This window comes from Microbacterium sp. 2MCAF23 (assembly GCF_052115565.1).
In the GTDB taxonomy this organism is placed as follows: domain Bacteria; phylum Actinomycetota; class Actinomycetes; order Actinomycetales; family Microbacteriaceae; genus Microbacterium.
On record NZ_JBFRGY010000005.1, the window covers coordinates 55719 to 111378 of the forward strand.

At 68.2% G+C, this 55660-nt stretch carries 57 protein-coding genes and 2 tRNA genes (2 of these 59 only partly in view); 32 read left to right on the forward strand and 27 right to left on the reverse strand.

Annotation, left to right across the window (positions count from 1 at the left end; genetic code table 11):
• From AB4078_RS06870 to trxA, 5 genes are all read left to right on the forward strand, one after another.
• Positions 1 to 1978 carry the 3' portion of a DUF6049 family protein gene (locus tag AB4078_RS06870; RefSeq protein ID WP_441976501.1) on the forward strand. 224 nt of this gene lie to the left of the window's left edge, so the window shows 1978 of its 2202 coding nt (coding positions 225–2202); the start codon falls outside the window, past its left edge; it ends in the stop codon at positions 1976 to 1978.
• Positions 1971 to 3587: a murein biosynthesis integral membrane protein MurJ gene (gene murJ / locus AB4078_RS06875; protein WP_441976502.1), complete on the forward strand. Its 1617-nt coding sequence runs from the start codon at positions 1971 to 1973 to the stop codon at positions 3585 to 3587. The genes AB4078_RS06870 and murJ overlap by 8 nt, the downstream gene beginning before the upstream one ends.
• Before the next feature lie 28 nt (positions 3588 to 3615).
• A complete protein-coding gene (locus AB4078_RS06880; protein WP_441976503.1) occupies positions 3616 to 4272 on the forward strand; it encodes an IMPACT family protein in 657 nt (218 codons plus the stop codon).
• A 215-nt stretch (positions 4273 to 4487) separates the two neighbouring features.
• A complete protein-coding gene (gene trxB, locus AB4078_RS06885) occupies positions 4488 to 5441 on the forward strand; it encodes a thioredoxin-disulfide reductase (protein ID WP_441976504.1) in 954 nt (317 codons plus the stop codon).
• Positions 5442 to 5514: 73 nt separating this feature from the next.
• Positions 5515 to 5838: a thioredoxin gene (trxA, locus tag AB4078_RS06890; protein WP_292717765.1), complete on the forward strand. Its 324-nt coding sequence runs from the start codon at positions 5515 to 5517 to the stop codon at positions 5836 to 5838.
• Between the two features lie 702 nt (positions 5839 to 6540).
• Here trxA and AB4078_RS06895 read toward each other — a convergent pair.
• The 9 genes from AB4078_RS06895 to rpmH form a co-directional block, all read right to left on the reverse strand.
• On the reverse strand, positions 6541 to 6879 hold the full coding sequence (locus tag AB4078_RS06895) for a tryptophan synthase subunit alpha (RefSeq protein ID WP_440732712.1): 339 nt from the start codon (positions 6877 to 6879) through the stop codon (positions 6541 to 6543).
• Between the two features lie 97 nt (positions 6880 to 6976).
• A complete protein-coding gene (locus AB4078_RS06900) occupies positions 6977 to 7954 on the reverse strand; it encodes a ParB/RepB/Spo0J family partition protein (protein ID WP_441976505.1) in 978 nt (325 codons plus the stop codon).
• Positions 7954 to 8880 (reverse strand): ParA family protein, encoded by a 927-nt coding sequence (locus AB4078_RS06905; protein WP_441976629.1) that lies wholly within the window; start codon positions 8878 to 8880, stop codon positions 7954 to 7956. Before AB4078_RS06905 ends, AB4078_RS06900 begins: the two co-directional genes overlap by 1 nt.
• Positions 8881 to 9719: 839 nt before the next feature.
• Complete coding sequence (rsmG, locus tag AB4078_RS06910) at positions 9720 to 10361, reverse strand: 16S rRNA (guanine(527)-N(7))-methyltransferase RsmG (RefSeq protein ID WP_441976506.1); 642 nt, start codon at positions 10359 to 10361, stop codon at positions 9720 to 9722.
• Positions 10362 to 10376: 15 nt separating this feature from the next.
• The gene (locus AB4078_RS06915; protein ID WP_440732716.1) at positions 10377 to 10862 is read right to left on the reverse strand and encodes a Jag family protein; all 486 of its coding nucleotides are present in this window, start codon (positions 10860 to 10862) and stop codon (positions 10377 to 10379) included.
• A complete protein-coding gene (yidC, locus tag AB4078_RS06920; RefSeq protein WP_441976507.1) occupies positions 10859 to 11974 on the reverse strand; it encodes a membrane protein insertase YidC in 1116 nt (371 codons plus the stop codon). The genes AB4078_RS06915 and yidC overlap by 4 nt, the downstream gene beginning before the upstream one ends.
• A gap of 3 nt (positions 11975 to 11977) precedes the next feature.
• Positions 11978 to 12328, reverse strand: coding sequence for a membrane protein insertion efficiency factor YidD (yidD, locus tag AB4078_RS06925; RefSeq protein ID WP_441976508.1), 351 nt, complete (start codon positions 12326 to 12328; stop codon positions 11978 to 11980).
• Positions 12325 to 12657 (reverse strand): ribonuclease P protein component, encoded by a 333-nt coding sequence (gene rnpA / locus AB4078_RS06930; protein WP_440732719.1) that lies wholly within the window; start codon positions 12655 to 12657, stop codon positions 12325 to 12327. Before rnpA ends, yidD begins: the two co-directional genes overlap by 4 nt.
• Before the next feature lie 3 nt (positions 12658 to 12660).
• Positions 12661 to 12798, reverse strand: a complete 138-nt coding sequence (gene rpmH, locus AB4078_RS06935; RefSeq protein WP_105689046.1) for a 50S ribosomal protein L34 — start codon at positions 12796 to 12798, stop codon at positions 12661 to 12663.
• 300 nt (positions 12799 to 13098) lie between these two features.
• On the opposite strand from rpmH, the gene dnaA reads away from it, so the two are divergent.
• The 8 genes from dnaA (at position 13099) to AB4078_RS06975 (ending at position 23689) form a co-directional block, all read left to right on the forward strand.
• Positions 13099 to 14499 (forward strand): chromosomal replication initiator protein DnaA, encoded by a 1401-nt coding sequence (dnaA, locus tag AB4078_RS06940; RefSeq protein WP_440732720.1) that lies wholly within the window; start codon positions 13099 to 13101, stop codon positions 14497 to 14499.
• A gap of 514 nt (positions 14500 to 15013) precedes the next feature.
• Complete coding sequence (gene dnaN, locus AB4078_RS06945; protein WP_441976509.1) at positions 15014 to 16153, forward strand: DNA polymerase III subunit beta; 1140 nt, start codon at positions 15014 to 15016, stop codon at positions 16151 to 16153.
• 5 nt (positions 16154 to 16158) lie between these two features.
• Positions 16159 to 16611, forward strand: a complete 453-nt coding sequence (locus AB4078_RS06950) for a GNAT family N-acetyltransferase (protein ID WP_441976510.1) — start codon at positions 16159 to 16161, stop codon at positions 16609 to 16611.
• A 154-nt stretch (positions 16612 to 16765) separates the two neighbouring features.
• Positions 16766 to 17935 carry a DNA replication/repair protein RecF gene (gene recF, locus AB4078_RS06955; RefSeq protein WP_441976511.1) on the forward strand — a complete coding sequence of 390 codons (1170 nt, stop codon included), beginning with the start codon at positions 16766 to 16768 and terminating at the stop codon, positions 17933 to 17935.
• Positions 17922 to 18413 (forward strand): DUF721 domain-containing protein, encoded by a 492-nt coding sequence (locus tag AB4078_RS06960; RefSeq protein ID WP_440732724.1) that lies wholly within the window; start codon positions 17922 to 17924, stop codon positions 18411 to 18413. Before recF ends, AB4078_RS06960 begins: the two co-directional genes overlap by 14 nt.
• A gap of 118 nt (positions 18414 to 18531) precedes the next feature.
• Positions 18532 to 20637, forward strand: a complete 2106-nt coding sequence (gene gyrB / locus AB4078_RS06965; RefSeq protein ID WP_440732725.1) for a DNA topoisomerase (ATP-hydrolyzing) subunit B — start codon at positions 18532 to 18534, stop codon at positions 20635 to 20637.
• A gap of 77 nt (positions 20638 to 20714) precedes the next feature.
• Positions 20715 to 23291, forward strand: a complete 2577-nt coding sequence (gene gyrA, locus AB4078_RS06970; protein ID WP_441976512.1) for a DNA gyrase subunit A — start codon at positions 20715 to 20717, stop codon at positions 23289 to 23291.
• Positions 23288 to 23689, forward strand: a complete 402-nt coding sequence (locus AB4078_RS06975) for a DUF3566 domain-containing protein (RefSeq protein ID WP_441976513.1) — start codon at positions 23288 to 23290, stop codon at positions 23687 to 23689. The genes gyrA and AB4078_RS06975 overlap by 4 nt, the downstream gene beginning before the upstream one ends.
• A gap of 149 nt (positions 23690 to 23838) precedes the next feature.
• On the opposite strand, the gene AB4078_RS06980 is transcribed toward AB4078_RS06975, so the two are convergent.
• Entirely contained in the window at positions 23839 to 24552 is a 714-nt protein-coding gene (locus AB4078_RS06980; RefSeq protein ID WP_441976514.1) for a VIT1/CCC1 transporter family protein, read from the reverse strand.
• A 137-nt stretch (positions 24553 to 24689) separates the two neighbouring features.
• On the opposite strand from AB4078_RS06980, the gene AB4078_RS06985 reads away from it, so the two are divergent.
• The 5 genes from AB4078_RS06985 to AB4078_RS07005 all read left to right on the forward strand — a co-directional run bounded on the left by AB4078_RS06985 (position 24690) and on the right by AB4078_RS07005 (position 27938).
• On the forward strand, positions 24690 to 25970 hold the full coding sequence (locus AB4078_RS06985; protein ID WP_441976515.1) for a sensor histidine kinase: 1281 nt from the start codon (positions 24690 to 24692) through the stop codon (positions 25968 to 25970).
• 79 nt (positions 25971 to 26049) lie between these two features.
• On the forward strand, positions 26050 to 26766 hold the full coding sequence (locus AB4078_RS06990; RefSeq protein ID WP_441976516.1) for a LuxR C-terminal-related transcriptional regulator: 717 nt from the start codon (positions 26050 to 26052) through the stop codon (positions 26764 to 26766).
• The gene (locus AB4078_RS06995) at positions 26763 to 27668 is read left to right on the forward strand and encodes a DUF4097 family beta strand repeat-containing protein (RefSeq protein WP_441976517.1); all 906 of its coding nucleotides are present in this window, start codon (positions 26763 to 26765) and stop codon (positions 27666 to 27668) included. The genes AB4078_RS06990 and AB4078_RS06995 overlap by 4 nt, the downstream gene beginning before the upstream one ends.
• A 55-nt stretch (positions 27669 to 27723) precedes the next feature.
• Positions 27724 to 27797 (forward strand) — tRNA-Ile (locus AB4078_RS07000).
• A gap of 68 nt (positions 27798 to 27865) precedes the next feature.
• A tRNA-Ala gene (locus AB4078_RS07005) sits at positions 27866 to 27938 on the forward strand.
• A 96-nt stretch (positions 27939 to 28034) separates the two neighbouring features.
• Here AB4078_RS07005 and yczR read toward each other — a convergent pair.
• On the reverse strand, positions 28035 to 29459 hold the full coding sequence (yczR, locus tag AB4078_RS07010) for a MocR-like transcription factor YczR (RefSeq protein WP_441976518.1): 1425 nt from the start codon (positions 29457 to 29459) through the stop codon (positions 28035 to 28037).
• Positions 29460 to 29520: 61 nt separating this feature from the next.
• On the opposite strand from yczR, the gene yczE reads away from it, so the two are divergent.
• From yczE to AB4078_RS07025, 3 genes are all read left to right on the forward strand, one after another.
• Entirely contained in the window at positions 29521 to 30252 is a 732-nt protein-coding gene (gene yczE, locus AB4078_RS07015; RefSeq protein WP_441976519.1) for a membrane protein YczE, read from the forward strand.
• A 34-nt stretch (positions 30253 to 30286) separates the two neighbouring features.
• Positions 30287 to 31108 carry a phosphatase PAP2 family protein gene (locus AB4078_RS07020; protein ID WP_441976520.1) on the forward strand — a complete coding sequence of 274 codons (822 nt, stop codon included), beginning with the start codon at positions 30287 to 30289 and terminating at the stop codon, positions 31106 to 31108.
• Between the two features lie 357 nt (positions 31109 to 31465).
• Positions 31466 to 31807 carry a hypothetical protein gene (locus AB4078_RS07025; protein WP_440732735.1) on the forward strand — a complete coding sequence of 114 codons (342 nt, stop codon included), beginning with the start codon at positions 31466 to 31468 and terminating at the stop codon, positions 31805 to 31807.
• 81 nt (positions 31808 to 31888) lie between these two features.
• On the opposite strand, the gene AB4078_RS07030 is transcribed toward AB4078_RS07025, so the two are convergent.
• Positions 31889 to 32464, reverse strand: a complete 576-nt coding sequence (locus AB4078_RS07030; protein WP_440732736.1) for an Lrp/AsnC family transcriptional regulator — start codon at positions 32462 to 32464, stop codon at positions 31889 to 31891.
• 129 nt (positions 32465 to 32593) lie between these two features.
• Here AB4078_RS07030 and AB4078_RS07035 point away from each other — a divergent pair, with 129 nt between their 5' ends.
• The 5 genes from AB4078_RS07035 (at position 32594) to AB4078_RS07055 (ending at position 37992) form a co-directional block, all read left to right on the forward strand.
• Positions 32594 to 34180 carry an ABC transporter substrate-binding protein gene (locus AB4078_RS07035; RefSeq protein ID WP_440732737.1) on the forward strand — a complete coding sequence of 529 codons (1587 nt, stop codon included), beginning with the start codon at positions 32594 to 32596 and terminating at the stop codon, positions 34178 to 34180.
• A gap of 80 nt (positions 34181 to 34260) precedes the next feature.
• On the forward strand, positions 34261 to 35328 hold the full coding sequence (locus tag AB4078_RS07040) for an ABC transporter permease (RefSeq protein ID WP_440732738.1): 1068 nt from the start codon (positions 34261 to 34263) through the stop codon (positions 35326 to 35328).
• The gene (locus tag AB4078_RS07045; protein ID WP_441976521.1) at positions 35325 to 36251 is read left to right on the forward strand and encodes an ABC transporter permease; all 927 of its coding nucleotides are present in this window, start codon (positions 35325 to 35327) and stop codon (positions 36249 to 36251) included. Before AB4078_RS07040 ends, AB4078_RS07045 begins: the two co-directional genes overlap by 4 nt.
• Complete coding sequence (locus tag AB4078_RS07050; protein ID WP_441976522.1) at positions 36248 to 37141, forward strand: ABC transporter ATP-binding protein; 894 nt, start codon at positions 36248 to 36250, stop codon at positions 37139 to 37141. Before AB4078_RS07045 ends, AB4078_RS07050 begins: the two co-directional genes overlap by 4 nt.
• Positions 37138 to 37992, forward strand: a complete 855-nt coding sequence (locus tag AB4078_RS07055; RefSeq protein WP_441976523.1) for an ABC transporter ATP-binding protein — start codon at positions 37138 to 37140, stop codon at positions 37990 to 37992. Before AB4078_RS07050 ends, AB4078_RS07055 begins: the two co-directional genes overlap by 4 nt.
• A 96-nt stretch (positions 37993 to 38088) precedes the next feature.
• Here the strand turns inward: AB4078_RS07055 and AB4078_RS07060 are convergent, their stop codons facing one another.
• The 6 genes from AB4078_RS07060 to AB4078_RS07085 all read right to left on the reverse strand — a co-directional run bounded on the left by AB4078_RS07060 (position 38089) and on the right by AB4078_RS07085 (position 42546).
• Positions 38089 to 38385: a hypothetical protein gene (locus tag AB4078_RS07060; RefSeq protein ID WP_441976524.1), complete on the reverse strand. Its 297-nt coding sequence runs from the start codon at positions 38383 to 38385 to the stop codon at positions 38089 to 38091.
• Positions 38386 to 38591: 206 nt separating this feature from the next.
• Positions 38592 to 38864 carry a hypothetical protein gene (locus AB4078_RS07065; RefSeq protein ID WP_441976525.1) on the reverse strand — a complete coding sequence of 91 codons (273 nt, stop codon included), beginning with the start codon at positions 38862 to 38864 and terminating at the stop codon, positions 38592 to 38594.
• Between the two features lie 130 nt (positions 38865 to 38994).
• Positions 38995 to 40116 (reverse strand): M24 family metallopeptidase, encoded by a 1122-nt coding sequence (locus AB4078_RS07070; RefSeq protein WP_441976526.1) that lies wholly within the window; start codon positions 40114 to 40116, stop codon positions 38995 to 38997.
• A 252-nt stretch (positions 40117 to 40368) separates the two neighbouring features.
• Complete coding sequence (locus AB4078_RS07075; RefSeq protein WP_441976527.1) at positions 40369 to 41046, reverse strand: DUF3349 domain-containing protein; 678 nt, start codon at positions 41044 to 41046, stop codon at positions 40369 to 40371.
• On the reverse strand, positions 41043 to 41333 hold the full coding sequence (locus AB4078_RS07080) for a hypothetical protein (protein WP_441976528.1): 291 nt from the start codon (positions 41331 to 41333) through the stop codon (positions 41043 to 41045). Before AB4078_RS07080 ends, AB4078_RS07075 begins: the two co-directional genes overlap by 4 nt.
• Before the next feature lie 16 nt (positions 41334 to 41349).
• Complete coding sequence (locus tag AB4078_RS07085; protein ID WP_441976529.1) at positions 41350 to 42546, reverse strand: anion permease; 1197 nt, start codon at positions 42544 to 42546, stop codon at positions 41350 to 41352.
• Positions 42547 to 42810: 264 nt separating this feature from the next.
• Here AB4078_RS07085 and AB4078_RS07090 point away from each other — a divergent pair, with 264 nt between their 5' ends.
• Entirely contained in the window at positions 42811 to 43632 is an 822-nt protein-coding gene (locus tag AB4078_RS07090) for a cytochrome c oxidase assembly protein (protein WP_441976530.1), read from the forward strand.
• 89 nt (positions 43633 to 43721) lie between these two features.
• Here the strand turns inward: AB4078_RS07090 and AB4078_RS07095 are convergent, their stop codons facing one another.
• Positions 43722 to 44261 (reverse strand): hypothetical protein, encoded by a 540-nt coding sequence (locus AB4078_RS07095; RefSeq protein ID WP_441976531.1) that lies wholly within the window; start codon positions 44259 to 44261, stop codon positions 43722 to 43724.
• A gap of 161 nt (positions 44262 to 44422) precedes the next feature.
• Between AB4078_RS07095 and AB4078_RS07100 the strand changes: the two genes are divergently transcribed.
• The gene (locus AB4078_RS07100; RefSeq protein WP_441976532.1) at positions 44423 to 44851 is read left to right on the forward strand and encodes an NUDIX hydrolase; all 429 of its coding nucleotides are present in this window, start codon (positions 44423 to 44425) and stop codon (positions 44849 to 44851) included.
• 1 nt (position 44852) lies between these two features.
• On the opposite strand, the gene AB4078_RS07105 is transcribed toward AB4078_RS07100, so the two are convergent.
• From AB4078_RS07105 to AB4078_RS07115, 3 genes are all read right to left on the reverse strand, one after another.
• A complete protein-coding gene (locus tag AB4078_RS07105; RefSeq protein WP_441976533.1) occupies positions 44853 to 45338 on the reverse strand; it encodes a hypothetical protein in 486 nt (161 codons plus the stop codon).
• 46 nt (positions 45339 to 45384) lie between these two features.
• Complete coding sequence (locus AB4078_RS07110) at positions 45385 to 45801, reverse strand: aminoacyl-tRNA deacylase (RefSeq protein ID WP_441976630.1); 417 nt, start codon at positions 45799 to 45801, stop codon at positions 45385 to 45387.
• Between the two features lie 107 nt (positions 45802 to 45908).
• Entirely contained in the window at positions 45909 to 46379 is a 471-nt protein-coding gene (locus AB4078_RS07115; protein ID WP_440733203.1) for a DNA helicase, read from the reverse strand.
• A 169-nt stretch (positions 46380 to 46548) separates the two neighbouring features.
• Here AB4078_RS07115 and AB4078_RS07120 point away from each other — a divergent pair, with 169 nt between their 5' ends.
• Entirely contained in the window at positions 46549 to 47106 is a 558-nt protein-coding gene (locus AB4078_RS07120; RefSeq protein ID WP_441976534.1) for a peptidylprolyl isomerase, read from the forward strand.
• Between the two features lie 43 nt (positions 47107 to 47149).
• Positions 47150 to 48040 (forward strand): rhomboid family intramembrane serine protease, encoded by an 891-nt coding sequence (locus AB4078_RS07125; protein WP_441976535.1) that lies wholly within the window; start codon positions 47150 to 47152, stop codon positions 48038 to 48040.
• Positions 48041 to 48310: 270 nt separating this feature from the next.
• On the opposite strand, the gene AB4078_RS07130 is transcribed toward AB4078_RS07125, so the two are convergent.
• Positions 48311 to 48550: a cell division protein CrgA gene (locus AB4078_RS07130; RefSeq protein ID WP_440732751.1), complete on the reverse strand. Its 240-nt coding sequence runs from the start codon at positions 48548 to 48550 to the stop codon at positions 48311 to 48313.
• Positions 48551 to 48627: 77 nt separating this feature from the next.
• Between AB4078_RS07130 and AB4078_RS07135 the strand changes: the two genes are divergently transcribed.
• Both AB4078_RS07135 and AB4078_RS07140 read left to right on the forward strand, forming a co-directional pair.
• A complete protein-coding gene (locus tag AB4078_RS07135; protein WP_441976536.1) occupies positions 48628 to 49428 on the forward strand; it encodes a class E sortase in 801 nt (266 codons plus the stop codon).
• Positions 49428 to 49601, forward strand: coding sequence for a hypothetical protein (locus AB4078_RS07140; protein ID WP_441976537.1), 174 nt, complete (start codon positions 49428 to 49430; stop codon positions 49599 to 49601). Before AB4078_RS07135 ends, AB4078_RS07140 begins: the two co-directional genes overlap by 1 nt.
• A gap of 103 nt (positions 49602 to 49704) precedes the next feature.
• Here the strand turns inward: AB4078_RS07140 and pknB are convergent, their stop codons facing one another.
• The 4 genes from pknB to AB4078_RS07160 form a co-directional block, all read right to left on the reverse strand.
• Positions 49705 to 51405, reverse strand: a complete 1701-nt coding sequence (pknB, locus tag AB4078_RS07145) for a Stk1 family PASTA domain-containing Ser/Thr kinase (protein WP_441976538.1) — start codon at positions 51403 to 51405, stop codon at positions 49705 to 49707.
• Positions 51406 to 51468: 63 nt separating this feature from the next.
• Complete coding sequence (locus tag AB4078_RS07150; RefSeq protein WP_441976539.1) at positions 51469 to 53205, reverse strand: protein kinase domain-containing protein; 1737 nt, start codon at positions 53203 to 53205, stop codon at positions 51469 to 51471.
• A complete protein-coding gene (locus AB4078_RS07155; protein WP_440732755.1) occupies positions 53202 to 54659 on the reverse strand; it encodes a peptidoglycan D,D-transpeptidase FtsI family protein in 1458 nt (485 codons plus the stop codon). The genes AB4078_RS07150 and AB4078_RS07155 overlap by 4 nt, the downstream gene beginning before the upstream one ends.
• Before the next feature lie 13 nt (positions 54660 to 54672).
• Positions 54673 to 55660, reverse strand: partial view of an FtsW/RodA/SpoVE family cell cycle protein gene (locus tag AB4078_RS07160; protein ID WP_441976540.1) — the 3' portion only. 413 nt of this gene lie beyond the right edge of the window; only the last 988 of its 1401 coding nucleotides appear in the window; its start codon lies off the right edge, out of view — the gene reads right to left on this strand; it ends in the stop codon at positions 54673 to 54675.

The window sequence follows — 55660 nt, forward strand, 5'->3', positions numbered from 1 at the left end:
GACCGCGACGCTCACGCTGCGCAACGATGCCACCACCGGTCTCGGCGCGGGTACGGTGCACCTGGAGCTGGGGCGTGCTCCGCTCGGCGATCGTCGCGCCGTGAGCGCCTGGCTGGACGGATCCGGCGACGCACCCGCGCTCAGCCCGATCGGCGACGTGCGCACCACGGTGCTGGATGCCGAGGGCACCTCACGCACCCAGGTCGTGGTGCCGGCGGGCGACGTCGGCGCGCTCACCCCCGGCGTCTACCCGCTGCAGGCACGGTTCGAGGCGACCCCGGCGGCCGCCGATGCAAAGGCACCGGCTCCCGCACGCAGCGCCCTCGTGGTCGCGCAGGGGACGCCCGCCACCGTCGTCACGGTCGTGCCGATCACGGCGAACCCCACCGGCGACCTACTGAGCGCTGCCGAACTCACCGCTCTCACCGCGCCGGCCGGGGCGCTCACGGCGCAGCTGAACGGCGTCGCCGGCACCCCTGCCGTGCTCGCCGTGGACCCGTCCATCCCTGCCGCGATCCGCGTGCTCGGTGCGGGGGCACCCGCCACGGCGACAGCGTGGCTCGCGCGGCTCGAGGCGCTGCCGAACGAGCGCTTCGCCCTGCAGTTCGGCGACGCGGACGCCACGGCGCAGGCGGCAGCCGGGCTGACCGCGCCGCTCACCGTCGACGACTTCGAGCCGTTCCTGAACCCCGCCGGCAAGACCTCGACGACACCCGCGCCGACGCCGACATCGACATCGACATCGAGCCCCTCGCAGGACCCTGCCGCACCCGACGCGATCGCGGGCGCCCGCACCGACATCCTGTGGCCGCGCGGCCAGGTCACCGCCGGGCAGGTGGCGACGATGTCGCATTACGGCCCTGCGGGTGCCGGAACCGTGCCGATCCTGCCTTCCACATCCTTCACCGCGGGTGCGCAGGATGCCCCGGTCTCGTCGCGCGGTGCCGTGGGCGGCACGGCCGTGCTCGTCAGTGACGAGGCCGTCTCGGAGGCGCTGAGCGCCGCGGCCGAGCAGTCCGATGCGGCGGCCCGCGGGGACGCACTGACCGAGGCGAACGCGATGCTGTGGTTCGACGCGCCCGGGTCCACGGTGCTCGCCGGTCTCTCCCGCACCGGGACGCGGTCGGAGGAGGGACTGTCCAGCGCTGTCACCGCATTCAGCGGCGGGCAGGACGGGCGCCTGGATCGCGTGCTGTCCGGCGCTCCGACCGAACTCGCGGTCGCCACGGGGTCCGCCGAGGACCGCGCAGAGGCCGTGACCGTCCTGACTGAGGACGCCCGCCGCCTGGCACAGTTCGCCACGATCCTCGAGCGCCCCGCCGATCTCACGGTGCGCGAGCGCATCTCCATGCTGCGCCTGCTCGGTGTAGGCGTGCACACGACTGCCGAGGACTTCGGCACAGCTCTCGCGTCGCATCGCACCGTGACGCGAAAGACCATGGAAGCAGTCGGGATCCAGCCGTCCAATCCGATCCTGATCAGCCCGAAGGTCGACGTTCCGGTGTGGGTGCGCAACGAGCTCCCCTATCCCGTCCGCGTGAGGCTCAACGTCTCATCCAGCGACAGCCGCATCGACGTGCCCGCGGCAACGGACGTCGAGGCGCAGCCTTCGAGCACCACGCGCGTGCGCCTCCCCCTCGAGTCGCACGTGGCCAACACCGAGCTCACACTCACCATGACCTTGACGAGCCCGACGGGCGTCGCGATCGGCCCGGCGCAGACCGCGCGCCTCACGATCCGGGCCGAGTGGGAGACCATCGGGCTCATCGTCTTCGGAAGCCTGGGCCTGCTGCTCATCGGCGCCGGGATCTTCCGCACGATCCGCCGCCGCAGGATCACCGCCGCAAAGCATGCCGCAGACGGCATGGAAGGATCCGACGGCGCGGCGCACGAGAGCGACCGGGAAGAACTCGCGGTCGCGGACATCCCCACCGAGAAGACCGGATCCGCTTCGGGCGAGAAGGAGACGAATGAGTAGCCTCGGTCGCGCCAGCGCCCTGCTCGCGGCGGGCACGATGGTGTCGCGCATCACGGGACTGCTGCGCACGATCGTGCTGGTGGGCGTGATCGGTGCGGTCGGCAAAGCGCCCGATGCCTTCGCGCTCGCCAACCAGCTGCCGAACGACGTGTTCTCCATCATCTCGGTAGGTCTGCTGACGGCCGTGCTCGTGCCCCAGATCGTCAAGGCCGTTGCCGGGGAAGACGGTGGCAGTGCCTTCATTTCGAAGATCTTCACCGCGGGTACGGTCGTGTTGCTCGCAGCCACGGCAGCCGCCATGCTCGCGGCCCCCTGGATCATCAGCGTCATCATGAAGGCGGGCACGAGCGTCGAGCAACAGCAACTCGCCCTCGCTTTCGCGTACTGGTGCCTTCCTCAGATCTTCTTCTACGGCCTCTATGCCCTCATCGGTGAGACCCTGAACGCGCGCAAGATCTTCGGCCCGTTCACGTGGGCGCCTGTCGTGAACAACGTGGTCTCGATCGCGGGATTCCTCATCATCGGGTTCCTGTTCGGAACTCCGCTCACCGAGGTCTCCGATTGGCCCGCCAACCGGATCGCCTGGCTCGGCGCCACTGCCACCCTGGGTATCGCCGTACAGGCGGGTGTCCTCCTCGCGTTCTGGCCACGCACGAAGCTGGCGCTGCGCATCGATTTCCGCTGGCGGGGGGTCGGTCTCGGCAACGTCGGCAAGTTGGCCGGCTGGACCATGTTGATGGCGTTGTCGAGCCTCATCGCCGGCTTCTACCAGCACAGTGTCGCCCTGGCCGCATCGGGTTCCAACGCATCGTTGACCGTGATGAACAACGCATGGCTGATCTTCATGCTCCCCTACTCGGTGATCGTGCTGTCGATCGGGACGCCGTACTTCACGCAACTCAGCGAGCACGCTCACGCCGGACGCCTTGAGGATCTGCGAGGCGATATCGCACGCAGCATCCGAACGCTCGGCTTCTTCCTCACGGGCGCGCTGGCCGCGGTGGTGGCCGCGACCGTTCCCGCCTCGCGCATCTTCACCGACAACCGTGATGAGGCCCAGGCCGCGGCCCTCGTTCTCGTCGGTTACCTGGTCGCACTCCTCCCCCTGGCAGTGCTCTTCATCGTGCAGCGCACCTTCTACGCCCTTGGAGACACTCGCACGCCCTTCGCCTTCACGATCTTCCAGTGCATCCTCATCGCCGCCACGGCGTTCGGGACGCAACTCCTCCATCAGGCCGGCATCATTCCCCTGTCTGCTCTGGCGGCGACGCTGGCGCTCGGCCAATCCGTTGCCAGCGTGCTGCAGACCATCGTCGCGACCGTGCTGCTTCACCGCCGCCTCGACGGCATCGGGACGAGTCGCTGGATCCTCGCATTGGGGCGCTTCGTGCTCGCCGCCATTCCCGCCACCGCCGCGGGGTGGGGAGTTTTCCTTCTCCTCGGCGGCCCACACGGATGGACGACGGCAGACCGGATCCCGGCGGCGGTCGGCTGTCTGATCATTGCTGCGGTGGTCATGGTCGTCTACATCGGTCTGCTCGCCCTGCTGCGTGCACCGGAGCTCGACGCCCTGAAGGGTCTCGTGCGCCGCTTCGTGCCCTCGCGCTGAGCCGTCACGGATCCGGACCTCGCCTCAGATGACCACGCCCAGCCGTTACCCCGACACGATCGCCACCCCCGTCACGCGTGAGCTGGTGGTGAAGAAGTCGCGCTTCATCGCCCACCTCGTCCCGGTCCGCTCGGTCGCTGAGGCAGACGAAGTCATCGCCTCCGTTCGTCGGCAGTATTGGGATGCCCGCCATAACTGCACGGCGATGGTCACCGGGCTGAACGGCGATCAGGCGCGGTCCTCCGATGACGGGGAGCCCTCGGGCACGGCCGGGATCCCGATGCTCGAGGTCCTGCGCCGCCGCGGACTCACCGACCTGGTCGCGGTCGTCACGCGCTACTTCGGCGGCGTGAAGCTCGGCGCCGGCGGGCTGATCCGCGCCTATTCGACTGCGGTCTCCGAGGCGCTGGACGACGCCGCGCTGCTGCACCGCCGCGAGCTCCTCGAGGCGCGTGTCGACGTGCCGCACGCCGATGCCGGCCGCATCGACAACGCTCTGCGCGAATGGGCCACGGCCCACGGTGCGTCCTTCGGCGATGTCACGTACGGCACCTCGGCCTCCTTCGCTCTCTGGATCCCGCTCGCGATCAAGGAGGAGTTCGCCGCTGATCTCGCCGCGGTGTCGGCCGGATCCCTCCTCCCCGTCTACGGTTCGACGCGCATCGTGGACGTCCCAGGCGACTGACCCGGGATCACGCGCCACCACCCTGCCCTCCGAGCCCGCTCTGCTCCGACCTCGGAATTCCTAACGGTTCAGCCGACCCGCGCTGTGGTGCGTGGATCCCGCCACGTTCACCACAGCGGGGCCACGCCCTCGCCCAGGAACGGCGGGTAACGCCCAGGCCCGCGGAATGCCGCGCCGGTACCATGTGTTGAAGCGTGCGACAGCAAGGAGAAGCAATGCGACAGGTCATCATCATCGGTTCGGGACCTGCGGGATTCACCGCGGCGATCTACGCGGCCCGCGCGAACCTGAATCCGGTGCTCGTGGCGAGCTCGGTCGAGGTCGGCGGCGAGCTGATGAAGACCACCGAGGTGGAGAACTTCCCCGGCTTCCCCGAGGGCATCCAGGGTCCGGACCTGATGGCCAAGATGCAGGAGCAGGCGGAGAAGTTCGGCACAGAGGTGCTCTACGACGACGTCACCGAGCTCGAGCTCGACGGCGAGATCAAGAAGGTCACGCTCGGCAGCGGCACCGTGCTCGAGGCCGCGTCCGTGATCTACGCCACCGGATCCGCCTATCGCACACTCGGCATCCCGGGCGAAGAGCGTCTCTCCGGTCATGGCGTCTCCTGGTGCGCGACCTGCGACGGCTTCTTCTTCCGGGAGCGCACCATCGCCGTCGTCGGCGGTGGTGACTCGGCGATGGAGGAGGCGACGTTCCTCACCAAGTTCGCCTCGAAGGTGTACGTCATCCACCGCAAGGACTCGCTCCGCGCCTCCAAGATCATGCAGGAGCGCGCCTTCGCGAACGACAAGATCGAGTTCATCTGGAACAGCGCGGTCGAGGAAGTCCTCGGCGAGGACGCCACCACCGCCGTGCTGCTGCGCAACACGGTCGACGGCACGACGAGTGAGCTCCCCGTGGACGGCCTGTTCATCGCGATCGGCAACGACCCGCGCACGCACCTCGTGCACGGCAAGCTCGACCTGACCGCGGAGGGCACCATCTGGGTCGACGGCCGCACTTCGCGCACCTCTGTTCCGGGCGTCTTCGCTGCCGGCGATGTCATCGACCCGACCTACCGTCAGGCGGTCACGGCTGCCGGATCCGGCACGGTCGCAGCGCTGGACGTCGAGCACTTCCTCGCCGCGCTCTCGGATGGAACCACGGCCGAGTCGGCTCTCGTCTGAGCCGCGGGAACACTTCAGCCCCTACCGCTGTTGACGCCTGTGAGCGTCTCACGCTTTCACAACAAGGAGAATCATGACTGCCAAGGCAACCAGCCAGGCGACCTGGGAGCAGGATGTGCTTCAGGCCGATGGCCCCATTCTGGTCGACTTCTGGGCCGAGTGGTGCGGTCCGTGTCGCATGGTCGCGCCCGTGCTGGACCAGATCCAGTCCGAGAACGGCGACAAGATCACCATCCTCAAGCTCAACGTGGACGAGAACCCCGATCTCGCCATGAAGTACCAGATCACGTCGATTCCGGCGATGAAGGTGTTCCAGGGCGGCGAGGTCAAGACCACGATCATCGGTGCCAAGCCGAAGTTCGCCCTCGAGCAGGATCTGGCCGCTTTCCTCGGCTGATCCCGCCCACACGGCCTCGAAGCCCGCTCTCCTCTGGGAGGGCGGGCTTCGTCGTTCGCGGATCGATCCTGTTCAGAGCGGCTCCGGATCATGCTCCGCGGCGCACTCCGGCTCCGCGTGCTGCGCCAGCACAGGCGACGGATCGATGGGCGCCGCGCTCCCCTACCGAAAGCTCTGGGAAGCTCTGATCCCTGACCTGCCCCCGGTCGGAGCTCCACGACAGCACCGTTTCACGTGAAACGGGCCAGTCAGCAGCCGACCAGAGGCCATGGTCTAACCCCGACGCTTCTCAGACGACAAGGTGTCTACCCGCCATACGGGCCACGCACCATGCACATGGTGGTGGCGGGGTCATGGGTCCTTGTACGTGCGCGGCGGCGACACGTTTCACGTGAAACGCTCACACGCATCGGCTGCACGCGGGCGTCGCTACTCCACGGAGCGGCGGGCGCAAACTCTGCGGAGGGCGCAGGGGTGGGTTCTCCGAGTGCATCGGGAGGGGCCCGCGAAGCGGGACGGTCCCCGCTCTGCGCTCGGAGAAGCCACCCCGAAGCCCGGGCGCCCCCCCGGGGGAGAGCGCAGAGGGAAGGAAACCACTCTGTGCGTGATCATGCCACCCCGGAGCCCGAGCGCACCACGACAGCCCCTGGTGGGGGATAGCCCTCGTCTGGGCGACGTTTCACGTGAAACATCGCGGGTGAGTCAGGGTCGGGCGTCGTCCGCCAGCAGGTCCCAGCGACGATACTTGGGCCCATCTCCAAGTAGCCCCCAGACGATCGGCGTGAGTTCGGGGTAGTCGAGGGCGATGCGACGGAGAAGATCGAAATTGCGTGATTCGTCGGGGCGTACGCCACCACTCTCGACGATCTCATCGGCTCGTAACAGGAAGACGACCAGTTCATCCACGCTGGGGAGCTCCTCCATGAAGGCCCACGGGTCCTCTCCCCCAAGCAGACGCTCCTGGACCAGCACCGCGAGCTCATCCGCCGCTTCGGCGCGCAGCACTTCGAGGCTGGCTCGACGGGTCGGGGACTCTTTCACCGTTCCAGCCTACGCGGCGCTGGGTGAACAGGGGCCCGAGAGGATCTGCGTACGCAGATCTTCCCGGGCCCCGTTGAAAGCGGTCGCTCCGAATCCGTCAGGAACCGAAACCTTCTTCGCCGATCTCCGAAAGGATGCGGTTCAGGTCCTGGATAGAAGCGAATTCGATCTTGACCTGGCCTTTTCGTGCACCCAGGGCGATCTGCACCCGGGTGTTGAGTCGATCGCCGAGCTTGCCGGCGACGTCGTCCAGGTACGCGCGGCGCGCGCCCGCCTGCGGCTTGACGGACTTGGCTACGGTGCCTGCTGCGGCGATGGTCTTCGCCGCCTCTTCAGTTGCGCGGACGGAGAGATCCTCGTTGACAACCTTGTCCGAGAGCCGCTGCATCAGTTCGGTGTCGTCGAGCGAGAGGATCGCCCTGGCGTGGCCGGCCGACAACACTCCTGCCGCCACCCGCTGCTGGACGGGAACAGGCAGTTTGAGTAGCCGGATCGTGTTGCTGACCTGCGGACGGGAGCGACCGATGCGGTTCGCGAGCGCCTCCTGTGTGATGCCGAAGTCCTCGAGGAGCTGTTGGTACGCGGAGGCCTCTTCGAGCGGGTTCAACTGCGACCGGTGCAGGTTCTCCAGCAGCGCATCACGGAGCAGGTCTTCGTCTGCGGTCTCCCGTAGAATCGCCGGCATCGAATCGAGTCCGGCTTCCCGAGCGGCGCGGGTGCGCCGCTCCCCCATGATCAGCTCGTACTTGCCTTCGTCGTTCTGCCGCACGACCACGGGCTGCAGAACCCCGAACTCGCGCACGCTGTGCACGAGTTCCGCGAGATCGTCCTCGTTGAAGTGGACGCGCGGCTGTCGTGGGTTCGGAACGATGTCGTGCGGGTTCACACGAATCAGGCGGGCACCCGGAACGGCGACAAGATCCTCGGCCGGCTCGGCGGGCTGTACAGCAGGCGCGGTCTCCGGGACCGGATCGATGCGTGCGCCGGGGAAGAACACGTCCACGGGGCGCTCCGTGGCATCCGAAGTGGGGATGAGTGCGCCGATCCCCCGGCCGAGTCCCGTGCGTTTGGCCATCAGTGCCCCTTCTCGTTGTCTTCGGTCGCCCGGCGGGCGATCTCAACTGCTGCTTCTCGGTAGGCGACCGCGCCTACCGACTGCCCGTCGTACGCGATCACGGTCTGCCCGAAGCTCGGCGCTTCGGAGACACGCACGGAACGAGGAATCACGGTGTCCAGCACCTCGTGCGGGAAATGTCCGCGCACCTCCTCCGCAACCTGCTGCGCGAGTCGGGTGCGTCCGTCGAACATCGTCAGCAGGATCGTCGACATCGTGAGGTCGGGATTCAGGTGCTTCTGGATCATCCGGATGTTGCCGAGCAGCTGGCTCAGGCCCTCCAGGGCGTAGTACTCGCACTGAATCGGGATCATCACCTCGGTTGCGGCGGTGAAGGCGTTGATCGTGAGCAGTCCCAGCGACGGCGGGCAGTCGATGATCACGACGTCCACCGGATTCTGGGTCAGGTAGTCATTGAGCGCGGTGCGTAGCCGGTGCTCCCGCGCGACCTGCGAGACGAGCTCGATCTCGGCGCCCGCGAGGTGAATCGTGCTCGGCGCGCAGAGCAGATTGGGGGATTCAGGACTGGCTCGCACGACGTCCACCAGCGGAACATCGCTGATCAGGACGTCATAGATGCTCTGCAGATCGGCAGTGTGCGGGACTCCCAGCGCCGTCGATGCATTTCCCTGTGGATCCAGGTCGATCACGAGCACCTTCGCGCCGAGATCCGCCATCGCCGCCGCGATATTGACGGCGGTTGTCGTCTTTCCAACCCCGCCCTTCTGGTTCGAGATCGTGAAGACGCGGGTCGGCCCGTCGAAACGTACCGTGACGCCTTCCAACGCCTTGCGGCGAGCCGTCAGATCCGCGAGTTCCCGGGCCAAAGGGGTGTCCACGCCGTATCCAGCAGTCGAGGTGCTTGGGGACTGTTTCACGTGAAACATCCACTCCTTTCGACGATCTCCGACGGGGAAACGACGGAATCTCCACTCTAACTTGCGCGGCCGACAATCTCCGGACGCATCGGTGAAACAGGGTGGTGTTTCACGTGAAACACCACGTTCTGTGCCACTCGCAGCTCCTTGGGGCATGCGCGCTGAGCCCTCATTGCACACGCGGGCGCAGGGGTGTGTGGATCACGAGTCGGTGGGCTCCTTCCCGCTGCGCGGGCCCCTCCCGATATTCGCCATCCACACCCCCCTGCGCCCTCCCACGACAGAAACGGTCGGTCGGTGCTGGCAACAGCTATGACCCAGGTGGCGGCGCTACGGTGATGTTTCACGTGAAACATCACCGTAGCGGCTGTGGCCCTCGAGGCAGGTACAGGCTGTGTCGACCGACTGAGAGGTCCCGCAGCGTTGACGGCCATCTCTGCGCAACACCACACTGCTCCCCCTACCCGGCCGTCGCGCTCTCATCCCACACGAGCGCCGCTAAGCGAAACGTGCTGAGCATGCCCCTCGCTGGCGGCTGCTCCTGGACACACCCACGATCCGATTCGTCCGCTGTCCTGGGGTTCGTTTCAGTTGGGGGCCCTGTAACACCCAATCCCATCCCTACCGAAGGACGCTGGTCCCACGCGCTTGGCCCAGGTCGAGCACGGCGTTTCACGTGAAACGAGGGCGGAGGGATGTGAGTACCACGAATATCGGGAGGGGGCCCGCGAAGCGGGAAGGAACCCGCCGATTCGTGGAACTCACATCCCGCAGCCCGGGTGTCACCAATCGAGGTGGAGTGATCAGAGGAAGACCGTATCCCGAAAGGGCGGTCCTACTTACAAGACCTAACCACGGACAGTCGCTCGCAGCACGCGCGTCGTCTCGGTCAGCACGCCTTCACCGAGGATCTCGACACGCACGTCGCTGAGCAGGAACTTGCGGATCTGCTTCTGCGCAGCGGTGATCTCGTTTTCGGCGTTGACGCCCTTGAGCAGCGCGAGCTCTCCCCCGCTGCGCACGAGAGGCGCAGTCCACGGAAGCAGAGTGCGCAGCGCGCTGACCGCGCGTGCAGTGACCATGTCGAACGTGCCGCTGAGCCCGACATCCTCAGCACGACCACGAACGACCGTCGTGTTCGACAGCCCCAGGGCCGTGACCTGCTCGTCCAGCCATGCCACGCGTCGCTCCATCGGCTCGATGAGCGTGAACTGCACATCGGGTCGGGCGATCGCGAGCACGATGCCCGGCAGGCCGGCTCCGGATCCCACGTCCGCAACGGTGCCGTGGAACAGAGGTGCGGCGATAGCGCTGTTGAGGATGTGCCGGGTCCATAGCCGCGGCACCTCGAGCGGGCCGATCAGGCCCCGCTCTTCGCCTTGCTCGGCCAACGCCGCGGTGAAGTCGCGCGCGAGCCCGATCCGATCCCCGAACAGCACGGCGGCAACAGCCGGCTCAGCCTCGAGCTCGGAAGACACCGGTTCAGTCATGTTTCACGTGAAACGTCAGTGCCGGCGGATGACCGTATGGCGGGTCGGACCATCGCCGTAGGACTCGGAGATCAGGCCCCGCTCCGCCACGATGTCATGCACCAGCTTGCGCTCGTAACTCGACATCGACGGCAGCGACGCCTGCGACGCTCCCTCGTCGAGCTTCGCGACAGCGGAATCGACCAGGCGCTCGAGCTGACTACGGCGCGCATCGCGGGATCCGGCGACGTCGAGGATCACGCGCGAGAAGGATCCGGTGCTGCTCTGCACAGCGAGTCGGGTGAGCTCCTGCAGCGCCTGCACGGTGTCGGGCGCGGAAAGCAGGCGCAGACCGTCGCCCTCCGCCTCGACCGAGACGTATGCTCGTCCCTGCTTGACGTCCAGGGTCAGGTCGCCGTCGATGTCGGCGATGTCCAGAAGACCCTCGATGAAGTCCGCCGCGACGTCGCCCTCATGCTCGAGATCGGAGACGGTCGGCTCGGCGACATCCTGCTCGGTCATGCCTTGTCTCCGTTCACGTTCTTCTCAGGATCCTTCTTGGCGTGGTCCTGGTCCTTCTTGGCGCGCTTGGCGCTCTTCGGCTGCTGGCGCTTGGGCTGCTGAGCACGGAGGCGCTCGGCGTCCTCCAGCATCTTCTGCTGCTCGGCGTCGTAGGCGGCCTTCGGCACGACCTTGCCCTCGGAGTTGATGGCCTTGCCCTTGCGCGCGAGACGCTCCTCCCGCGCCTTGGCCGCATCGGATCCGGGTGTCGGCATCTCACGCAGCACCAGGAACTGCTGGCCCATCGTCCACAGGTTGCTGATGAACCAGTAGATGACCACACCGAGCGGGAAGAACAGACCGGAGAAGATGAAGCCCAGCGGAAGGATGTACAGCATGATCTTCTGCATCTGGTACGCCTGGCCGGTCTTGGCCTCGGGCGACAGGTTCTTCGAGATGATCTGCAGCTGCGTGAAGAACTGGGATCCGATCATGAGGATCACCAGGACGACGAGGATCGCGACCGTGGTCTCCCAGCCGGCCGGCTTGTGCTGCACCGCATCCACGAGGCTGGTGTGCAGCGGCGCCACTCCGAACAGCGTCGCGTCGTAGAACTGCTTGGTCAGCTGCTTCGTCAGCAGCCACACCCCGCCCTCGCCCGCGACGGCGTGCTTCTTGACATCGCTCAGCGTGTAGAACATGCCGAGCAGGAACGGCATCTGCACCAGCAGCGGAAGACAGCTCGACATCGGCGTCGTGCCGTGGCGCTTGTACAGGGCCATGGTCTCGCGACTCATCGCCTCGCGGCTCAGCTGATCACGCTTGCCCTTGTACTTCTCCTGAACTTTCTTGAGTTCAGGGGCGATTTCCATCATCTTGCGCTGACTCTTGATCTGCCGCACGAAGAGCGGGAAGACCGCCGCGCGGATGACCAGGACGAGCCCGACGATCGACAGCACCCAGGTGAGGCCCGCGGCGCCCTGCATGCCCAGGGAGGTGAACAGCCAGTGCCAGGCGACGAGGATCGCCTCGACCAGTGCCTTGAACGGCCACATGACGATGCCGAGCAGATCGAAGCCTCCGCTCGAGGCAGCAGGCGTCGTTGACGCGGCAAACAGGAGGTCGGAACCCACTGATCAGTCCTTTCGGGAGGGTACGACGAATCCTCGGGGCGTGAGGGCGTGTCGGAAGTCGGAATGCGGTGGCACGTCGTCCACACCGCCGTGGCTCCAGGGATTGCAGCGCAGAATCCGCCACGCCGAAAGGCCTGCGCCCTTCACCGCACCGTGCTGCTGCACCGCACCTACAGCGTAGGCGGAACACGATGGGTAGTACGCACAGACATCGCCGTACAGGGGGGAGACCACCGCGCGGTAGGCGGTGAGGAACCCCAGCACCAGGTTGCGTGGAACCAGCGGGACTGCCCGCAGCGCGTCACCGGCGTGCAGGTGCGCAGTACCGCGCGAATACGCCGGAAGCGCGCTCATCGCACACCCCTGTCGACGGCTCGTCCCAGATCCGACAGCAGATCCACGAAAGGCGCCTCCGCCGCGGAAGGCAGGGCGCGGATGACGATGTCGACGCCGTCCCGCAGCGGGAGCTGGCGGGCGCATGCGTCCTTCAGGCGTCGCCGCACCGTGTTGCGGGTCACTGCGTTCCCCACCTGCTTGCTCACGATGAAGCCGAAGCGCACGGGGCGCTGCTCACCGGTGTCGAGCACCGAGACGACAAGCCGCAGCCCGCCGTATCGCCGTCCGCGCCGAACCACCGTGCGGTAGTCGGACCCGCGGACGAGGCGATGCGGGCGGGCGAGCACGGTTTACGCCGAGAGCTCGACACGGCCCTTCGTGCGGCGTGCCGAGAGGATGGCGCGGCCGGCGCGGGTGCGCATGCGGGCACGGAACCCGTGCTTCTTGGCGCGACGACGGTTGTTGGGCTGGAAAGTACGCTTGCTCATGATTTCTCCGGGAAGGGAAGCTGTCACCGGGATCGATGCGGCCGGAGACGGTGGACAAAGACTGCCGAAATGGCATAAGTCAACCGATTAAGGCTACGACGTCGACCCCGACATCGCAAACTGAGCGGGCGAAAGCAACATTATCCACATCTGTGGAGGGATCCTTCAACAAGGACACGCCGTCTCTCGTTCCCAGTCACAGGTTGCCCTCACGGCCCAGGCTGACTACCGTGGCACGAGCAGTTATCCACAGGCAGCGTGTCCCGATCCGCCCGCTGTGCCGAGTCGCCCGGGGGAACCATGTCCGCAGCCGCAGAGTCCGAAGTCCCGATCTGGGACGAACTTCTCGCGGAGCTGGCCCGAGACGAGCGCGTCTCCGCGCCGCTGCAGGGCTTCCTCAATCTCGCCGTTCCTGCGGGCGTCATGACTGCCACCCTCTACCTGGAGGTCCCGAACGACCTCACCGCGGGACAGATCAACAAGCGCCTCCGACTGCCGATCATGGAGGCGCTCGCCCGCATCGGAGACGAGGTGACCTCGTTCCGCGTCACCGTGAACCACGACATGGTCGAGCAGCAGACCGTGCCGATCCCGGTCCCGGACTTCGCCCCCGGCCGGCAGGAGCCGACCAGGATCGAATCCCCCATCGAGCAGCAGCCGACACCGATCCGTCACGAGTCGCGGCTGAACCCCAAGTACGTCTTCGACAACTTCGTGATCGGCCAGTCCAACCGCTTCGCCCACGCGGCCGCCGTCGCCGTCGCCGAGGCACCCGCGAAGGCGTACAACCCGCTGTTCATCTATGGAGGCCCTGGCCTGGGCAAGACCCACCTGCTGCACGCGATCGGCGACTACGCCCAGTCCCTGTACGCCGGGGTCAAGGTTCGCTACGTGTCGAGCGAGGAATTCACCAACGACTTCATCAACTCGATCGCGAACAACCGCGGATCCGCCTTCCAGGCGCGCTATCGCGAGGTCGACATCCTGATGATCGACGACATCCAGTTCCTGCAGGGCCGCGCGGAAACGCAGGAGGCGTTCTTCCACACCTTCAACCAGCTGCACGACCACAACAAGCAGGTCGTCATCACGAGCGACCTGCCGCCCAAGCACCTCACCGGGTTCGAGGAGCGGATGCGGAGCCGGTTCGAGTGGGGCCTCATCACCGACGTGCAAGCGCCCGACCTGGAGACGCGCATCGCGATCCTCCGCAAGAAGGCGCAGAGCGAGCAGCTGCACGTCCCGGACGACGTGCTCGAGTACATCGCGACGAAGGTGTCCTCCAACATCCGCGAGCTCGAGGGTGCGCTGATCCGTGCCACGGCGTTCGCGAACCTGAACCGCTCCGCACTCGACATCGCCACCGCGCAGACGGCCCTGCGCGACATCGTCGATCAGGACGAGGACAGCATCATCTCGCCGACCGACATCATCACGACGACCGCGAACTACTTCAAGCTCAGCGAGGACGACCTCTACGGATCCAGCAGGTCGCAGCAGATCGCGACGGCCCGACAGATCGCCATGTATCTGTGCCGCGAGCGCACCAATCTCTCATTGCCGAAGATCGGCCAGCTGTTCGGCAACCGCGACCACACCACCGTGATGTACGCGTACAAGAAGATCAGCGAGCTCATGAAGGAGCGCCGCGCCATCTTCAACCAGGTGACCGAGATCACCGCCCAGCTCAGCCGTCGCTGAACCTCCGCACGGATCCTCCCCCGCGCTGCGGGCTCTCTGCGCGGCCGCAGGAGCGCCGTCGACGCCAGTTCCAGGCTGTGCCGGCGAATTCTGGCATCCGCCCCGCCCGGAAGTCCACATGTGGATAACTTGGGGATATCTCGGGATCCGGACGGCGTGGATTCCCCATGATGAGCGTCGATCTGTGGATAACTCGGGCGAACGGATCCGCACCGCATGCCCCGCGACCCCGCTGTTTCCGCAGGGTCTCCACAACTCACACGTCTGTAGTTCCCTAGAGCCGCAAAGCATCCCCAGAGTTATCCACAGTATCCACAGGCGTTAACACCGTTAAGAACTCCTTTCGAATCTCCGTCCATCGATCACCACCCGGTGCCGGGTTGGGGATGGATCCGGATCCGGAGCACTTCGACCTGAACCTGATGCCTCGTGGCATTAGCATGGGATCCCCTGGTGTCTGCCATGGGGCGGAGATTCGTGTCATCCTCCGCATTCAGTCGACGGAGGAGCGCCGGTGAGGTTCCAGGTCAATCGCGATGTCTTCAGCGAAGCTGTGTCCTTCGTCGTCAAGCTGCTGCCTCAGCGCAATCCGCAGCCGATCCTGGCCGGAGTGCTGATCGAGGCCGGTGATGAGGGGCTCACGCTCTCGGCCTTCGACTATGAGGCCTCCGCGCGCACCACGATCGAGGCCACCGTCGACGAACCGGGCACGATCCTCGTGCACGGACGCCTGCTCTCCGACATCGCCAGCCGTCTGCCCAACGCACCGATCGAGATCTCTGTCGAGGAGGACGGCGGCATCGCCGTACGCTGCGGATCCGCACGCTTCACCCTCGCCGCCATGCCGGTCGAGGAATATCCCTCCATTCCCGAGGTCTCCGGCACCAGCGGTGTCGTCCCCGCAGAGGACTTCGGCACTGCGATCGCCCAGGTCGCCTTCGCCGCCTCGCGCGACGACGTCACCCCGGTGCTCACCGGCGTGCAGCTCGAGGTCAGCGAGAACACGCTGAGCCTCGTGGCCACCGACCGATACCGGGTGTCGCTGCGCGACGTCCCATGGGACGGCGAGGCCGCGGCGCAGACCGCGCTCGTCCCGGCTCGCACCCTGCAGGAGGTCGGTAAGACCTTCGGTCACGCCGGCACCATCCAGATCTCGTTCTCGGGCGCCGGTGACCGCGAGATCATCGCATTCACCGCGGGCAACAAGACCGTCACCTCGCTGCTCATCAAGGGGAACTTCCCCCCGGTCCGCCGCCTTTTCCCGGAGCAGACCGACCACCACGCGGTGGTGAGCACCGCCGACCTCACCGAGGCCGTGCGTCGCGTCGCGCTCGTGCTGGACCGGTCCGCTCCGCTGCGTTTCACGTTCGAAACGACCGAGGTGACCATGGACGCCTCCGGCGGCGAGCAGGCCCGTGCCTCCGAATCGGTCGACGCGCACCTCAACGGCGAAGAGGTCACCCTCGGCCTGAACCCGCAGTACCTGCTCGAGGCGCTCGGAGCTCTCAAGAGCGAGTTCGTGCGCGTCACGTTCACCTCCTCGGACAACGCGAACAAGCTCAGCCCCGTGCTGATCACGAGCCAGACGTCGGTCGATGCGGCCGGTCTCGACTCGTACAAGTACCTGCTGCAGCCCAACCTGCTGCTCCGCTGAGACGGATGAGGCTGGATCCGATCGATTCCGCTCTCGCGGAGAGGATCATCACCCGCGATGAGCGATCGGGCGACGACTGGCACCCCGAGTACCCGTTCGAGGACGAACTCGTGCCGCTGCGATCGCTCGCCGCTCGCGAGGACGCGGATCCGGTCTTCACGCTGTACGCCATCCGCGATGACCAGGGTGTCGCGGTCGGCGGCTTCGGATTCTTCGGTCCACCGGACGAGACGGGAACAGTCGAATTCGGGTACGGGCTGATCCCCGCCGCGCGCGGTCGAGGGCTCGCGACGACCGCCGTCACCGAAGGCCTGAGGATCGCGGCCGATCATGGAGCCGTGCGCGCGATCGCCGACACCGAAGAGACGAATCTCGCCTCGCTCGCCGTGCTGGCGCGGTCCGGAATGACCGAGATCCGCCGCGAGGGCGGCATGGTCTACGTCGCCCGCGAGTTCTGATCGCGCTGTCGCACACGGCCCGGCCCCCCCGCGACTGGTCGCAGAATGCGGCTTCGAACGCGGAATGACCGCGTTCTGCGACCACTGAGCCGGAGACGGAGCGCACGGGTTCCGACCCAACCCGGTGTCGGGGCCCGCGGGTAAGGTTGCTCGGGTGATTGTGGAGCATCTCAGCCTCGTGGATTTCCGCAATTACGCGACCGCCGAACTCGCGCTGCACCGCGGCCCGAACGTGCTCGTCGGCCGCAACGGCCAGGGCAAGACGAACCTCGCCGAGGCGATCGTGTTCCTCGCGACCCTGGGTTCGCACCGGGTCTCCTCCGATGCCCCGATGGTGCGCGACGGTCATGATGCGGCGATCGTCCGCGCTCGGCTCGCGCACGGGCCGAGGAAAGTCCTGATCGAGGTGCAGATCAACCGACAGGGTTCGAACAAGGCGCGCATCAACGCCGCTCCCGGCCGGACCGCGGATCTGCCCCGATACGCGCACGTCGTGCTGTTCGCCCCGGAGGATCTGCAGATCGTGCGCGGGGATCCGTCCTCCCGCCGCCGGTTCGCCGATCAGCTGCTGATCCAGCGCACTCCGCGCATGTCGGCGGTGCTCGGCGACTACGACCGCGTGCTGCGTCAGCGCACGGCGCTGTTGAAGTCGGCGCGTGCCCGTGGCATGAAAGCCGAGGCCTTGACCACGCTCGACGTCTGGGACGACAAGCTCATCGCACTCGGATCCGAGATCATCGACGCCCGTTCCCGGCTCGCCGCCGACCTGCAGCCGGGGCTCACCGATGCGTATTCGGCGATCGCCGGCGAGGATCATGACCCGCGCCTGCACTGGGCCCAGTCGATCCGCGGCGGCGACCCGGAGGAGGGCGACGCCGCCGAGGAGGCACCCGCTCCCGGATCCACGGCGGATCTCTTCCGCACCGCCCTCGCGGCCAAGCGCTCCGCCGAGCTCGAGCGGGGACTCACCCTGGTCGGACCGCACCGCGACGACCTCGTGCTGCGGGTGCGCGACCTCCCGGTGAAGGGCTACGCCTCCCACGGGGAGTCGTGGTCGATCGCGCTCGCGCTGCGACTCGCCTCGGCGGAGCTGCTGCGCGCGGAATCACCCGCCGGGGATCCGGTGCTCATCCTCGACGACGTGTTCGCCGAGCTCGACGCGGAACGCCGCCGGCGTCTGGCCGGCATCACGGCCGGCTACGAGCAGGTGCTGGTCACGGCAGCCGTCGAGGAGGACATCCCCGAGGTGCTGCATCGGCACGTGGTGCGGATCTCGGCCGGCACCATCATCGACGAGCGCGAGGTCGACGATGACCGAGCATGACGAGCCGGACGTCCCGGAGACGATCGCGACGTACCTGCGCCTGAGGGGTCTGAAGCCGAGTTCCAAGAATTGGAAGCGCAAGAAGCGCCTCGTCGATGACGAGAACGCCCCGTTCACGGCCGGCCGCGACCCCGGCACACTCGGAGATGTCCTGGCGAAGCTGACCAAGGATGCGGGTTGGGAGGCGGCGCTGAGCCGCGAGGATCTCGTGCTGCAGTGGGCGGAGCTCGCGGGCCCCGACACGGCCAAGCACTCCGAGCCGGTGTCGCTGGAGGGCGGCATGCTCACGGTCAAGTGCGATTCGACGGCGTGGGCGAAGAACCTGCAGTACATGCGCGCCGTGATCATCACGGAGATCGGGAGGAGGTACCCGGAGGCCGGTGTCGAGAACATCCGGTTCGTCGGGCCGGACGTCCCTTCGTGGAAATGGGGCACCAGAGTCGCTCCAGGGCGCGGTCCGCGCGATACCTACGGTTAGGACATGATCCATCCCGTCCCGGGGGGCTCCAGGCGCGCAGAATCGCGTACAACGAGACAGGAAGGGGTCTTTCCGATAGACTGGGGGCCTAGATCTTCGATGTGGAGCCTCCTCTCAGATGACGCCTGAAACCCCCTCTGACGCGAACGAATCGACCGCGAACGACTCGACCCAGACGGGGGCAGAAGCACCCGGATCCGCCACGTCGCCGACCGCGCCCGCCCCGGCGGCGAAGCCCGCCCCAGAAGTGGAGTACGGCGCCGACTCGATCCAGATCCTCGAGGGACTCGAGGCCGTGCGCAAGCGCCCCGGCATGTACATCGGTTCGACCGGACCCCGCGGCCTGCACCACCTGGTGTACGAGATCGTGGACAACTCCGTCGACGAGGCGCTCGCGGGCTACGCCGACAAGATCCTCGTCACGCTCCTCGCCGACGGCGGCGTCCGTGTCATCGACAACGGTCGCGGCATCCCGGTCGACCCGCACTCCTCCGACCCGACCAAGTCGACGGTCGAGGTCGTGCTCACGATCCTGCATGCCGGTGGCAAGTTCGGCGGCGGCGCGTACGCCGTGTCCGGCGGTCTGCACGGTGTCGGATCCTCCGTGGTCAACGCCCTTTCGACGCGATTCGACGTCGAGGTCAAGCAGAAGGGCTTCGTCTGGCGGCACCGTTTCGCCGACGGTGGTGCGCCGCAGCAGCAGCTCGAGAAGGGCGAGGCCACGTCCGAGACCGGAACGACGATCACGTTCTGGCCGGACGCGGAGATCTTCACCGAGACCGTCGAGTTCGAATACGACACGCTGCGCACCCGCTTCCAGCAGATGGCGTTCCTGAACAAGGGGCTGCGCATCGAGCTGCTCGACGAGCGCGAAGGCGCCACGGTCGATGAGGAGGTCGACGGCACCGTCGTCACGCGCCAGCGCGCGGATGTGTTCTTCTACGAGCGCGGTCTCGTCGACTACGTCGAGTACCTCAACCACGTGCGCAAGGCCGATGCCGTCAACGACGAGATCATCGCGTTCGAGTCCGAGGACACCGCCCGCAAGATCTCGCTCGAGGTCGCGATGCAGTGGACCACCGGCTACACCGAGAACGTGTTCACCTACGCGAACACCATCAACACGCACGAGGGCGGCACGCACGAGGAGGGCTTCCGCGCGGCGCTGACGACGCTCGTCAACCGCTACGCGCGCGCCAACAACATCCTCAAGGAGAAGGACGACAACCTCACCGGTGACGACGTGCGCGAGGGCCTCACCGCGGTCATCTCGATCAAGCTCGGCGAGCCGCAGTTCGAGGGCCAGACCAAGACCAAGCTCGGCAACACCGAGGCGAAGGCCTTCACCCAGAAGGTGGTCGGCGATCAGCTCGGCGACTGGTTCGACCGCAACCCGAAGCAGGCCAAGAACGTCGTGACCAAGGCCGTCGAGGCCGCGACCGCCCGCATGGCCGCCCGCAAGGCGCGCGAGACCGCACGCCGCAAGAGCGTCTTCGAGTCGGCCGCGATGCCCGACAAGCTCAAGGACTGCACCAGCAAGGATCCGTCGATCAGCGAGATCTTCCTCGTGGAGGGCGACTCGGCCGGCGGCTCGGCTGTGCAGGGTCGCGACCCGCACACCCAGGCGATCCTGGCTCTGCGCGGCAAGATCCTCAACGTCGAGCGCGCGCGTCTGGACAAGGCCCTCGCCAACAAGGAAGTCCAGGCGATGATCCAGGCCTTCGGCACGGGCATCGGCGAGGACTTCGATCTCGGCAAGGCGCGCTATCACAAGATCGTGCTCATGGCGGATGCCGATGTGGACGGCCAGCACATCACCACGCTGCTGCTGACCCTGCTGTTCCGCTACATGCGCGGGCTCATCGAAGCGGGCTTCGTGTTCCTCGCGATGCCGCCGCTGTACCGCCTGAAGTGGACGAACGCACCGCACGAGTACGTGTACTCGGACGCCGAGCGCGACGCCCTGCTCAACGACGGGCTCGCGAACGGCAAGCGGATCCCGAAGGATGCCGGCATCCAGCGCTACAAGGGTCTGGGCGAGATGAACGCCAAGGAACTGTGGGAGACCACGATGGACCACACCACGCGCACGCTCCGTCAGATCACGATCGACGACGCGGCCGCCGCGGACGAGATCTTCAGCGTGCTGATGGGCGAGGACGTGGAGTCGCGTCGCGGCTTCATCCAGCGCAACGCCAAGGACGTCCGCTTCCTCGACATCTGACATGCGGGAATCGACACGTTTCGTCTCGCTCGCGCTGCACGCGGGCTCGCTTTACGACCGGGATTTGAGAAACACACATGAGTGACGAAGAGATCACCACCAACGAGGGTGAGCAGGTCATCCGCGAAGGGCACAATCACGGCAAGATCGACCAGGTCGATCTGCAGTCGGAGATGCAGCGGTCCTACCTCGACTACGCGATGGCGGTCATCGTGGGCCGGGCACTGCCCGACGTGCGCGACGGGCTCAAGCCCGTGCATCGTCGCGTGATCTACGGCATGTACGACGGCGGCTTCCGCCCTGACAAGTCGTTCTCCAAGTGCGCCCGCGTGGTCGGCGAGGTCATGGGTCAGTACCACCCGCACGGCGACTCCGCGATCTACGACGCCCTGGTCCGGCTGGTGCAGCCGTGGTCGCTGCGCTATCCGCTCGCACTCGGTCAGGGCAACTTCGGCTCCCCCGGGAACATGGGCGCCGCGGCCCCCCGGTACACCGAGACGAAGATGGCCCCGCTCGCGCTCGAGATGGTGCGCGACATCGAAGAGGCCACGGTCGACTTCTCCGACAACTACGACGGGCAGACGCAGGAGCCCGACGTGCTGCCCGCACGGTTCCCGAACCTGCTGGTGAACGGCTCGATCGGCATCGCGGTCGGCATGGCCACGAACATCCCGCCGCACAACCTGCGCGAGGTGTCCGAGGCCGCCCTCTGGGCACTGGAGAATCCCGACCTGCCCCGCGAGGAGCTGCTCGAGGGCCTGATCCAGCGCGTCCCGGGCCCCGACTTCCCGACCGGTGCGCAGATCCTGGGCACGAAGGGCATCCAGGAGGCGTACCGCACCGGCCGCGGATCCATCACGATGCGCGCGGTCGTGGGCGTCGAGGAGATCCAGGGCCGCACCTGCCTCGTGATCACCGAATTGCCGTACCAGGTGAACCCCGACAACCTCGCGGTGAAGATCGGCGACCTGGTTCGGGAGGGCAAGGTCGCCGGCATCGCCGACATCCGCGACGAGACCAGCGATCGCACCGGCCAGCGCCTGGTGGTCGTGCTCAAGCGCGACGCGGTCGCGAAGGTCGTGCTGAACAACCTGTACAAGCACACGCAGCTGCAGGACAACTTCGGCGCCAACATGCTCGCGATCGTCGACGGCGTGCCGCGCACGCTCGCACTCGACGGCTTCATCACGCACTGGCTCGCCCACCAGGTCGACGTCATCGTGCGCCGCACGAAGTTCCGCCTGGCCAAGGCCGAGGCGCGCATGCACATCCTGCAGGGCTACCTCAAGGCGCTCGACGCACTGGACGAGGTCATCGCCCTGATCCGCCGCTCCCCCTCGGCGCAGGAGGCCAACGAGGGCCTGCAGAAGCTCCTCGACATCGACGAGGAGCAGGCTCAGGCGATCCTCGACATGCAGCTGCGGCGCCTCGCCGCGATGGAGCGCCAGCGCATCATCGACGAGGCCGCCGAGCTCGAGGTGCGGATCGCCGACTACAAGCAGATCATCGCGGACGAGGGCCGCCAGCGCGAGATCATCCGCGAGGAGCTCACCGCGATCGTGGATCGGTTCGGAGACGAGCGCCGCACCCACATCCTGCACGGCTTCGACGGTGACGTCTCGATGGAAGACCTCATCGCCGAGGAGGAGATGGTCATCACGGTCACCCGTGAGGGCTACATCAAGCGCACCCGCAGCGACAACTACCGTTCGCAGCACCGCGGCGGCAAGGGCGTCAAGGGCGCACAGCTGCGGGCCGACGACCTCGTCGAGCACTTCTTCGTGACGACCACGCATCACTGGCTGCTGTTCTTCACCGACAAGGGCCGGGTCTACCGCACCAAGGCGTACGAGATCCCGGAGGCCGGCCGCGACGCGAAGGGCCAGCACGTCGCCAACCTGCTCGCACTGCAGCCGGACGAGAAGATCGCGCAGATCCTCGACCTGCGCGATTACGAGGCGGCACAGTACCTGGTGCTCGCCACGCGCGGTGGACTGGTGAAGAAGAGCCGTCTCGGCGATTACGACACCAACCGTCAAGGCGGTGTCATCGCGATCCGCCTGCGCGAGGACGACGAGCTGGTCAGCGCGTTCCTCGCCGATGCCACCGATGACGTCCTGCTGATCAGCCGGCACGGCATGTCGGTGCGATTCCAGGCGACCGACGAGGCGCTGCGGCCGATGGGACGCGCGACCGAGGGCGTCAAGGGCATGCGGTTCAACGGCGAGGACAGCCTGCTGTCCGCCTCGCTCGTGACGGGCGACGGCTACGTCTTCGTGGTCACCGATGGCGGCTATGCGAAGCGCACCTCGGTGGACGAGTACCGCGTGCAGGGCCGCGGCGGTCAGGGTATCAAGGTCGCCAAACTGAACGACGACCGGGGCATCCTGGCGGGGGGTCTGATCGTCCAGGAGGACGACGAGGTCCTTGTGGTTCTTGCCAGCGGCAAGGTGGTACGCTCTGCCGTGGCCGAGGTGCCGGCGAAGGGTCGCAACACCATGGGCGTGGTTTTCGCCCGGACCGACGAGGACGATCGGATCCTTGCGATCGCGCGGAACACCGAGCGCGGCCTGGCCGACAGCGACGAGTCCGAGGACTCCGGTACGGCCCCCGAGACAGAAGCCCCCGAAGCCCCCGAAGGAACTGACGCATGAGCACGGTAGCCGACAAGCTCGCGAAGAAGTCTTCTCGCAAGACCTCCAGCAAGCAGGTGCGCCTGCGCCTGGTCTACATCGACTTCTGGTCGGCAGTGAAGCTGTCCTTCCTCGGTGCGATCGCGATCGCGATCGTGACACTCGTCTCGTTCCTGCTCATCTACCTGGTGGTGGATGCCACGGGGCTGATGGACAAGGCCGACGAGTTCGTCTCCGGCATCGCCGACGGCGCAAAGCTGAGCGCGGTCGTCGGGCTGCCGCAGGTGCTGGCCTTCGGCTCGGTCGTCGCGATCCTCAACCTCATCGTGTTCACGGTGCTCGGTGCGATCGTCGCCGGCATCTACAACCTCGCGGTCAAGGTCACCGGCGGTCTGCTGGTCGGTTTCACCTCGAACTGACGCTTGAACGCGGAAGGCCCGGATCCTCGGATCCGGGCCTTCCGCGTTCTCTGACCGCGAGACTGCAACTCTGTCGCGAGACTGCACGATTCTGCTGCAGTTTCGTGACGGGGATGCAGTCTCGCGGTCGATGGATGCGGGATCGAATCTCAGACGACGCCGGTGCTGCCGAGCAGGGTGCCGATGAGCCACGTCGCGAGGAGGGCGAGCGCCCCGCCGATGACCAGACGGATCGAGGCGCGCGTCGGATTCGAGCCGCCGATCCGCGCTGAGATGAAGCCCGTCGCGGCGAGGGCGATCAGCACGGCGACGAAGGTGACCGGCACGCGCCAGCCGGGCGGCGGCAGCAGGATCGCGAGCAGCGGCAGGATGGCGCCGACCGTGAACGCGATCGCCGAGGAGATCGCCGCGTGCCAAGGGTTCACCAGATCGTCCTGGTCGATGCCGAGCTCGACCTCGAGGTGCGCAGCCAGTGCGTCGTGCTCGGTGAGCTCGACGGCGACCCGGTGCGCGGTGTCGTCGCTGAGTCCGCGCTGGCGGTACAGCTCGGTGAGCTCGGCGAGCTCCGCGTCCGGCATCGTACGCAGCTCTTCGCGTTCCTTCGCGATGAGCGCGTGCTCGCTGTCGCGCTGGCTCGACACCGAGACGTACTCACCGAGCGCCATCGAGATCGCGCCGCCGATGAGGCCCGCGAGGCCCGCGACCAGCAGCGCGGCATTGTCCGTCGTGGCACCGGCCACGCCCACGACGAGGGAGGCGACCGACACGATGCCGTCGTTCGCGCCCAGCACCCCGGCTCGCAGCCAGTTCAGGCGCTGTCCGAGACCGGTGCCGTGCGGTTCGTGCGGATGCAGTGCAGTCATGGGTCCACGTAAGCACCTGCACGCACCGCCGTCCATCAAGGCAAGGCATGCATAACCGCTGTTCTTACGGAAACCCCGAACCAGATCCCCCGGCTTCCCCCGTTCCCGGTCCACGAGCGCGCCCGTAGCGTGGAGCCATGACCACAGCAGCCTCCTCCCCGCCTCCTGTGACAGGCCCTGTCGCGGAAGCGTCACGCACCCCGGTGCGCCTGTTCCTCACGATCCTCGAACTCGCCGCGCTCGGCGTGATCGGATCCGCGGTGGTCGGCATCCTCGGCGGTGCGCTGGGGATCGGCTTCGGCCTCAGCTTCCTCGGCATCGGGATCATCGTGCTCGTAGGCCTGGTCTACGCCCTGTACGGAGTGGCCTGGTTCGAGATCGCGCGGCTGAACGGCCTGTACGGGTTCGGACTCCCGGCCCTGCGCTGGCGTGCGACCGACCGTCCGGGCTTCGGCGGCTGGCTGCTCTCGCTCTGGCGGCAGGCGTACAACGGCCGGATGTGGCGGGCGCTGGCCAACTTCGCCATCGCCTGCGCGCTGGGATCCCTGGTGCTGCGGCTCATGGCGTGGTTCGGGTGGTCGGCGGTCACGGCCTTCGCCCCGCTGTTCACCACCGGCGAGGTCGACACGGGTTGGGGTACGAGGTACCCGAGCGCCTGGGCCCCGGTCATCGGCGGCGCCGGCGCGGCGGCCGCCGCCGTCGGCATCATCAGCGTGGCGCTGCTGCACCGGGTGATCTCGCGCGGCATCGTCGCCACCCCCGACCGTAACCTCGACCTCAGTGAGCGGGTGCGCACGACCACCGCGCAGCGCGCCGGCGCCGTGCGCGCCGCAGACGTGGAGCGCACCCGTATCGAGCGGGACCTGCATGACGGCGTACAGCCGCGGCTCGTCTCCGTCGGGATGACGCTCGGGATGGCGCAGCAGAAGATCGACTCGGATCCGGAAGCCGCCAAGGCGCTCATCGCCGAGGCGCACACCTCGACGAAGGCGGCGATCACCGAGCTGCGCCAGCTCGCGCGCGGAATCCACGCCTCGGTGCTCGACGACCGGGGGCTCGACGCGGCCCTCTCGGCCCTCGCCGGGCGCTCCCCCGTGCCGGTCGTGCTCGATGTGCGGCTGAACGGGCGGTGCTCGCGTGACGCCGAGGCCGCCGTGTACTTCACTATCGCGGAGTCGCTCACCAACGCGGCCAAGCACTCCCGGGCCAGCGAATGCAGGGTCGTGGTGCGGGTTCGCGACGGCGGCACGCTCTGGGCCCGGGTCGAGGACAACGGCATCGGCGGCGCGACCGTGCTGCCGGGAGGAGGACTCGACGGGATCGGCAACCGCGTGCTCGCCGCCGGTGGCACGTTGCGCCTGGACAGCCCCGCGGGCGGTCCGACCAGCCTGGAGGTGAGCGTCCCGTGCGCATCCTGATCGTGTTCCCCGGGGTCGTTGAGCGAGAACGGCGAAGCCGACCGAGACGAAACGCCGCTTCTGCAGGAATGGTGACCTCATGAGGATCCTGATCGTCGAAGACTCGGTGCTGCTGCGGGAGGGGCTCGTGCGTCTGCTCGAGGACGCCGGGCATGCGGTCGTCGCCGCGCTGCCCGATGCGACCGACCTCGACGAGAGCGTCGATGCCACCGATCCCGAGCTCTGCATCCTCGATGTCAGGCTCCCGCCGACATTCGTGGACGAGGGGATCCGCGCCGCGCTGTCATTGCGCACCCGACTGCCGCAGCTTCCGCTGCTCGTGCTGTCGCAGTACGTCGAGGAGCGTTACGCGAGCGATCTGATCATCGCGCAGAGCGGATCGGCACAGGGGTCCGCGGGCCCGCTCGGCTACCTCTTGAAGGACCGGGTGGCTGATGTCTCCGAGTTCATCGAATCGGTCGCGCGCATCGCCTCCGGATCCACCGTGCTGGACCCGGAGGTCGTGGCACAGCTGCTCACCCGGCGCAACCAGGACGACCGCATGCGAAGCCTCACCGAACGCGAGCGGACGGTGCTCGCCATGATCGCGGAGGGCAAGTCGAACCAGGCCATCGCGGCCGCGCTGTTCCTCTCCGAAGCCAGCGTCGAGAAGCACATCACCGCCATCTTCCAGAAACTCGGGCTGGAACCCGACGAGTCCGGCAACCGCCGCGTCCTCGCCGCGATCGCCCACATCTCCAGCGCCGGCCTGAACGGCCCTGGTGCCGGACCCGCACAGACAGGACCGAACCGATGACGAATCTCACCCCTCCGAACCCGCCCGAGCCGGACCCCTCTGCGGCCTCTGCGCCGGACTCCTCCCGATCCGCATCCCCTGCCCCCGGGGGCGGCCCGAGTCGCGGAGCCCTGACCGCGATCACCATCGCGGCGGCGATCATCGGCGGCGGAGCGCTGGTCACCGTCGGCGGCACCTCCGCACTCGCAGCCGTCAGCCAGATCGCCACCGGCGACGGCTCCGTGGGCAGCACCACCACCGTCGACACCTCGGGCGTGACACACCTCAAGGTTGAGGTCGGGCGCGGTTCCGCGACGATCCGCTTCGAGGACGTCGCCGCGGCGACGATGCGGACCACCGGGGCCGGCAGCAGCGACTGGACGATGCGCCGGGACGGCGACGTGCTGCGCGTGGACCGCCCCAGCGGGCCGTTCGGCTGGTGGATCGGCGCCTGGTTCGGCATCGATCCGCAGATGACCCTCACGCTCCCCCGCGAGCTGGAGGGCGAACTGGGCGCCGACCTGCGGCTGGATGCAGGTTCGCTCTCCACCCAGGGACGCTTCGACACGCTGAGCACGACCGTGAACGCGGGGTCGCTGACGGTCGACGGCGGCGCGACCTCGGTGACCACACGGGTGAGCGCGGGCTCGGCGACGCTGCGCCTGGACGACGTCACCACGGCGGACCTGTCGATGTCGGCGGGCGACCTGAACGCCACGCTCACGGGAACCCAGCCCGACGGGATCCGCCTCGATGTCAGTGCCGGATCCATGGATGTGACGGTGCCGTCGGGCCGGTACGCCCTGTCCAAGGACGTCTCGGCGGGCAACCTGGAGACGAGCGTGCAGAACGACTTCTCGTCGTCGCACCGCATCCAGGCCTCGTTGTCCGCAGGCAGCATCACCCTGCGCGAAGGGAGCTGACCCGGCTCGATTTCGTGATCGTGTCAACGTCCGGTAAAGTCTTGGAGGTTGATACGGGGCTATAGCTCAGGCGGTTAGAGCGCTTCACTGATAATGAAGAGGTCCCAGGTTCAAGTCCTGGTAGCCCCACCGACATGTGAGCGGATCCGAGAGAATCGGATCCGCTCATTCGGTCGAAACCCGCCGAATCCCGGCACGGGGCCTTAGCTCAGTTGGTAGAGCGCCTGCTTTGCAAGCAGGATGTCAGGAGTTCGAATCTCCTAGGCTCCACACAGGACGAAGGGTCCAGGCATACGCCTGGACCCTTCGTCGTTCCCAGGCCAGTGCAGCCGAGAACCGGTGCTCGTCCGCGTCGAACTCGACCACTCACACCAGTGCTTCGGCGGGGGTCGGCCGCGGTCCGGCTGCAGGCAGGTCGACGCCCGCGGTCACCCGTCGCCAGGACTCCTCGAGGATGTCGACCGCGCGGGCGAGCTCGCGAGCCTCGGCCGTGAACGGGATCCGCAGGTGCCGCTCGTGACCGCCCTCCACCGCGAACCGTGGTCCGGCCGACAGGTGCAGCCCGTGCCGTGTGGCATCCATCACCAGGGCGGAGCTCAGCGGCGCGCCCAACTCGACCCAGAGTGCGACTCCGCCGTGCACCTCAGGCACCGACCACTCCGGCAATGCCGCGGCCAGCGCTGTGGTGAGCGTGTCGCGGCCGGTGCGCAGCAGAGCGGAGCGCTGCGGCAGGATCTCATCGAGCCGAGCGACCACGCGGGTTGCGATGGCCTGCTCGAGGTCGGGGGTGCCCAGGTCGTGCGAGGTGCGTGCCGCCCGCAGGCGGCGGATCAGATCCCCGTCGGCACGGATCCATCCGATGCGCAGCCCACCCCACACGGACTTGCCGAGCGAGCCCACCCGGATCCAGGGGCCGGTCGTGAAGGGCGCGGGGCCCGCGGGCCCGTCGACGCGGAGATCGGCGGTCGTCTCATCGATCAGGAGGACGGATCCGGCATCGTGTGCGGCGCGCGCGAACACCGAACTCTCCTCCGTGCTCATCCATCGCCCGGTCGGGTTCTGGAACTGCGGCATGAGGTAGGCGAGCACGGGAGCCGTGCGGGAGAACGCCTGCACGGCTCGATCCAGGTCCCAGCCATGCCGCGCATCCACAGGAACACCCACGAGACGGGACCCGGCCCGACGGAATGTCTCCGCGGCGTGCGGATAGGTCGGCGTCTCGATGAGCACGCGATCGGCCCGGCGCAGCAGAGTGCCGGCGATCAGGTTCAGCGCATGCTGGGCGCCGTTGGTGACCATGACCTGCTCGGGCACGGTGTCGATCCCCTGCACCGTGTACCGGTCCGCGATCGCGGCGCGCAGCTCGGCGTGTCCGAGGATGTCGTAGCCGGAGCGGGAGACGAGCGAGGTCGCTGAACCCGCGACCTCGGCGATCACCCCCGGCAGGCCGGGCCACGCCGGAGGGCTGGCCTGCTGCAGGTCGATGCCGCCGTGGTCGAACCAGCGCGCGGCGGCGGTGCGTCCGAGCGGCCGGGTGACACTGCCCGAGCCCTGGCGGCTGACGATGTGCCCGGTCGCGCGCAGTCCCCGGTAGGCGGCTGCGACCGTCGTCCGGCTCACGCCGAGCGCTGCCGCGAGCTCCCGCTCGGCGGGCAACGCCGTCTCGGGAGCGATGCGATTGTCGAGGCAGAGCAGGCGGATGCCGTCAGCGAGAGCGTCGAAGGCCGGTTCGCTGGTTCGCCACAGCCCGAGCAGCTCTACCAGTGCGCGCGCGGAGAGACGGGAGTCCATCAGGCCAGCCTAGGGTGATTGGACTGGTCTCACCAGTCCAGTTCTCCTGCATCATGGATCCATGACACGACGGGTGCTGCAGCTGGTGATCGGACTTGTGCTCTACGGCGTCGGAGACGGGCTCATGATCTCCGCCGGACTCGGCGTCGACCCCTGGACCGTGTTCGCGCAGGGGCTGTCCCGGCACACCGGCATCGGCGTGGGATGGATCACCAACATCGTCGGCCTCCTGGTGCTACTGCTGTGGATCCCGCTGCGGCAGAAGCCTGGCCTGGGCACTCTCCTGAATGTCCTTCTCGTGGGAACCGCGATCCAGGCGACGGTGACGGTCCTCCCGCCGGTGCACGGCCTGCTCATGCAGATCCTCCTGCTCGTCGCCGGGGTGCTCGCGGTCGCCCTCGCGAGCGGGCTGTACATCGGTGCGCACTTCGGTCCTGGCCCGCGCGACGGTCTGATGACCGGCATGAACTCCCGCCTCGGCTGGCCGATCTGGGTCTCCCGCCTCACGGTGGAGGTCACGGTGCTCGCGATCGGCTGGCTGCTCGGCGGAACCGTCGGTGTCGGCACGGTCGTGTTCGCCCTCGGAATCGGCCCTCTCGTGCACATCGCCCTGCCGCTGCTCGACACGGCACGCACGCGCCATGGACACGGCGAGGAGCCGGAGACGCCTACGCGGCTCCCGGAGGATACCGGTCTCGTCCGACGACTCATGCGGCGCGGCCGTACCGGGACGTACGACGAGTCACGGGCTCTCAAAGACCTGCGGGCTGCGCAAGATCGCAGGGACTGGTGAGCAGGCCCACAGTTCGAACCTGCATGATGGGTGCATGGCGGCAAGACGTGGAGTGTGGTCTTTCGCGATAGCCGCCGTGATCCTCGCGGCCGCGTTCGTGGCCACATACGTGTTCTTCGTGCGCACCTACGTCGGGCAGATCGTCGACGAGCGGGCGTTCGTGGGGGCTTCGTCGCAGCACGATTTGGTCTATCGCCTCACGGGCATGGTGCTCGGCAATGTACCCACGGTCGCCATCGGCGGGGGAATCCTGCTCACGCTGATCATCGGCCTGGGGACGCGACGGTTCCGGCATCTGCTGGTCGCCCTCGCTGTGGGAGGAATCGCGGTGATCGCCGCCGAGCTCGCCAAGCACGTGTTCCTGGACCGCGTAGCGACCGGCGCCACCGACTTGCTCGACAATTCATTCCCTTCCGGGCATGCGACGGTCGCCGCCGCCGCGGCGTTCGCTGTCTTCGTCGTGTGTCCCCCGTGCTTGCGCCCTCTGGCGGCAGTGCTGGGCGGTGCATTCGCCGTGGTCACCGGGATTCTGCTGGTGATCCAGCAGTGGCACCGGCCGAGCGACGTGGTCGCGGCGTTCATGCTGGTCGCGGCATGCGGGTGCCTGGGCGGCATCGCGCTGCTGCTCTGGCGTGTGCCCGAAGCGGTGCCGCCGGCACGAACGCTGCCCGCGCTGTGGTGGATCGCGGGGGCGAGCGCCCTCGCCTCGGCCGTCGCCTTCGTCATCATCTACATCACGGTGGAGAACCACGGCAGCCACCTGCAGATCGCTTACGCGGGTGGGGGCGCCGCGATCCTCGCCGTGGGAAGCGCCTTCGCCGCCGCGGGGAACACGTTATTCCGGCGGATTTCCTGAGCCGGATCCCTCCGTCCGCGCACGGTGATTCCCGTGTGCCGAGAGCACACACCGGAATATCGGTGCGGGGTTTCCCGGCGTCGCAATGACAAGATCTGTGACGCGCGGGAAAACCACCGGTGAACAGCAGGTATCTCCACGAAGAGCCCGGGCTGGCGGCACTGCACAGGACGTTTTCCGCATTCGCCGAGTAATCCACATGTGGATGAACCTGTTAATAGATTTCTGCGCCGCAGGGATTGTCATTCCGGCGGAGATGATGGCGACCCGCACGGGATCCGCGCACCGCCTTCACGGCCCGCACCGGAGGAGGACGGGATTGCGCCGAACGCCGGTGCGGGGTCCATACTCGTCGTCATGCCTTCCACGCTCCTCCTCGACGGACTGCGCTTCGCCATGGTCTCCTCGACCGCCAGCGAGGTCGATCCCAAGGCCCCGACGACCTTCGACTACCACCAGGACGGCCGCCTGATCTGGGGCGAATACACCGGTGACACGGTGACGGAGGGCCGTTTCGTCGGCGAGGTGGCCGGTGCCGAGGTGCGGGTGTCGTTCGCGCATGCCCTGGTCAGCGACGGCTCCGTCGTGCGCGGGGACGCGGTGAGCCGCGCCGAGCAGGAGGACGACGGCCGGATCCGCCTCATCGAGGACTTCGCCGTGGATGGCGTCGAACACGTGAGCGTCTGCCTGCAGGTCTGAGGCCCTGCTGTCGCCGGTGAGGGCACCGCGTTTCGTCTCGGTCGGCTTCGCCGTCCTCGCTCAACGACCCCGGGGTGACCGTCAGACCCGGGTCCCGCGGCTCCCGTCGGTGCGGGTGAATCGCATCAGGCCGCTGTCGACGCCGATCGCCGCGCGCTCCGGGATCTCGTCCGGCAGCACGAACGGTCGACGGAAGACCTCGCCCATGACGATCGCGGTCTCGACCTTCGTCACCTCGGGACGGTCGGCGATCGTGCCGATCACGAGCGACTGCATCCGCTCCATGTCGACGCTGCGGACGAGGAGCATCACATCGTGCTCACCGGTCATCACCATCGCCGATTCCACATCGGGCATGTCACCGATCGCCTGCAGGAACGAGGACCACGACTGCGGCTGGATCGTGCAGAACACGAGCGCGCTCACCCCGAGGCCGAGTCGCGTCGTGTCGACCTCGGCGGTGTACCCCGTGATGATCCCGGCGCGGGTCAGGGACTCCACCCGGGAGTAAGCGCTGGCCCGGGAGATCCCGACCTCCTGCGCGAGCGCGGCGATCGAGATCCGCCCGTTGCGGCGCAGTGCGCGGAGGATGTCGTACGCGATTTCGTCGATCCCGGGCGCGGATCGTCCAGAGACGGAAGGCTGATCATCGCTCATGCTGGACATATTGCCGTAGTGATGGAAGCGTGACAATGGATTGCTCGAAATCTGGCTAAACGGTCGGATATAGTGCCGGGAAACCCGACCCGGTCATCTGACCTGTCCAATTCAATGAGGAGGAAGCCCGTGGCCCGTTCCTATCGCCACGTCGCCGCAGCGCTCATCGCTGTGGCTGCAATCGCGCTCGCCGGCTGTTCCGGGGGCAACTCCGCGAACAACTCCAGCGGCTCCTCCTCGGGCGGCACGCTCGTGGTCGACACCGCGTTCTCGCTCGAGACCGGTGACCCCGGCCGCAACTACGTGCCCACCGGCAACATGGTGCTGCACGCGGTGTACGACACGCTGCTGACGTTCCAGGGCGCCGATTCGACCACCCCGAAACCGGATCTCGCGACCATGAAGCAGAACTCGGACGCCACCGAGTTCACCTTCACGATCCAGGATGGCCGGAAGTTCTCCGACGGCACCCCGGTCACCGCCGACGATGTCGTGTTCTCGCTCGACCGCGTCGCGGGCATCACCGATTCCAAGGCCAACTTCCTCATGGCGGGCATCACGGTCGCCAAGGTCGATGACAAGACCGTCACCCTGTCGACCAAGACGCCGTCGCTGCAGCTGCCCGCGATCGTCACCAACCCGTCGCTCGCGATCCTCAACTCGAAGCTCGTGAAGAAGAACGGCGGCACGACCGACGACAAGGACGCGGCCAAGACCTGGCTCGACGCGAACTCGGCCGGCTCCGGTCCGTACAAGCTGCAGTCGCTCGACCTGACCTCGCAGGTGGTGCTCGTGAAGAACGACAGCTACGACGGCGAGGACAAGCCGGCCTACGACAAGATCGTCGTGCGCAACATCTCGCAGTCCTCCACGCAGCTGACCAACCTCAAGGGCGGCGACTCGAACGTGGCGGTCGACCTCTCCGGAGACCAGGTCAAGAACCTCGGCGACGGTTTCACCGTGAACTCGGCGCCGTCTGCCGAGACGCTGTTCCTGCTCATCAACCAGGACAAGAACGTGGGCGGTGCGACCGCGAACCCGAAGTTCGCCGAGGCCGTGCGCTACGCGCTCGACTACGACAAGCTGCTGGAGCTCGCCGGCGCCGGATCCGAGCAGGCCACCGGCGTCATCCCGCCGATGTTCCCGGGCGCGAACAAGTCCGGCGTGAAGCAGGACCTCGACAAGGCCAAGGCTGCTCTCGCCGCCTCCGGATACACCGGCCAGGAGATCAAGCTCCAGTTCCCGAACGACAACCCGGTCGGCGGCGTGGAGTTCACCCCGGTCGCCGAGCGCGTGCAGGAGCAGCTCAAGGCCGCGGGCATCAACGCGACTCTCGCCCCGGCGCCGTTCGCGACCGAAGTGCAGCCCTACGTGAAGGCGCAGGAGGCGTTCTCGCTCTGGTACTGGGGCCCTGACTACGCCGACACCTCCTCGTTCCTGCCGTTCGGCCCTGGTCAGAAGGTCGGCCTGCGCGCCGGCTGGCCGACGGAGGCCGACAGCACCATCGCGGGCCTGGTGACCAAGGCGCAGAACGCGACCTCCGTCGACGAGCGCAACACGGCGTTCAGCGACTACGCCAAGGCGATGCAGGAGTCGGGACCGTTCGTGCCGCTGATCGTGCCCGGCATCAACCTCGCCAGCTCCACCAAGGTGGCGGGTCTCGAGTACAACGTGACCTGGACCCTCGACCTGCGGACGCTGCACCCCGCGAAGTGAGCCCTGCGGGGACCGGAGCCACGCGGCTCCGGTCCCCGCAGCATCACGCCCCCTCCGCCACGTAGATCCGGAAGCACCCTGTGTCCGAGACCCGAGTCATCGCCACCCGCAAGACGCGGCAGGCCCAGCACACGCTGCTGCGCTTCCTCGCCCGGCGGGCCGTGACGAGCGTGATCCTGCTGTTCGGGATCGTGCTGGTCACCTTCTCCCTCACCGTGATCGTGCCCGGTGATCCGGTGCGCGCCGCCCTCGGCGAGGGCGCCGCCTCGAACCCCGCCACGGTCGAGGCCTTCCGGCAGAAGTACGGGCTGGACCAGCCGGTGTGGATCCGGTTCTTCCTCTACGTCGGCAACCTGCTGCGCGGCGACCTCGGCACCTCGCTGAAGTCGGGACAGCCGGTCTCCGCAGACCTCGCCAAGGCCGTGCCGGCCACGGCGGAGATCGCCTTCTACGCGATCATCATCAGCCTCGCCGTCGCGATCGTGCTGGGCACCCTCGCCGCCTACCGCCGCGGCAAGGTCACCGACCAGGTCGTGCGCGTGGTCACCCTGATCGGGCTCAGCATCCCCACGTTCTGGATGGCCATCCTCACCTACCAGCTGTTCTTCATGCAGCTGCACTGGGTGTCAGGATCCGGGCGGATCTCCCCCACGATCACACCGCCGCCGCGCATCACCGGCTTCTACACGATCGACTACCTGCTGAACGGCGACTCGGTCGGATTCTTCGACGCGACCAGCCACCTGGCCCTGCCGGTGCTGGTGCTGAGCCTGTTCACGATCGCGACCCTCACCCGGTTCGTGCGCACCTCCGTGCTCGAGGTCCTCGACATGGACTATGCCCGTGCGGCGCGGGCGAAGGGCCTGAGCGGACGCCGGGTCGTCGTCGGCTACGTGCTGCGCGGAGCGGCGCTGCCCATCCTCACCCTCGTCGGCATCGCCTTCGGCAGCCTGCTCTCGGGCACTGTGCTGGTCGAGGCCGTGTTCGCCTGGCCCGGCCTGGGCACCTACGCCTACAACGCGTCGAAGAACCTCGATCTGCTCGCGGTGACCGGCGTCGGTCTCGTGGTCGGCGTCATCTACCTCGTCATCAACCTCGTCGTCGACGTGCTCTACGGCGTCCTGGATCCGCGAGTGAGGCTGTCATGAATCTCGTCATCCCCGAGAAGGTCGCCCCGAGGCGCCGTCGCCCCTGGCTGCCGCGCGCCTGGCGGACGCCGCTGGCCGTGGTGGGCACGGTGATCGCCCTGATGTGGATCGTGATCGCGATCCTCGCCCCGTGGATCGCCCCGCACGACCCGCTCGCGCAGGACCTCCCCCGGCTCGCCGCCCCCAGCGGCGACGCGATCATGGGCACCGACGTCAACGGCCGCGACGTGTTCTCCCGTCTGCTCCTGGGTGCTCAGGCGACGATCCCGCTCGCGCTCATGCTCGTCGTCTGCGCGATGATCGTCGGCACCGTCGTGGGCGCGGTCGCGGGCTATCTCGGCGGCTGGTTCGACGAGGTGCTCATGCGCATCACCGACATGGTGATGGCGTTCCCGACCGTGATCCTCGCCATGGTCATCGCCGCCTCCCTCGGCCCGTCGATCATGAACGCGGTCATCGCCGGCATCATCGTGGCCTGGCCGCCCTACGCCCGCATCACGCGGTCGCTCGTGCTCGGACTGCGCACGCAGAACTATGTGATCGCCGGGCGCCTGCTCGGATCCTCCCCGCTGCGCTCCCTGCTGCGCGACGTGCTGCCGAACATCGCCGGCCCCGTGCTCGTGCTCGCGTCGCTCGACATCGGCACGGCGATCCTGCTGCTGTCCGGACTGTCCTTCCTCGGTCTCGGAGCGCAGCCGCCGACGCCCGAATGGGGCACCATGATCGCCGCGGCCATGCAGAACACCTCGGCCTGGTGGCTGGGTCTGTTCCCCGGCCTTGCGATCCTCAGCATCGTGATGGCGTTCAACTTCATCGGTGACTCGCTGCGCGACGCCCTCGATCCGCTCGCCGCGCGCGAGCGCGAGGCGGAGGCGCCCACCGCGGTGTCGGCCGCCGCCGCGACCGGGGAGGTGGCCGCATGAGCGCCGCACTCGCGATCCGCGACCTGCGCGTCGAGCTCGGGCAGAGCAGACGCAACCGCACCGAGGTCGTCAAGGGCATCTCGCTCGACCTGGTCCCCGGACGTATCCAGGGCCTTGCCGGAGAGTCCGGATCCGGCAAGAGCATGACCGCCATGGCGATCCTCGGTCTGCTGCCGGCTGGAGGCACCGCCTCCGGATCCATCGTCCTCGGCGGCGCGGGCGGATCGGAGGTCGAGCTCGTCGGGATGACGGGCGGGGCCTACCGCCGCGTGCGTGGCAAGCGCATCGGCATGGTCTTCCAGGATCCGTCCGCCAGCCTGCATCCGCAGATCACCGTCGGCTCCCAGCTCGCCGACGGCATGCGCGCCCATCTCGGGCTGTCCCGCGCCGAGGCCCGGAAGCGGGCATCGGAGCTGCTCGCGCTGGTGCGCGTGCCGAACCCGGAGGAGGCGCTGCAGAAGTATCCGCACCAGTTCTCCGGCGGGCAGCGGCAGCGCATCGCGATCGCCATCGCCCTGGCCTGCGAGCCCGAGGTGCTGCTCGCGGACGAGCCGACCACGGCGCTGGACGTGACGGTTCAGGCGGGGATCCTGCACCTGCTGCGCGACCTCGCGACCGAGCGCGACCTCGCCGTGCTGCTCGTCACGCACGATCTCGGCGTGATGAGCGCGATCGCCGACGAGGTCGCGGTGATGCGCGGCGGGCTGATCGTCGAGTCCGGATCCCGGCAGCAGGTCTTCCAGAATCCGCAGCACCCGTACACGCGGGAGCTGCTGGATGCGATGCCCGACGCGCAGGACTCCCTCGTGGATGCGCCGGCCGAGAGCGGCTCCGCGCTCGGTGCCTCTGCCGCCGACGCGGACGCCGCCGACACGGAGGAGAACCGATGAGTGATCAGAAGCCGGTCCTGCACGTCGACTCCCTGGTCGTCGAGTACGGCGGTCGCGCCGCGTTCCGCGCGGTGGACGGCGTCTCCTTCGACATCGCCGCCGGTGAGGTGCTCGCGCTCGTCGGTGAGAGCGGCTGCGGGAAGTCCTCGACGGCTCGGGCCGTGATCGGCATGGAGAAGCCGCGCGCCGGTGAGGTGCTCTACCGGGACCGTCCGGTGAAGCCGCTCGGAATGCGCACCCGCCCCGCCGAACTCACCGCGATCCAGATGGTGTTCCAGGATCCGAACTCCTCGCTGAACCCGCGGATCCGCGTCGCGCAGCAGATCGCGGAGGGATCCCGCGCCGCCCGTGCCCGTGGCGTCGACACCGAAGCGCCATCGCACTGGCTGAAGGCGGTCGGCCTCTCCCCGACCCTGGAGAACCGATACCCGTACCAGCTCTCCGGCGGTCAGCGGCAGCGCGTCGCCATCGCCCGAGCGCTCGCCGCGAAGCCCGACCTGATCGTCGCCGACGAGCCGATCTCGGCGCTCGACGCCTCGGCCCAGGCCTCGGTCGCCGGCATGATGCGCGAGCTGTGCGTAGCCTCGGGCGCGGCGATGCTGTTCATCTCGCACGACCTCTCCGTGGTCCGGCTCATGGCCGACCGTGTCGCCGTCATGTACCGCGGGCGCATCGTCGAGTCCGGCGCGACGCCCGTGGTGTGGGCCAACCCGGTGCATCCCTACACGGAGGCGCTGCTCGATGCGATCCCGCATCCGGACGGCGAAGGCATGCTTCCCGCGGCGCCCGCCTCGGAGGCTCCGTCATCCTGGCGCACCGAGATCCCCGAGGCCCTCGACCGCGTGCGCTGACCGCGCGACACAGACTTCCCGGTGCGGGCCGCCCCCGATTGCGCCCGCACCGGGAGATCCACGGTGCGGGCGCGATGGGTCAGGATCCCGCAGGGGTCAGCCTCCGACGAAGCCTTGCGCCCCGGTCGGAAGTCCCTCGGCTTGGCATGCCGCGGCCAGCGCCTGCGAGGCCTCGCCCCAGGCGACGGTCGCGGGATCCTGGGTTGTCGAATCGGTCTGCATCGAGGGTTGGATCGATTGCAGCGTCGTCAGCGCCTTGGCGACCGGCCCTTCGCCGACGGTGGGCGCGTGCCCGATGACGCGGAAGGCGAGGGAGTACCAGCCGGTCCGCTCCTGCGGGCTGATCGCACCGCGATAGAAGGAGTAGTCGGTGTTGTGCAGAATGGTCAGCATGTCCGAGTAGGTATCGCAGGCGACCTTGTCGGTCGCTGCAGGGGTGGCCGTCGGACTTGGGGCGGGAGACGTGGCGGTGGCAGAGGGCCGCGTGGAGGGTTTTCCGTCCGTCGTGACGGTGCCCGCCGTGCAGCCCGAGATTCCGACAAGCACCACAGCCGCTCCGACGGTGATCAGAACGTGTGAAGGGATCCTCGTTCGCGCCATCATGTGTCCGCCTCTTGATCCGTTACGACCCAGCCGAATCGCTCGCGGAAGTCGTTGAAGCACTCCGGGCAGACCCAACTGTAATCATCGTCCGCGGTCACCCACGCTTCTTTGTAAGCAGCATGACCGGTCGGATCATCCGAGATCTCCGCCGCGCAGAAGTCACACCGATCGTGATCCCAGCCCTGCCGATATGGCGTCCAACGTGCAAGACGCATGGACCGACCGCAGAGGTAGGACTCCTGTCCCATCAACCGCCAGTCCTCGGCCACAGGCTCAGATTACGCGGAGACGCATCGGCTTCGGTCCCCTCGTCAACGTCGGCGTGGCGACGATCACCCTGCACCAGGTCGCGAAATGCACTCCCTGCGTCAGCCTGTCGGGATCAAGAGCACGCGGAGGTCAGAGAACGGCGCTCGTCAGCTCGTGCGGGGTGGTGTTGAGGTTGGTGCAGCCGTCGGCGGTGACGACGACGATGTCCTCGATGCGGGAGCCCCAGTCGCCGGGGAAGTAGATGCCCGGCTCGATGCTGAAGGCCATGCCCTCGCGCAGCGGCAACGCGTTGCCGGGCGCGATGTACGGCTCCTCGTGCGTGGTGACGCCGATGCCGTGGCCGGTGCGGTGCAGGAACGCCTCGGCCAGACCCTCCGCGGCCAGTATGTCGCGTGCGGCGGCGTCGACCTGCTCCGCGGTGACGCCGGGGCGCACCGCGTCGACGGCCGCCTGCTGCGCGCGCACGAGCACGGCGATGCGTCGCGCGACCTCGGGATCCGGCGTGCCGACGGCGTAGGTGCGCGTGCTGTCGGAGTTGTAGCCGCTGGGCACCGCGCCGCCGATGTCCACGACCACGATGTCGCCGTCCTCGATCACCCGGTCCGATACCTCGTGGTGCGGATCCGCGCCGTTCGGACCCGAGGCGACGATCACGAACTCCACCGTGCGGTGCCCCTCCTCGACGATCGCAGCGGCGATGTCAGCGCCGACCTCGCGTTCGGTGCGCCCGGCGCGCAGCAGGCCGGGAACGCGCCGGTGCACGGCGTCGATCGCCTCACCGGCGCGGCGCAGTTCGGCGATCTCGGCGGCGTCCTTGATCATGCGGCTCTCGCGGAGCACCGGCGTCGCGAGCTCGGGCCGCACGTCCAGGCGCTCGGTCAGCGGGATCGCGTGCAGCGCCGGCAACGCGTCCGAGACGCCGAACCGTGAGACGGATCCGCCCATCGCCGCCGTCACCAGCGCGTAGGGATCCTCGCCGTCCACCCAGTCCGCGACCGCGAGACCGAGCGCGCCGACGGCCGTGTCGCGTACCTTCGCGAGCTCCATCCGCGGCACGACGACGGTCGGATCCCCGGCCGCAGGGATCACGAGGGCGGTCAGACGTTCGATCGTGTCCCCCTCGACGCCGACGAGATACGTCAGGTCAGGCCCGGCTCCGACGATGATCGCGTCCAGACCGGCACTCGCGGTCAGGGTGCGGGCGCGGTCGAGGCGGGCGGCGTACACGGAGGCGGGGAAAGGCGTGCTCACTCCTCCACGCTACGTGCCGTCGAGGACGGCGCGCCAGGCCCGCGGCGAGACATATTCCGAGATCGAGATGAACCGCTGCGTGCGCCAGGATCCCGCGCCGAATCGTCCGTCGGATCCGCTGCGTCGCCCGCCCAGCCCAGACGATTCGCCTGTCTCGCGAGACTCCAACTCCGTAACGAGACTGCGGTTCTGGGGTGCAGTCTCGTCACTCAGTCGGAGTCTCGCGGTCAGGAAACGTGAGCGAGGAGCCGGTCAGCTCAGCGTGATGCCCGACTCCTCGAGACGCGTGCGCACGCGCTCCACGTCATCGTCGCCGGGGAGCTCGCCGAGCACCTTCATCATCAGCACCTGGGCATCGACGAGCGAGATCTCCGGATCCGCTCCGCTCTGCGCGGCGACCGCCTCGCACACCTCCTGCACCTCGTCGTCGGTGAGGCGGCGGCGCAGCAGGGCGAGGATCGGCACACGGTCCTGGGCGGGGATGCCCTCCGGATAGCCCGCGCCCAGCCAGCGCAGCGCCTGCGCGATCAGGTTCTGCTCGGTGGAGCCCGGCTCGTCGACCGCGGCATCCGGGCCGGCGGTTCCGCGCGCTCCGGCAGCGGCATCGGCGAGAATCGTCCGATCGCCGACGATCCGCTGCGCCTTGGTGCTCAGCGGCACTCCGCGATCGGAGAGCAGCATGGCCACGCGGCGCACCTCGTCGTCGCCCGGCGTCGCCGAGGTCACGCCCGCGATCGCGGCCCGGATCTGCGAGACCCGCACCGGGTCCGTCTCCTGCTGGGCGAGCGCGCTGACCACCGCGGTGAGCTCCTCCGCCGTGAGCGTGCGCCGGAGCAGTGCCAGCAGCGGCGTGTAGTCCTTGGGTGGCACGCCTTCCGGATAGCCGGCGCGCAGCCAGTCGAGCACGCGGCCGAGAACGTTGCCGTTCATCTGCCGACCCCGAACAGGGAGATGCCGAAGTAGTGGTAGATGCTCAGCCGGGTGATGAAGAGCACCCCGGCCAGCACCACGGCGATCACGAGCGCGAACAGGATCCATCCCGCCGCGGTCAGCAACGGCCGGCGTGTGCCGGGCGCCTCGCCGTCGACCTCCCCGGTGCCGGCCGACTGCAGGCGCATCCCGAGGGCGAACAAGGCGGGCAGCCCCGCACCGAACATCAGTCCGACCAGCAGCACGCGACCGGCCGAGAGCGCCATCTGCGCGATGTCGAAGTTCATGTATCCGTCCTTCGGTTCAGGCCGCCGCGCCCTGCGAGGCGGCGTTCGGCGCGAGGGATCCGTCCCACTCGGCATTGACGTTGTGGTGGTCGATCTTCTGGCGGCGGCTGCGCAGGTACATGAGGGCGGCGGCCGCCAGCAGCAGCACGAACACGGTGATAGCGCCGGCGAGCCCGCCGATGCCGTGCGCAAGGAAGAAGCAGAGCGCGCCGACCACGCCGGCCGCGGGCATCGTGATGAGCCAGGCGGTGACCATGCGCCCCGCGATGCCCCAGCGCACCTGGGCACCGGGCCGGCCCACGCCGGAACCGAGGATCGAGCCCGTCGCCACGTGCGTGGTCGAGAGCGCCATGCCCATCGAGCTCGAGGTGAGGATGATCGCGGCGGAGGACGCCTCGGCAGCGAGGCCCTGGGGCGACTCGATCTCGACGAGGCCCTTGCCGAGAGTGCGGATGATGCGCCAGCCGCCGAGGTAGGTGCCGAGCGCGATGGCGGCACCGCAGGTCACGATGATCCAGATCGGCAGGCCCTCGTTCAGGATCTGGTCGCCGGTGAGCGAGCCGTGCGCGATGAGCGCGAGGGCGATCACGCCCATAGTCTTCTGCGCGTCGCCGGTGCCGTGTGCGAGGGAGACGAGCGATGCGGTGCCGATCTGACCCCAGCGGAAGCCGGCCTCGCGGTGCTTGGCGTGCACGGTGCGGGTGAGGCGATAGACGAGCCAGGTGCCGACCGCGGCGACGACGCCGGCGATCAGCGGGGAGAGCACGGCGGGGACGATGATCTTGCCGAGGATGCCGGCCCAGTTGACGGTGGCGGCACCCGCGATGCCGGCGCCGATGAGGCCGCCGAAGAGGGCGTGCGAGGAGCTGGACGGCAGGCCCAGCAGCCAGGTGAGCAGGTTCCACAGGATGCCGCCCACGAGCCCCGCGAAGATGATGATCATGGCCGACTCGGGGTTGAGACCGGGCACCAGATCGCCGCTCGGGCTCTGGATCGTCAGCACGTCCTTGGTGATGGTTGCGGCGACCTCGACCGAGAGGAACGCGCCCACCAGGTTCAGGATCGCCGAGAGCCCCACCGCGACCTTGGGCTTCAGCGCCCCGGTGGCGATGGAGGTCGCCATCGCGTTCCCGGTGTCGTGGAATCCGTTGGTGAAGTCGAAACCGAGTGCGGTCACGACCACCAGGATGAGGATCATCACTTCGGCGCTCATGATCGTCAGCATTCCGCGCTGCGCCCCCGCGAACAGCGGGTGTCGCGCACTCGACCGCGAGAGTTCACCGGGCGTTAAGGGCGGCCCCCCATCGCGACGGTCGATCGCGAGGTCCTCACCGTCCGCATAGCCGCCGGGCGTAACGTCATCGCGGCCCGCCGCCGCGCGGTGCCGCATCCACCGCCCTCGCGAGACACGGAGCCCGCCACGCCGCCCGTCCCCGTCTTCCTCAGCACCTGGAGTCTGGATCCCACAGCACTCGCGGTGCTGATCGTCGCGGCCGGGCTCTACCTCGGCGGTGTCGTAGCGCTGCGCCGACGCGGCCACCGCTGGCCGCTGCGGCTGACGCTGATGTACCTGCTGCTCGGGCTCGGCTCGTATGCCTGGGTGTCGTTCGGGTTCCTCGGCACGTGGAGCACGGAGCTCCGCTGGGCGTTCACGACACGGATCGCGCTGCTGCTGTTCGTCGTACCGATGCTGGTGACGTTCGGCCGGCCGGTGGCGCTGGCCCGGACGGTACTGTCCGCGCGGCCCCGCGCCCGCATGAACGGCTTCCTGCGGTCATGGCTCGCGAAGTTCTTCGGCAACGCGATCATGGCCCCGGTGTTCACCTGCCTGGTTTTCGCCGTGTTCTTCACGCCGCTGTCGGCGATGCTGCGGTCAGGCGCTGTCGCCGAGGCCGTGATCTCGGTGCTGGTCCCGCTGCTGGGGCTCCTGATGGTGCTGCCGATGGCGGCGCACACCGTGGCCCGCACGAGCCTGTTCATCGTGGCGGAGTTCCTGTTCGCGTTCGTGGAGCTCGTGCTCGACGCGGTCCCCGGCGTGCTGCTGCGACTGGGCACCGTGGTCTTCGATCACGCCGGCGCCTGGCCCGGCGCCCTGCCGCTGTGGTTCCCGAATCCGCTGCGCGATCAGCAGCTCTCCGGAGACCTGCTGTGGCTCATCGCGGAAGTCGTCGACGTGCCGATCCTGGTGATCCTGATGATGCGCTGGCTGCGGATGGACAAGCGCGAGTCACGCCAGCTCGACGAGCTCAGCGACGAGGACATGGCCGAGCTCACCGCCGCGCACCTGCGCGGGGAGTGACGGATCCGGCCCGCCCGCGCTGTCCGGGTCGCGGCGTCCGGCCTGCGGTTCACGTCGCGATCTCCGCGTTCAGGTCGCGATCTCCGTGTTCAGGTCGCAGTTTCGGTCGCATCCGGGCCGCTTTTGCCGCCGAAATCGCGACCTGAACGGCGGAAGTCCGGATCCGGCGTCACTCCGCGGGGGCCGCGGTGCGGATGCGCTCGCCGAGGAAGGCGAGGTCGGCAGGCGTGAGCGCGGTCACGGCGTAGGACACGGGCCATACGGTGCCGTCGTCGAGTTGCGCCGGCCACTCGAACTCGAATGTGGCGTAGCGCACCTTGAACTTGGCCTTCGGCTTGAAGAAGCAGACGACTTTGCCGGCGGCGTTCGCCCAGGCAGGCATGGCCGTAGTAGGTCTTGGGGACGAGGTGCGGCGCGTTCTCGGCGACGAGGCGGTGCAGGGCGGTGGCGAGGGATCCGTCCTCCTCATCCATCTCCGCGATCTTGGCCAGCACGTCGGCCTCGCCGGCGGCGCGCAGCTCCTCGGGGCTCACCTTCTTGCGGGCGGCGCGAGTGCGGCTCTCCTTCGCGGCCTCCTTGACGGCGGCGCGCTCGAAGTCGCTCAGCACAGGGGCGTTGTTCTCGGTCATGGCATCCTCCGCTCGACGGCCCCGTGGATCCGGGGACTTCTTCAGCGTACGAAGGCGTGCGGACGGGCGCTTCTTCAGAACTGATCGATCCGATCGTGCGCGTGCGGAGAGGTCTGACCTGACCGCGCCGTACCAGTCGGGGACGGCCTAGGGTGTGAACCATGGACATGCGCGTCGCGGCATACGCGGTCATCCTGGACGAGGACCGACGTGTGCTGCTGGCGCGCTGGACCGAGGGTCGCCGGGTGTCGTGGACGATGCCCGGGGGCGGGCTGGAGCCGGGTGAGGATCCGGAGACCGCGGTCCGGCGCGAGGTGCGCGAGGAGACCGGCTACAAGGTGGTCGTCGATGAGCTGCTGGGGATCCACTCCCGGGTGATCCCGGCCCGCCGCCGGGTCACGCCCGGCGCGACCGAGCCGCTGCACACACTGCGCATCGTGTACCGGGCGCGGATCGTGAGCGGCAAGCTGCGCTTCGAGAAGGGCGGATCCACCGACATGGCCGCCTGGTACGCGCTCGACGAGGTCGCCGGCCTGCAGCGCGTGCGCCTCGTGGATATCGCTCTCGGGATGGCGGGCGCGAGGGGCTGAGTCAGCGCAGGACCTCGACCAGGGCGACCCAGGAGATCACGATCGCGACGACGAGCGCGAGGAGTGACCCCGCGGCCGCGAACATCAGCCCGACGGGCAGGCCTGTCAGCAGGAGCACGCCCGCTGCGCTGTAGGCGATCAGCGGCAGGAAGCCCAGAGCCGCGCGGGGCACCGTGTTGCCCAGCCCGGGATCGTGCCGGAGGGCGAGCGCGGCATGCACCTGGAACCCCGCGGCTCCGGCCGTCGTCGCCAGCAGGAGCACGCCGAACCAGAGCGGTTCGAGTGCGGGGATGAGGGCGATGCCCGAGGTGAGGATCGCGAGCACCAGCCCCGCGATCGCCGCGGCGAGCCGCGCGGTCAGGGCCTTGGCGAGGATGATCTTCTCGATGTTGACGCTCGCCGCGACGATGACCAGCCCGGCGAGGGCCGCAGTCGCGCCCAGCATCGCGACGTGGAACTCCGACCACGCATCCAGTGCATCCGTCATTCCCGGATGCTACCCCCGCGCTCGCACGCTGCGCAGGGGCGTGTCATCACTTCGGTTCGGAGATGTCGGCGACGGTCGCGTCGTAGGCCGCGATGAGATCGTCGGCGTCCACGAACAGGCTGTAGCCGTGGGCACCCGCGCCCATCGCGATCCGCCGCCCGCGGATCGTCTCATCGGCGAAAACCGGCCAGTCGGTGGTGCTGCCGATCGGAACGATCGTGCCGCGTTCGTAGCCGGTCGCGGCCAGTGCGACGGCCGGTTCCGGGAGCTTCAGCCGGTTCACGCCCACGAGAGCGCGCAGCTTCGGCCAGGAGATCTTGCGACCGCCGGGGATGAGCGCGAACAGGAACGTGTCGTCGGCTCTCTTGACCACGAGGGTCTTCACGATGCCGGAGGGATCCAGCCCGAGCAGCGCCGCGGCCTCCTGCAGGCTGTTCGCCGCCGGGCGCTCGCGGATCTCGATGTCGAGGCCGCGTGCGGCCGCGGCGTCGCGGACGCGGGCGTGCGGCCCTTCGACGGGCTCGGAAACGGACCCTTCGACGGGCTCGGGAGCCGGCGAAGCGGACGTGCTCACGCCTCGGGGGCGTTCAGCGGGTCGTCCGCGACCCAGAGCTCGTCGTCGGCACGCAGGGCCTGCCAGGCGGCGACGAGGACGCCCACCGCGGCTGCGGCGCCGAGCACGATCGCGATGACGGCTCCGATGCCGAGTCCGCTCTTGCGCTCCGCGGGCACGGCGACCACGGCGCGGGGGGTGTACGGGGTGCCGGTGCGCTTGGCGTTCGCGATGTCCCACGCACTGAGTGCGGATCCGACCACACCGCCGATCGCGGGGACGACCTTGTGATCCACGACATCGCGAGAGAACTTGATGCTCTTGTCGACGGCGGGAACCACACGGTGCTCGTACACGTCCTGCACGGTGGGGACGACCTGCTCGCGGCGGAAGTTGTCGAGCTGCCTTCCCGCCTCACGGGCGACGTTCGCGGCATCGCCGACGATGACCTGCTGCGCGGCCCACAGCTTGTTCGCCTCGCTCTGCAGCTGGCGGAGTTCCTTCTGACGCTTGCGGCTCAGGCTCACGATGCCCTCCCAATCGAAACGGGGTTCGGACTCCCCATCCTGCCAGAGAAGTGCCTGTGCGGCGGGTGTGCATCCGAGAAGTTCACAGGCGAATCGGAAGGTCGCAGGGATCCGATGCGAGAATGGATCCATGCCTCACGCCACTCACGTCGCCACGCTGCACACCAACCACGGAGACATCGTCGTCAACCTCTACGGTGACCACGCTCCCCGCACGGTGAAGAACTTCGTCGAGCTCTCCGACGGCACCGGGTCCTGGACCCACCCCGGCACGGGCAAGCCCGGCGAGGGCCCCCTCTACAAGGACGTCATCTTCCACCGGATCATCCCGAACTTCATGATCCAGGGCGGCGACCCGCTCGGTCAGGGCGTCGGCGGACCCGGCTACAACTTCAACGACGAGATCCACGGCGAGCTGAACTTCAACGACCCGTACATCCTCGCGATGGCCAACGCCGGCCTGCGTCGCAACGCCATCACCGGTCAGGTCGAAGGCACCAACGGCTCGCAGTTCTTCATCACGACCGACCCGACCCCGTGGCTGCAGGGCAAGCACACCATCTTCGGCGAGGTCGCCGACGACTCCTCCCGAGCGGTCGTCGATGAGATCGCCGCGGTGCGCACGGGCGCAGGCGACCGTCCTGTCGAGGACGTCGTGCTGCAGTCCGTCGACATCGTCGCCAACTGACCCTTCGAGAGTCTCAGGGACCAGTGGACTCCGGAGCGCACCGATGACGACTTCGGAGTTCCACGCGAATCCCGACAACTTCTGCTACCGGCACCCCGGACGGCAGAGCTTCGTGCTCTGCCAGCGGTGCATGCGCACGATCTGCCCCGAGTGCCAGACGCAGGCCCCGGTCGGCGTGATCTGCCCGGAGTGCATGCAGGAGCAGCGTCGCAGCCAGACCCCGACCCAGCGCCGCGCCAACCGGCGCTGGGGCGCGCGGTCGATGACCGCCGTGGGCGGGCGTCCGTTCGTGACGTACTGGATCCTCGCGATCACCTCCGCGGTGAGCCTGCTGCAGCTGCTCCCTGGAATCGGCTCGGTCATCACCGGCTACCTGCAGTTCGCGGGCGCGTACCTCTACCCGTCACTGTCCGGACTGCCGTTCGAGCCCTGGCGCCTCCTCACGGCGATGCTCGTGCACGGCGGTTTCATCCACCTCGGCCTCAACATGCTGGCGCTGTGGATGGTCGGGCAGCAGCTCGAGCCGCTGCTGGGTCGCGCGAAGTTCCTCACGCTGTATCTCGTGAGCGGTCTCGGCGGCTCCGTCGCGATGGCTCTGATCGATCCGGCGCAGCCCACGGTCGGGGCGTCCGGGGCGATCTTCGGCCTGTTCGTCGCGCTGATCGTGATCGGCCGCCACCTCGGCGGCAACATCGTCGGAGCGCTGGTCGTGCTCGCCATCAACTTCGTGTACGGATTCATCGTGCCGGGGATCGCGTGGGAGGCGCACGTCGGCGGTGCCATCGTCGGCGCGCTGGTGGCGCTCATCTACGTCCGCACGAGCGGCCGCGGCACGGCGAGGTTCTGGTGGATCGGCCTCGTCTCGGCGCTCGTCCTCGTGCTGCTCGCCGTGGTCGCGATCGTTCCTCCCCTGCTCATCACCGCCGGCCGCTGAGCACCGGACCACAACGGCCCTCGCCTTCAGGCGGGGGCCGTTCGCCGTCCTCCGGGGCCGTGTGAATAACAGCCGTGTAATTCTCCCCACATGGGGATAGATCTGTGGATAACTTCGGGGAGGGGGTGTGCATATCCATCCCCAGAATGTGGATAACCCGCTGGATCCGTGGACAACCCTGCGGGATACGGTCCCTGAGCCTGTCGAAGGGCGGGAATGCAGAAACGCCCCCGCGTGAGCGAGGGCGTCTCGAGAAGCGGAGCGGTGGCGTCAGCGCCAGCGCGTCGTCATCAGGAAGCCGATCAGGGCGATGCCGAGACCGATCAGCAGGTTCCAGGACTGCAGGCCCGGGATCGGGTACTGCATGCCTGTGATGTAGAAGACCAGGATCCAGGCCAGGCCCAGCAGCATGAAGCCGACCATGACCGGTTTGAACCATACGGCGTTGGGAGCGGTGCCGCCGTCGACCTTCTCGGCAACGGCTTCTTCGGGCTTGCGGGATCGTGCCATGGGCTCAGTCTACCCAAGGGCCGCAGCGCACATCAGGTGGTGTTCGCGAGGAAAGGTCGCCTCGGTAGGATCGCGGGATGACCGACGCCCCGCGAGCCGCCGCACGCCGTGCCGGCCGGGGCGGACGAGCCCGCCGCCGCGTCACGGTCACGAGCGTGCTGGGCGAGCTGCTGCTCACCGCGGGCGTCGTGGTGCTGCTGTACGTGGCATGGCAGATGTGGATCGGCGACATCATCATGAGCGCCGCCGCGAACGACAAGGGGCAGTCCATCAGCGCGCAGTGGGCGAAGGATCCGGCCCCCGCGCTGCCGGCCGAGATCGACGACGGGAGCGGCGTCGACGGCGCGCACCCCCGATACGAGCCGCCCGTGATGACCGCGCCGGAGGACGGGGTGCCGTGGGGCGCCCTGATGCGCGTGCCGCGCTGGGGCGCCGACTACGCCGTCACGATCGCGGGCGGTGTGACCCGGCCCGACACCCTCGACCACGGCTGGATCGGGGTCTACCCGGGCTCGGGCATGCCAGGGCAGGTCGGCAACCTCTCGATGGCGGCCCATCGCACCACCTGGGGCAAGCCGTTCAACCAGCTCGACCGGCTGCGCCTGAACGACGCGATCGTGATCGAGACGGAGCAGGGCTGGTACACCTATCGGTTCCGCACGCTCGAGTACGTGACGCCGGACAGCGTCGACGTTCTGGATCCCGTCCCGCAGGAACCGGATCCGGCCGCGGCGGGCGCCCCCGGAGGCCGGTACATCACTCTCACGGCGTGCTCGCCGCTGTACTCGCTCGCCGAGCGCATCGTGGCGTACGGGGTGTTCGAGAGCTTCCAGCCGCGGGCCCTGGGCGCCCCGGACTCGTTGAAGGCGGTGAGCTGATGTACGGCGCGCTGTGGCGCATCCTCCCCGGCCCGTGGTGGGTGCGGCTGATCATCGTGCTGGTGCTGCTGGCCGCGGTGCTGTACGGACTCATGTTCTGGGTGTTCCCCTGGGTGAGCCCGCTGATCTCGCCCGGCGATGTGAGCATCGAGCCCGCGCCGACCCCGACCTGAGCGGATCAGGGAGGGCACCGCGTTTCGCCTCCGCGTTTCGTCTCGCCTTCGGCTCGCTCAACGCCCGTGTGCTGCGCGCAGCGCGCTCAACGACCTCGACGCGTCACTTGCCGGTGCAGTAGCTCAGGTCGATCGTCGACAGCACGGGAACGTCTCCGGGGGGCGCCGACATCGACGCGACCGTCTTCGGATCCGTGGCCTTGCAGTTCGGGTTGCCGACCGGGTTCGCCGTGAGCCCCAGCTCCTGCAGGGTCTGAGTCGCCGAGTCCAGCGTCCAGCCGGTGAGGTTGTTCAGCGTCACCACGCCGCTCGCGACGACGAGGTCGATGACGGTACCCGGAGCGACCTTGGTGTCGGCCTGCACGCTCGACGACAGCACGATGTCGTGCTGCGTGCGGGGGTCGTTCTCCTGCCGGATGGATCCGAGTTGCAGACCCGCCTTGGAGAGAGCGTCCTTGGCGGCGGTGGCGCTGAGGCCCACGAGCTGCGGGACCTTGACATCGGCCGCGCCGCTGGAGACGTACACGGTGACGGACTGGCCCTTGTCCATGTGGGTACCGGCCTCGGGCTCGGTGCTGACGACCTTGCCCTTCTCGACGGTCGCATCCGACTGGTCGATGCGTATGGCGCGCAGGTCGTTCTTCGACAGCAGCGCGACAGCCGATTCGTAGGTCTGCCCCGCCAGGCTCGGAACGGTGCGGGTGGCGCTCGGCACGTCCGTGGTGGGCTTGATCGCGAGCACCCAGATCAGCACCGAGGCCAGCAGCACCACGAGCAGTGCCACGCCGGCCCAGATCCACGCCACCGGGGGACCCGACTGCGTGCGCGTCATGGTCGTGTCGGTGGAGAGTTGGCGGAGGGTGCGCGCGGTCTCCTGGGCGTGCCGCGGGCTCGGCCCGTACAGCTCACTGGTGAGCGATGACAGCTGCTTTTTCGTGGGGACGGCGCCGGTCACGGCGTCGTCGAGCGCGGTGCGGAACGAGACCGCGTCGGGGAAGCGCTGGAAGGGATCCTTCGCCATCGCGCGCAGCACGACCGGATCCAGGGCGCGGATGCGCTCGAGCTCAGCGGCGGAGTGCTCCTCGTCGTGCACCTCGCTCGGCGGCAGCGGGGTCTCGCTGACGTGCTGGTAGGCGACGGCCACCGGGGAGTCGCCGCGGAACGGCTGCCGTCCGGTCAGCATCTCGTACAGGACGATGCCGGCGGAGTACAGGTCGGTGCGCGCGTCGACTTGCTCGCCCTTGGCCTGCTCCGGCGAGAAGTACGCCGCGGTGCCGATGATCTGCGTGGTCTCGGCGACCGTGGACGACGAGTCCGACACGGCACGGGCGATCCCGAAGTCCATCACCTTGACCGTGCCGGCCGGTGTGATCATCACGTTGCCCGGCTTGATGTCGCGGTGCACGACACCGGCGCGATGCGAGTACTCCAGAGCCTCGAGAATGCCGTCGGCATAGCGCACCGCATCGGCGGTCGACACCGGCCCGCGCGCGATGACGTCCTTCAGCAGCTCGCCGTGCACGAGTTCCATGACGATGAACGGCACAGGCTCGGCAGCGGTGCCCCCGGCCTCGGGGGTGGCATCCTCGCCCGCGTCGAACACGCGCACGATCGAGGGGTGCGACATGCGCGATGCCGCCTGCGCTTCCATCCGGAACCGGGTGCGGAACGCCGTGTCGCGCGCGAGCTCCCTGTCCAGGATCTTGATCGCGACCTCGCGCCCGAGGGTCAGGTCGTACCCCCGGTGCACATGGGCCATTCCACCGCGGCCGATGAGGTCATCGACGCGGTACCGACCCGACATCACACGCGTGATCGTCGCCACAGAGGACCCCCCTGGTTCTCTCGTTCGTACTGCTGACCGACGTCAGGGTGTCGGCGCCGGAGTGACCGGGCCGGTGCCCGGCAGGATCGGATCCGCCATCTGCGGCGACGGACCGCTCTCGCGCTTGCTGTCCCCGCACAGCGCGATGTACGTCGCGGTGACCTGAGCTCCGGGCTGGTTCGCGATCGAGATCTGCGCGTTCAGCGTGCCGGCGTCGAAGGTCTTCTGGGATCCGTCGCCGACGAAGGTCGCGTTGGTCAGCGTCACCACGTAGCCCGACACGTTGCCGGTGCCGCTGGGGCACACGAAGCCGGCCCAGCTGAGCTGCACGGTCTGCCCGGCGATCGCCGGGCCGCCGAGCGTCGGCGGCGAGTCGGGTGCGCCGATCGGAGCGAGGTCGCCGTAGACGGTGAGCTTGACCGAGGTGCCCTTCTTGACGTTGCCGCCGCTGGGGTCGGTGCTGTAGACCGTGCCGACCTTGTCCTGCGCGGGGGCGCTGTCGCCCGTCGAGCAGGATCCGTCGAGGCCTGCGCCCTTGAGGGTCTGCACCGCGGCGTCGCACGTCTGGCCGACCAGGTTGAGTGTGCTGAGCGCGACGGTGTCGGCCGTCGGCGTCGGGGTGGGCGTCTTGCTCGGCGTCTTGATCGGCGTGGTCTGCGAGGTCGTCGACGGAGCGGGCTCCGGCGCCTTCTGATTCGACAGCAGTGCCCAGATGGTGCCGCCGAGCACGATGATCAGCAGCGCGATGAGGGCGATCAGCGGCCAGGTCCAGGGGCTGCGCTTCTTCTTCTCCGGGGCCGCGTCGGCCTCGGTCGGGATCTGCGCCGTGGTCGGCATGATCGTGGTCGCACCCTGCGTCGCGCCCATGAGCTGCGTCATGGCGTCGTCGGAGCTCGCGACGGCACCGGCGCCCACGACGCCGGCGATGACGGCGGGCACCGCGATCGCGGCGGAGTTCAGGTCGCCGCGGCGCAGCGCCTGCGCGGCACGGGCGACGGTGGCGGCGGAGCTCGGCCGGTCCGCCGGCTTCTTCGCGATCATCGCCATGACCAGGTTCTGCACCGGCTGCGGCACCGTGGCGGGCAGCGGCGGCGGGGTGTCGTTGATCTGCGCCATCGCGATCGCGACCTGCGACTCGCCCGTGAACGGGCGCTTCCCGGCCAGGCATTCGTACGCGACGATGCCGAGCGAGTAGATGTCGGTGGCTGGGGATGCGGCGTGCCCGGATGCCTGCTCGGGCGAGAGGTACTGCACGGTGCCCATGACCTGACCGGTGGCCGTGAGCGGCACCTGGTCGGCGATGCGGGCGATGCCGAAGTCGGTGATCTTGACCCGGCCGTCCGGCGTGATCAGCAGGTTGCCGGGCTTGATGTCGCGGTGCACCAGACCCGCGGCGTGCGCGGCCTGCAGTGCGGAGGCGGTCTGCGCGACGATGTCGAGCGTCTTGTCGGCGCTGAGGGTGCCCTCGCGCTCGATGATGGTCGAGAGGGCCTCGCCGGGCACGAGCTCCATGACGAGGTACGCGGAGCCGTTCTCCTCGCCGTAGTCGAAGACGCTCGCGATGCCCTCGTGGTTCACCAGGGCCGCGTGGCGGGCCTCGGCGCGGAAGCGCTCGAGGAAGCCAGGATCCCCCATGTACTCGTCCTTGAGGATCTTGATGGCGACGGTCCGCCCGATGACGTGGTCGGTCGCCTCCCAAACCTCGCCCATGCCGCCGATGGCGATCCGAGACTGCAGCTCGTAGCGACCGCCGAAATGCACACCTTGCGTCGGCCTCATTTCTTCAGCACCGCCTCCATGACCTTCTTGGCAATCGGTGATGCGATTGCATCACCGGATCCGGATTGTCCTTGCCCACCGCCGTCTTCGACGACGACCGCAACGGCGATCTCCGGGTTCGAAGCGGGCGCGAAGCCGGTGAACCACAGCGTGTAGGGATCTGTGTCGCCGTTCTCCGCTGTGCCCGTCTTACCGGCCACGTCGACTCCGTCTATTCTTGCACCCTGCGCTGCGCCGCTTGAGACCGACGCCTGCATGGCCGCGGTGATCGCCGCGGCCTGCTCGGAGCTCATGGCCTGCCCGAACTGGGTGTTGTCGAACTGCTTCTGCACCGACAGATCGTCGCCGAGGACCTGATCCACCATGCGCGGGTTCATCACGACGCCGTCGTTCGCGATGCCGGCGGCGACCATGGCCATCTGCAGCGGGGTCGCCCGCACGTCGCCCTGACCGAACCCGGTGAGACCGGTCTGGTCGGAGGACAGGCTCTTCGGATAGGTCGACGGGGTCGACTCCAGCGGGAGGGAGAACGCCTTGCCGAAGCCGAACTTCTCCGCCGTGGCGCGGATGTCCTTGTCGCCGAGCTGAACGGCCAGCTCTGCCATCGGGATGTTGCAGCTCAGCCGGATCGCATCGGCGAGGGTCACGGTCGGCCCGTCGCCGCAGGTGCCGCCCCAGGCGTTGTGCACCGCGGTGGTCGTGCCGGGCAGCGTGTAGGCGGCGGGATTCGGGAACGTCGACTGCATCGTGAACTTGCCGGAGTCGAGCGCCGCGCTGGCCACGACCAGCTTGAACGTGGATCCGGGAGGGTTCATGTTGCCGCCGATGGCGCGGTTGTTCAGCGGCTTGTTCGGATCGGCGACGAGCCCGTCGTAGGTCTTGTTGGCCGCGGTCCCGTCGTGCACGGCGAGGGAGTTCGTGTCGAAACCGGGGGTGGAGACCATGGCCAGGATCCGCCCGGTCTTCGGCTCGATGGCGACGACGGCTCCCTGGTAGCCCTGCAGGGCGTCGTAGGCGGCCTTCTGCGCCACCGGGTCGAGACTGAGGCGCACGTTCGCGCCCTTCTGCGGCTGGCCCGAGATGATGCGCTCGATCGAGGACAGGAACTGCGTGCTGCCGGTGCCGCTGAGCTCGCTGTTCATGGCCTTCTCGATGCCGGTGGCGCTGCCCAGGGCCGGGTTGTAGTAGCCCGTGACGGCGGACCACATCTGCGGGTCGGTGTACACCCGCTGGAACGAGTACATGTCGCCCGACGGCGTCGACGTGGCGATCGGGGTGTCGCCCGCGAGGATGGATCCGCGCTGGATCTCGTAACTGTCCAGACGCGTGCGCCGGTTCGCGTCGTTCTGCGAGAGCGCATCGGCCTGCACGACCTGGATCCAGCTCACCGAGCCGAACAGTGCGAGGAACATGACCAGCACGAGGATGCTGATCCGACGGAGTTCTTTCGTCATCCGATCACCTTCCTCATCCGATCACGACCCTGGGCTGGCGGCGCACCCCGTCGGAGATGCGCAGCAGCAGCCCGACGATGAGCCAGTTCGCGATGAGCGAGGATCCTCCCGCGGCGAGGAACGGGGTGGTGAGTCCCGTCAGCGGGATCACCCGGGTGACGCCGCCGACCATGATGAACACCTGCAGACCGATCGTGAACGAGACCCCCACCGCCAGCAGTTTGCCGAAGTCGTCCTGCCCGGCGACGCCGATCCGCAGTCCGCGGCTGACGAACACCATGTACAGGCAGAGCAGGGCGAACAGCCCGATGAGGCCGATCTCCTCGCCGAGGCTGGTGATGATGAAGTCGCTCTCGGCGACGGGCGTGATCTGCGGGCGGCCCTGGCCGAGGCCGGTGCCGAGCAGTCCGCCGTGCGCGAGGCCGAAGATGCCCTGCGTGAGCTGGTAGCTCTGGTCCTCCATGAGGTCCGGGTTGAAGGCGTTGATCCAGGTGTTGAACCGGTTCTGCACGTAGGTGAGGAACTGCGACACGATCGCGACGCCGACCACCACGCCCGCGACGCCGATGAGCACCCAGCTCGTCTTGCCGGTCGCGACGTAGAGCATGACGATGAACATGCCGAAGATGAGCACACCGGTGCCGAGGTCGTGCTGGGCGACGATGATCGCGAGCGAGATCAGCCACACCACGATCACGGGCCCGAGCTCGCGCATGCGCGGCCAGGTGATGCCGGCGAAACGCTTGCCCACCGAAGACAGGCTCTCCCTCGTGCGAACCAGGTAGCCGGCGAAGAAGATCGCCAGGAAGATCTTCGCGAGCTCGCCCGGCTGGATCCCGAGTCCGGCGATGTTGATCCAGACGTCCGCGTTCGCGTCGTCGACGCCGAGGCCGGGGATGAACGGCAGGATCAGCAGCACGATGCCGGTCAGGCCCGACAGGTACGTGAAGCGGTACAGCACGCGGTAGTTGCGCAGGAGGATCACGAGCGCGATGGCGCCG

Excerpts from the sequence above, each read along its gene's own strand:
- murJ (WP_441976502.1), top strand. The coding sequence starts at position 1,971 with ATGAGTAGCCTCGGTCGCGCCAGCGCCCTGCTCGCGGCGGGCACGATG.
- AB4078_RS06880 (WP_441976503.1), top strand. The coding sequence starts at position 3,616 with ATGACCACGCCCAGCCGTTACCCCGACACGATCGCCACCCCCGTCACG.
- trxB (WP_441976504.1), top strand. The coding sequence starts at position 4,488 with ATGCGACAGGTCATCATCATCGGTTCGGGACCTGCGGGATTCACCGCG.
- trxA (WP_292717765.1), top strand. The coding sequence starts at position 5,515 with ATGACTGCCAAGGCAACCAGCCAGGCGACCTGGGAGCAGGATGTGCTT.
- AB4078_RS06900 (WP_441976505.1), bottom strand. The coding sequence starts at position 7,954 with ATGGCCAAACGCACGGGACTCGGCCGGGGGATCGGCGCACTCATCCCC.
- AB4078_RS06905 (WP_441976629.1), bottom strand. The coding sequence starts at position 8,880 with ATGTTTCACGTGAAACAGTCCCCAAGCACCTCGACTGCTGGATACGGC.
- rsmG (WP_441976506.1), bottom strand. The coding sequence starts at position 10,361 with ATGACTGAACCGGTGTCTTCCGAGCTCGAGGCTGAGCCGGCTGTTGCC.
- AB4078_RS06915 (WP_440732716.1), bottom strand. The coding sequence starts at position 10,862 with ATGACCGAGCAGGATGTCGCCGAGCCGACCGTCTCCGATCTCGAGCAT.
- yidD (WP_441976508.1), bottom strand. The coding sequence starts at position 12,328 with ATGAGCGCGCTTCCGGCGTATTCGCGCGGTACTGCGCACCTGCACGCC.
- rpmH (WP_105689046.1), bottom strand. The coding sequence starts at position 12,798 with ATGAGCAAGCGTACTTTCCAGCCCAACAACCGTCGTCGCGCCAAGAAG.
- dnaA (WP_440732720.1), top strand. The coding sequence starts at position 13,099 with ATGTCCGCAGCCGCAGAGTCCGAAGTCCCGATCTGGGACGAACTTCTC.
- AB4078_RS06950 (WP_441976510.1), top strand. The coding sequence starts at position 16,159 with ATGAGGCTGGATCCGATCGATTCCGCTCTCGCGGAGAGGATCATCACC.
- AB4078_RS06960 (WP_440732724.1), top strand. The coding sequence starts at position 17,922 with ATGACCGAGCATGACGAGCCGGACGTCCCGGAGACGATCGCGACGTAC.
- gyrB (WP_440732725.1), top strand. The coding sequence starts at position 18,532 with ATGACGCCTGAAACCCCCTCTGACGCGAACGAATCGACCGCGAACGAC.
- gyrA (WP_441976512.1), top strand. The coding sequence starts at position 20,715 with ATGAGTGACGAAGAGATCACCACCAACGAGGGTGAGCAGGTCATCCGC.
- AB4078_RS06975 (WP_441976513.1), top strand. The coding sequence starts at position 23,288 with ATGAGCACGGTAGCCGACAAGCTCGCGAAGAAGTCTTCTCGCAAGACC.
- AB4078_RS06980 (WP_441976514.1), bottom strand. The coding sequence starts at position 24,552 with ATGACTGCACTGCATCCGCACGAACCGCACGGCACCGGTCTCGGACAG.
- AB4078_RS06985 (WP_441976515.1), top strand. The coding sequence starts at position 24,690 with ATGACCACAGCAGCCTCCTCCCCGCCTCCTGTGACAGGCCCTGTCGCG.
- AB4078_RS06990 (WP_441976516.1), top strand. The coding sequence starts at position 26,050 with ATGAGGATCCTGATCGTCGAAGACTCGGTGCTGCTGCGGGAGGGGCTC.
- AB4078_RS06995 (WP_441976517.1), top strand. The coding sequence starts at position 26,763 with ATGACGAATCTCACCCCTCCGAACCCGCCCGAGCCGGACCCCTCTGCG.
- yczR (WP_441976518.1), bottom strand. The coding sequence starts at position 29,459 with ATGGACTCCCGTCTCTCCGCGCGCGCACTGGTAGAGCTGCTCGGGCTG.
- yczE (WP_441976519.1), top strand. The coding sequence starts at position 29,521 with ATGACACGACGGGTGCTGCAGCTGGTGATCGGACTTGTGCTCTACGGC.
- AB4078_RS07020 (WP_441976520.1), top strand. The coding sequence starts at position 30,287 with ATGGCGGCAAGACGTGGAGTGTGGTCTTTCGCGATAGCCGCCGTGATC.
- AB4078_RS07025 (WP_440732735.1), top strand. The coding sequence starts at position 31,466 with ATGCCTTCCACGCTCCTCCTCGACGGACTGCGCTTCGCCATGGTCTCC.
- AB4078_RS07030 (WP_440732736.1), bottom strand. The coding sequence starts at position 32,464 with ATGAGCGATGATCAGCCTTCCGTCTCTGGACGATCCGCGCCCGGGATC.
- AB4078_RS07045 (WP_441976521.1), top strand. The coding sequence starts at position 35,325 with ATGAATCTCGTCATCCCCGAGAAGGTCGCCCCGAGGCGCCGTCGCCCC.
- AB4078_RS07050 (WP_441976522.1), top strand. The coding sequence starts at position 36,248 with ATGAGCGCCGCACTCGCGATCCGCGACCTGCGCGTCGAGCTCGGGCAG.
- AB4078_RS07055 (WP_441976523.1), top strand. The coding sequence starts at position 37,138 with ATGAGTGATCAGAAGCCGGTCCTGCACGTCGACTCCCTGGTCGTCGAG.
- AB4078_RS07060 (WP_441976524.1), bottom strand. The coding sequence starts at position 38,385 with ATGCTGACCATTCTGCACAACACCGACTACTCCTTCTATCGCGGTGCG.
- AB4078_RS07075 (WP_441976527.1), bottom strand. The coding sequence starts at position 41,046 with ATGAACGGCAACGTTCTCGGCCGCGTGCTCGACTGGCTGCGCGCCGGC.
- AB4078_RS07080 (WP_441976528.1), bottom strand. The coding sequence starts at position 41,333 with ATGAACTTCGACATCGCGCAGATGGCGCTCTCGGCCGGTCGCGTGCTG.
- AB4078_RS07085 (WP_441976529.1), bottom strand. The coding sequence starts at position 42,546 with ATGAGCGCCGAAGTGATGATCCTCATCCTGGTGGTCGTGACCGCACTC.
- AB4078_RS07095 (WP_441976531.1), bottom strand. The coding sequence starts at position 44,261 with ATGACCGAGAACAACGCCCCTGTGCTGAGCGACTTCGAGCGCGCCGCC.
- AB4078_RS07100 (WP_441976532.1), top strand. The coding sequence starts at position 44,423 with ATGGACATGCGCGTCGCGGCATACGCGGTCATCCTGGACGAGGACCGA.
- AB4078_RS07105 (WP_441976533.1), bottom strand. The coding sequence starts at position 45,338 with ATGACGGATGCACTGGATGCGTGGTCGGAGTTCCACGTCGCGATGCTG.
- AB4078_RS07120 (WP_441976534.1), top strand. The coding sequence starts at position 46,549 with ATGCCTCACGCCACTCACGTCGCCACGCTGCACACCAACCACGGAGAC.
- AB4078_RS07125 (WP_441976535.1), top strand. The coding sequence starts at position 47,150 with ATGACGACTTCGGAGTTCCACGCGAATCCCGACAACTTCTGCTACCGG.
- AB4078_RS07130 (WP_440732751.1), bottom strand. The coding sequence starts at position 48,550 with ATGGCACGATCCCGCAAGCCCGAAGAAGCCGTTGCCGAGAAGGTCGAC.
- AB4078_RS07135 (WP_441976536.1), top strand. The coding sequence starts at position 48,628 with ATGACCGACGCCCCGCGAGCCGCCGCACGCCGTGCCGGCCGGGGCGGA.
- AB4078_RS07140 (WP_441976537.1), top strand. The coding sequence starts at position 49,428 with ATGTACGGCGCGCTGTGGCGCATCCTCCCCGGCCCGTGGTGGGTGCGG.
- pknB (WP_441976538.1), bottom strand. The coding sequence starts at position 51,405 with ATGTCGGGTCGGTACCGCGTCGATGACCTCATCGGCCGCGGTGGAATG.
- AB4078_RS07150 (WP_441976539.1), bottom strand. The coding sequence starts at position 53,205 with ATGAGGCCGACGCAAGGTGTGCATTTCGGCGGTCGCTACGAGCTGCAG.
- AB4078_RS07155 (WP_440732755.1), bottom strand. The coding sequence starts at position 54,659 with ATGACGAAAGAACTCCGTCGGATCAGCATCCTCGTGCTGGTCATGTTC.